The 57671-nt window shown below is 61.0% G+C and carries 52 protein-coding genes and 2 pseudogenes (1 of these 54 only partly in view); 41 read left to right on the forward strand and 13 right to left on the reverse strand.

Annotation, left to right across the window (positions count from 1 at the left end):
• Positions 1-341: 341 nt before the first annotated feature.
• From HKK54_RS31660 to HKK54_RS31780, 25 genes are all read left to right on the forward strand, one after another.
• Positions 342-2567 carry an NADP-dependent isocitrate dehydrogenase gene (locus HKK54_RS31660; RefSeq protein WP_169389029.1) on the forward strand — a complete coding sequence of 742 codons (2226 nt, stop codon included), beginning with the start codon at positions 342-344 and terminating at the stop codon, positions 2565-2567.
• Positions 2568-2739: 172 nt separating this feature from the next.
• Positions 2740-3957 (forward strand): serine hydrolase domain-containing protein, encoded by a 1218-nt coding sequence (locus HKK54_RS31665; protein ID WP_169389030.1) that lies wholly within the window; start codon positions 2740-2742, stop codon positions 3955-3957.
• Between the two features lie 69 nt (positions 3958-4026).
• Positions 4027-4473 (forward strand): NUDIX hydrolase, encoded by a 447-nt coding sequence (locus HKK54_RS31670; RefSeq protein ID WP_169389031.1) that lies wholly within the window; start codon positions 4027-4029, stop codon positions 4471-4473.
• A 59-nt stretch (positions 4474-4532) separates the two neighbouring features.
• Entirely contained in the window at positions 4533-5657 is a 1125-nt protein-coding gene (gene mnmA, locus HKK54_RS31675; protein ID WP_169389032.1) for a tRNA 2-thiouridine(34) synthase MnmA, read from the forward strand.
• The gene (gene hflD, locus HKK54_RS31680) at positions 5654-6277 is read left to right on the forward strand and encodes a high frequency lysogenization protein HflD (RefSeq protein ID WP_010172715.1); all 624 of its coding nucleotides are present in this window, start codon (positions 5654-5656) and stop codon (positions 6275-6277) included. The genes mnmA and hflD overlap by 4 nt, the downstream gene beginning before the upstream one ends.
• 124 nt (positions 6278-6401) lie before the next feature.
• Positions 6402-7772: an adenylosuccinate lyase gene (gene purB / locus HKK54_RS31685; protein ID WP_010172717.1), complete on the forward strand. Its 1371-nt coding sequence runs from the start codon at positions 6402-6404 to the stop codon at positions 7770-7772.
• Positions 7773-7856: 84 nt separating this feature from the next.
• Entirely contained in the window at positions 7857-9023 is a 1167-nt protein-coding gene (locus HKK54_RS31690; protein ID WP_003219582.1) for a ribosomal protein uL16 3-hydroxylase, read from the forward strand.
• Positions 9016-9438: a GNAT family N-acetyltransferase gene (locus tag HKK54_RS31695; RefSeq protein WP_010172719.1), complete on the forward strand. Its 423-nt coding sequence runs from the start codon at positions 9016-9018 to the stop codon at positions 9436-9438. The genes HKK54_RS31690 and HKK54_RS31695 overlap by 8 nt, the downstream gene beginning before the upstream one ends.
• Positions 9439-9660: 222 nt before the next feature.
• Positions 9661-10398 (forward strand): secretin N-terminal domain-containing protein, encoded by a 738-nt coding sequence (locus HKK54_RS31700; protein ID WP_169389033.1) that lies wholly within the window; start codon positions 9661-9663, stop codon positions 10396-10398.
• Between the two features lie 493 nt (positions 10399-10891).
• Entirely contained in the window at positions 10892-12217 is a 1326-nt protein-coding gene (gene aceA, locus HKK54_RS31705) for an isocitrate lyase (protein WP_003219577.1), read from the forward strand.
• Between the two features lie 1378 nt (positions 12218-13595).
• Positions 13596-14009 carry an NADH-quinone oxidoreductase subunit A gene (locus HKK54_RS31710; RefSeq protein ID WP_003219575.1) on the forward strand — a complete coding sequence of 138 codons (414 nt, stop codon included), beginning with the start codon at positions 13596-13598 and terminating at the stop codon, positions 14007-14009.
• A 10-nt stretch (positions 14010-14019) separates the two neighbouring features.
• Positions 14020-14694, forward strand: coding sequence for a NuoB/complex I 20 kDa subunit family protein (locus tag HKK54_RS31715; RefSeq protein WP_003219572.1), 675 nt, complete (start codon positions 14020-14022; stop codon positions 14692-14694).
• A gap of 72 nt (positions 14695-14766) precedes the next feature.
• The gene (gene nuoC, locus HKK54_RS31720; RefSeq protein WP_003219570.1) at positions 14767-16551 is read left to right on the forward strand and encodes an NADH-quinone oxidoreductase subunit C/D; all 1785 of its coding nucleotides are present in this window, start codon (positions 14767-14769) and stop codon (positions 16549-16551) included.
• Between the two features lie 2 nt (positions 16552-16553).
• Positions 16554-17051, forward strand: coding sequence for an NADH-quinone oxidoreductase subunit NuoE (gene nuoE / locus HKK54_RS31725; protein WP_003219568.1), 498 nt, complete (start codon positions 16554-16556; stop codon positions 17049-17051).
• Entirely contained in the window at positions 17048-18403 is a 1356-nt protein-coding gene (gene nuoF / locus HKK54_RS31730) for an NADH-quinone oxidoreductase subunit NuoF (protein ID WP_010172750.1), read from the forward strand. The genes nuoE and nuoF overlap by 4 nt, the downstream gene beginning before the upstream one ends.
• Positions 18404-18539: 136 nt before the next feature.
• The gene (gene nuoG / locus HKK54_RS31735; RefSeq protein ID WP_010172752.1) at positions 18540-21254 is read left to right on the forward strand and encodes an NADH-quinone oxidoreductase subunit NuoG; all 2715 of its coding nucleotides are present in this window, start codon (positions 18540-18542) and stop codon (positions 21252-21254) included.
• Entirely contained in the window at positions 21251-22258 is a 1008-nt protein-coding gene (gene nuoH / locus HKK54_RS31740; protein ID WP_003219563.1) for an NADH-quinone oxidoreductase subunit NuoH, read from the forward strand. The genes nuoG and nuoH overlap by 4 nt, the downstream gene beginning before the upstream one ends.
• Positions 22259-22269: 11 nt before the next feature.
• Positions 22270-22818: an NADH-quinone oxidoreductase subunit NuoI gene (gene nuoI / locus HKK54_RS31745; RefSeq protein ID WP_003174725.1), complete on the forward strand. Its 549-nt coding sequence runs from the start codon at positions 22270-22272 to the stop codon at positions 22816-22818.
• A 9-nt stretch (positions 22819-22827) separates the two neighbouring features.
• The gene (gene nuoJ, locus HKK54_RS31750) at positions 22828-23331 is read left to right on the forward strand and encodes an NADH-quinone oxidoreductase subunit J (protein WP_003219561.1); all 504 of its coding nucleotides are present in this window, start codon (positions 22828-22830) and stop codon (positions 23329-23331) included.
• 2 nt (positions 23332-23333) lie between these two features.
• Positions 23334-23642, forward strand: a complete 309-nt coding sequence (gene nuoK / locus HKK54_RS31755) for an NADH-quinone oxidoreductase subunit NuoK (RefSeq protein WP_003219560.1) — start codon at positions 23334-23336, stop codon at positions 23640-23642.
• Entirely contained in the window at positions 23639-25492 is a 1854-nt protein-coding gene (gene nuoL, locus HKK54_RS31760) for an NADH-quinone oxidoreductase subunit L (RefSeq protein WP_003219559.1), read from the forward strand. Before nuoK ends, nuoL begins: the two co-directional genes overlap by 4 nt.
• A 49-nt stretch (positions 25493-25541) precedes the next feature.
• Positions 25542-27074 (forward strand): NADH-quinone oxidoreductase subunit M, encoded by a 1533-nt coding sequence (nuoM, locus tag HKK54_RS31765; protein WP_010172759.1) that lies wholly within the window; start codon positions 25542-25544, stop codon positions 27072-27074.
• Between the two features lie 7 nt (positions 27075-27081).
• On the forward strand, positions 27082-28545 hold the full coding sequence (gene nuoN / locus HKK54_RS31770; RefSeq protein ID WP_010172761.1) for an NADH-quinone oxidoreductase subunit NuoN: 1464 nt from the start codon (positions 27082-27084) through the stop codon (positions 28543-28545).
• A 238-nt stretch (positions 28546-28783) separates the two neighbouring features.
• The gene (locus HKK54_RS31775) at positions 28784-29134 is read left to right on the forward strand and encodes a toxin (protein ID WP_169389034.1); all 351 of its coding nucleotides are present in this window, start codon (positions 28784-28786) and stop codon (positions 29132-29134) included.
• Complete coding sequence (locus HKK54_RS31780) at positions 29124-29438, forward strand: helix-turn-helix domain-containing protein (protein ID WP_010172763.1); 315 nt, start codon at positions 29124-29126, stop codon at positions 29436-29438. The genes HKK54_RS31775 and HKK54_RS31780 overlap by 11 nt, the downstream gene beginning before the upstream one ends.
• A 59-nt stretch (positions 29439-29497) precedes the next feature.
• Here HKK54_RS31780 and HKK54_RS34095 read toward each other — a convergent pair whose 3' ends face one another.
• The 3 genes and pseudogenes from HKK54_RS34095 to HKK54_RS31790 all read right to left on the reverse strand — a co-directional run bounded on the left by HKK54_RS34095 (position 29498) and on the right by HKK54_RS31790 (position 32566).
• Positions 29498-30319 carry a methyl-accepting chemotaxis protein gene (locus HKK54_RS34095; RefSeq protein ID WP_442962346.1) on the reverse strand — a complete coding sequence of 274 codons (822 nt, stop codon included), beginning with the start codon at positions 30317-30319 and terminating at the stop codon, positions 29498-29500.
• Positions 30320-30355: 36 nt separating this feature from the next.
• Positions 30356-31177: pseudogene (locus HKK54_RS34100) on the reverse strand (cache domain-containing protein); the annotation flags it as partial.
• Between the two features lie 69 nt (positions 31178-31246).
• The gene (locus tag HKK54_RS31790; RefSeq protein ID WP_169389406.1) at positions 31247-32566 is read right to left on the reverse strand and encodes a Na+/H+ antiporter family protein; all 1320 of its coding nucleotides are present in this window, start codon (positions 32564-32566) and stop codon (positions 31247-31249) included.
• Between the two features lie 1395 nt (positions 32567-33961).
• Here HKK54_RS31790 and HKK54_RS34105 point away from each other — a divergent pair.
• Both HKK54_RS34105 and HKK54_RS34110 read left to right on the forward strand, forming a co-directional pair.
• Positions 33962-34108: pseudogene (locus HKK54_RS34105) on the forward strand (HAMP domain-containing protein); the annotation flags it as partial.
• Between the two features lie 102 nt (positions 34109-34210).
• The gene (locus tag HKK54_RS34110; protein ID WP_442962347.1) at positions 34211-34966 is read left to right on the forward strand and encodes a methyl-accepting chemotaxis protein; all 756 of its coding nucleotides are present in this window, start codon (positions 34211-34213) and stop codon (positions 34964-34966) included.
• A gap of 42 nt (positions 34967-35008) precedes the next feature.
• Here the strand turns inward: HKK54_RS34110 and HKK54_RS31800 are convergent, their stop codons facing one another.
• From HKK54_RS31800 to HKK54_RS31815, 4 genes are read right to left on the reverse strand one after another with little or no spacing between them, the layout of a single operon-like run.
• Positions 35009-36325 (reverse strand): sensor histidine kinase, encoded by a 1317-nt coding sequence (locus HKK54_RS31800; protein ID WP_010172779.1) that lies wholly within the window; start codon positions 36323-36325, stop codon positions 35009-35011.
• Entirely contained in the window at positions 36322-36990 is a 669-nt protein-coding gene (locus HKK54_RS31805) for a response regulator transcription factor (protein ID WP_017476155.1), read from the reverse strand. The genes HKK54_RS31800 and HKK54_RS31805 overlap by 4 nt, the downstream gene beginning before the upstream one ends.
• Complete coding sequence (locus tag HKK54_RS31810; RefSeq protein WP_010172783.1) at positions 36990-37313, reverse strand: PepSY domain-containing protein; 324 nt, start codon at positions 37311-37313, stop codon at positions 36990-36992. Before HKK54_RS31810 ends, HKK54_RS31805 begins: the two co-directional genes overlap by 1 nt.
• Positions 37313-37621 carry a PepSY domain-containing protein gene (locus HKK54_RS31815; protein WP_008432789.1) on the reverse strand — a complete coding sequence of 103 codons (309 nt, stop codon included), beginning with the start codon at positions 37619-37621 and terminating at the stop codon, positions 37313-37315. Before HKK54_RS31815 ends, HKK54_RS31810 begins: the two co-directional genes overlap by 1 nt.
• Positions 37622-37780: 159 nt before the next feature.
• Between HKK54_RS31815 and HKK54_RS31820 the strand changes: the two genes are divergently transcribed.
• The 7 genes from HKK54_RS31820 to codA all read left to right on the forward strand — a co-directional run bounded on the left by HKK54_RS31820 (position 37781) and on the right by codA (position 44404).
• Entirely contained in the window at positions 37781-38860 is a 1080-nt protein-coding gene (locus HKK54_RS31820) for a hypothetical protein (protein WP_010172787.1), read from the forward strand.
• Between the two features lie 77 nt (positions 38861-38937).
• A complete protein-coding gene (gene queD / locus HKK54_RS31825) occupies positions 38938-39294 on the forward strand; it encodes a 6-carboxytetrahydropterin synthase QueD (protein WP_003190259.1) in 357 nt (118 codons plus the stop codon).
• A 75-nt stretch (positions 39295-39369) separates the two neighbouring features.
• Positions 39370-39822, forward strand: a complete 453-nt coding sequence (locus HKK54_RS31830; RefSeq protein ID WP_169389037.1) for a GNAT family N-acetyltransferase — start codon at positions 39370-39372, stop codon at positions 39820-39822.
• Positions 39823-39832: 10 nt separating this feature from the next.
• Positions 39833-40456, forward strand: coding sequence for an NUDIX hydrolase (locus HKK54_RS31835; protein WP_169389038.1), 624 nt, complete (start codon positions 39833-39835; stop codon positions 40454-40456).
• 202 nt (positions 40457-40658) lie between these two features.
• On the forward strand, positions 40659-41927 hold the full coding sequence (gene codB / locus HKK54_RS31840; RefSeq protein ID WP_010172800.1) for a cytosine permease: 1269 nt from the start codon (positions 40659-40661) through the stop codon (positions 41925-41927).
• Entirely contained in the window at positions 41924-43141 is a 1218-nt protein-coding gene (locus tag HKK54_RS31845) for a PucR family transcriptional regulator (RefSeq protein ID WP_010172802.1), read from the forward strand. Before codB ends, HKK54_RS31845 begins: the two co-directional genes overlap by 4 nt.
• A 27-nt stretch (positions 43142-43168) precedes the next feature.
• The gene (codA, locus tag HKK54_RS31850; RefSeq protein WP_169389039.1) at positions 43169-44404 is read left to right on the forward strand and encodes a cytosine deaminase; all 1236 of its coding nucleotides are present in this window, start codon (positions 43169-43171) and stop codon (positions 44402-44404) included.
• A 2-nt stretch (positions 44405-44406) separates the two neighbouring features.
• Here the strand turns inward: codA and HKK54_RS31855 are convergent, their stop codons facing one another.
• The 6 genes from HKK54_RS31855 to HKK54_RS31880 all read right to left on the reverse strand — a co-directional run bounded on the left by HKK54_RS31855 (position 44407) and on the right by HKK54_RS31880 (position 52301).
• Complete coding sequence (locus tag HKK54_RS31855; protein WP_169389040.1) at positions 44407-46557, reverse strand: lipase family protein; 2151 nt, start codon at positions 46555-46557, stop codon at positions 44407-44409.
• A gap of 12 nt (positions 46558-46569) precedes the next feature.
• Positions 46570-47364 (reverse strand): hypothetical protein, encoded by a 795-nt coding sequence (locus HKK54_RS31860; RefSeq protein WP_169389041.1) that lies wholly within the window; start codon positions 47362-47364, stop codon positions 46570-46572.
• Complete coding sequence (locus tag HKK54_RS31865) at positions 47357-48199, reverse strand: DUF4123 domain-containing protein (RefSeq protein ID WP_169389042.1); 843 nt, start codon at positions 48197-48199, stop codon at positions 47357-47359. Before HKK54_RS31865 ends, HKK54_RS31860 begins: the two co-directional genes overlap by 8 nt.
• Positions 48199-50241, reverse strand: a complete 2043-nt coding sequence (gene tssI, locus HKK54_RS31870) for a type VI secretion system tip protein TssI/VgrG (protein ID WP_169389043.1) — start codon at positions 50239-50241, stop codon at positions 48199-48201. The genes HKK54_RS31865 and tssI overlap by 1 nt, the downstream gene beginning before the upstream one ends.
• A 312-nt stretch (positions 50242-50553) precedes the next feature.
• Positions 50554-51543 carry a diaminopimelate epimerase gene (locus HKK54_RS31875; RefSeq protein ID WP_169389044.1) on the reverse strand — a complete coding sequence of 330 codons (990 nt, stop codon included), beginning with the start codon at positions 51541-51543 and terminating at the stop codon, positions 50554-50556.
• Positions 51540-52301 (reverse strand): FadR/GntR family transcriptional regulator, encoded by a 762-nt coding sequence (locus HKK54_RS31880; protein WP_169389045.1) that lies wholly within the window; start codon positions 52299-52301, stop codon positions 51540-51542. Before HKK54_RS31880 ends, HKK54_RS31875 begins: the two co-directional genes overlap by 4 nt.
• A 234-nt stretch (positions 52302-52535) precedes the next feature.
• Between HKK54_RS31880 and HKK54_RS31885 the strand changes: the two genes are divergently transcribed.
• The 7 genes in view from HKK54_RS31885 to HKK54_RS31915 are tightly spaced (at most 51 nt apart) and all read left to right on the forward strand, a layout consistent with a single transcriptional unit that may run on beyond the window.
• Positions 52536-53276: an SDR family oxidoreductase gene (locus HKK54_RS31885; RefSeq protein ID WP_010172814.1), complete on the forward strand. Its 741-nt coding sequence runs from the start codon at positions 52536-52538 to the stop codon at positions 53274-53276.
• 29 nt (positions 53277-53305) lie between these two features.
• Positions 53306-54151, forward strand: a complete 846-nt coding sequence (locus tag HKK54_RS31890; protein ID WP_169389046.1) for a fumarylacetoacetate hydrolase family protein — start codon at positions 53306-53308, stop codon at positions 54149-54151.
• Between the two features lie 20 nt (positions 54152-54171).
• Positions 54172-55449, forward strand: a complete 1278-nt coding sequence (locus HKK54_RS31895; RefSeq protein ID WP_169389047.1) for an L-fuconate dehydratase — start codon at positions 54172-54174, stop codon at positions 55447-55449.
• Positions 55450-55486: 37 nt separating this feature from the next.
• On the forward strand, positions 55487-56347 hold the full coding sequence (locus HKK54_RS31900; RefSeq protein ID WP_169389048.1) for an amidohydrolase family protein: 861 nt from the start codon (positions 55487-55489) through the stop codon (positions 56345-56347).
• A complete protein-coding gene (locus HKK54_RS31905) occupies positions 56344-57117 on the forward strand; it encodes an SDR family oxidoreductase (RefSeq protein ID WP_169389049.1) in 774 nt (257 codons plus the stop codon). Before HKK54_RS31900 ends, HKK54_RS31905 begins: the two co-directional genes overlap by 4 nt.
• Positions 57114-57461, forward strand: coding sequence for an L-rhamnose mutarotase (locus HKK54_RS31910; RefSeq protein ID WP_169389050.1), 348 nt, complete (start codon positions 57114-57116; stop codon positions 57459-57461). Before HKK54_RS31905 ends, HKK54_RS31910 begins: the two co-directional genes overlap by 4 nt.
• 51 nt (positions 57462-57512) lie before the next feature.
• On the forward strand, positions 57513-57671 hold the 5' end (the start) of the coding sequence (locus HKK54_RS31915; RefSeq protein ID WP_169389051.1) for a sugar MFS transporter. It continues 1065 nt past the right edge of the window; only the first 159 of its 1224 coding nucleotides appear in the window; it begins with the start codon at positions 57513-57515; the stop codon falls past the right edge of the window.

Raw genomic sequence — 57671 nt, forward strand, 5'->3', positions numbered from 1 at the left:
GCACATCATGCGACTTTCGGCGTAACCCGCTGCCTGCGACCTTTAGACCAATGGACGACACACCTTTTGTATGAAGGCTCGGCGTAAGCATAGCGACCTATGTATAATGCCGCCGCTGACCAAAGAGTCACGACGGCCGACCGCTCTAGACAGACGCCCTCCGCCAGAAAAGCCGAGCTACTACAGTAGTTCACCCGCTTGACGCTCGACTGATGCAACCCAACATCACCGCGAAGAAACTTCGACATTTCGCTCATGGATGACTTTGAACGAACGCGCTTTACCCGGCGCATCTCGAGTTTCTGCGCATGCTTTCAGCAAAGAAGAGAGTTAATCCGAATATGCCCACCCGCTCGAAGATCATCTACACCTTCACCGACGAAGCCCCAGCCCTCGCCACCTATTCACTGCTGCCTATCGTAGAGGCCTTCACCGCTTCCGCTGATATTGCCGTGGAAACCCGCGACATTTCCCTGGCCGCGCGCATCCTCGCAAGCTTCCCCGAGCAACTGGGCGCCAAGGCTATCCCGGACCACCTCGCCGAACTGGGCGACCTGGCCGTTACGCCTGAAGCCAACATCATCAAGCTGCCGAACATCAGTGCCTCGACCCCTCAGCTGCAAGCTGCGATCAAGGAACTGCAGGCCCAGGGCTACGCCCTGCCGGACTACCCGGAAACCGTAACCACCGACGCGGAAAAAGAAACCCGTGCACGTTACGACAAGGTCAAGGGCAGCGCCGTGAACCCGGTACTGCGCGAAGGCAACTCCGACCGCCGCGCACCGCTGTCGGTCAAGAACTACGCACGCAAGCACCCGCACAAGATGGGCGCCTGGGCTGCGGACTCCAAGTCCCACGTGGCCCACATGAGCAATGGCGACTTCTACGGCAGCGAGAAAGCCGTACAGATCGAAGCCGCTGATGCCGTGAAAATCGAACTGATCGCCAAGGACGGTACCGCTACCGTCCTGAAAGAAAAAACCAGCGTACAAGCTGGCGAGATCATCGACAGCGCCGTGCTGAGCAAGAAAGCCCTGCGCAGCTTCATCGCCGCTGAAATCGAAGACGCCAAGAAACAAGGCGTACTGCTGTCGGTTCACTTGAAAGCCACCATGATGAAGGTCTCCGACCCGATCATGTTCGGCCAGATCGTTGCCGAGTTCTATAAAGACGCACTGGCCAAGCACGCTGTCGTGCTGGATCAGATCGGCTTTAACCTGAACAACGGCATCGGCGACCTGTACGCCCGCATCAAGGCGCTGCCGGCCGATCAGCAAGCGCAGATCGAAGCCGACATCCAGGCGGTGTACGCCGCTCGTCCGTCCCTGGCCATGGTCAACTCGGACAAAGGCATCACCAACCTGCACGTACCGAGCGACGTCATCGTCGACGCCTCGATGCCTGCGATGATCCGTGACTCCGGCAAAATGTGGGGCACCGACGGCCAGTTGCACGACACCAAGGCCGTGATCCCGGATCGCTGCTACGCCACCATCTACCAGGCAGTGATCGAAGACTGCAAGGCCAATGGCGCCTTCGACCCAACCACCATGGGCAGCGTGCCAAACGTTGGCCTGATGGCGAAGAAAGCCGAAGAGTACGGCTCCCACGACAAGACCTTCCAGATCAAGGCTGACGGCGTAGTCCGCGTCACCGACAGCAAGGGCAACCTGCTGATGGAACAGGCTGTTGAAGCCGGCGACATCTTCCGCATGTGCCAGACCAAAGACGCGCCGATCCAGGACTGGGTCAAACTGGCCGTCAACCGCGCCCGCGCCAGCAACACCCCGGCCATCTTCTGGCTGGACCCACAGCGCGCGCACGACGGCGTCGTGGTCGAGAAAGTCCAGGCTTACCTGAAAGACCACAACACCGAAGGCCTGGACATCCGCATCATGTCGCCGGTCGACGCGATGAAGTTCACCCTGGAGCGCACCCGCAAGGGCCTGGACACCATCTCGGTGACCGGCAACGTACTGCGCGACTACCTGACCGACCTGTTCCCGATCATGGAACTGGGCACCAGCGCCAAGATGCTGTCGATCGTGCCACTGATGAACGGTGGCGGCCTGTTCGAAACCGGCGCCGGCGGTTCGGCTCCGAAGCACGTGCAGCAACTGGTTGAAGAGAACTTCCTGCGCTGGGATTCTCTGGGCGAGTTCCTGGCCCTGGCAGCTTCCCTCGAGCATTTGGGTGTGACTTACAACAACCCGAAAGCCCTGGTGCTGTCCAAGACCCTGGACCAGGCCACCGGCCAGTTCCTCGACAACAACAAGTCGCCATCGCGTAAAGTCGGCAACATCGACAACCGCGGCAGCCACTTCTACCTGGCGCTGTACTGGGCTCAAGCCCTGGCTGCCCAGACCGAAGACACTGCACTGCAAGCGCAGTTTGGCGAACTGGCCAAAACCCTGACCGCGAACGAGGCGACCATCGTTGCCGAACTCAACGCCGTCCAGGGCAAGCCAGTGGACATCGGCGGCTACTACGCACCGAACCCGGAGCTGACCAGCAAAGCCATGCGCCCAAGCAACACCCTCAACGCGGCAATTGCTGCGCTGGTTTGATGCTTTACGGTGCCGCCGCATGAGGATCGCTAGCTAATCCTTGTGCGACAGGAAAATCCGGAATTCGAAAGGATTCCGGATTTTTTTTGCCTGCTTTTCAGGAACGGGCGCAGTCCTTGCTTTGTCTTCTTATTGTTCCACCCCTCGAAAAACAATAAATAAGGACGTTCCCATGCCAAGAAACCTCCTACAGGTACTGACCTGCTCCTCGGCACTGGCCTTGCTGACGGCCTGCGCAGGCACTTCAAGCCCCTACCCGCACGCTCAGGAACCGATCGGCGACGTACAAACCATGTACGACGGCAAGCTCAGCGAACAAGCCGCCGTCAGCACCTTCCGCAATATCGATCGACTGTTCCCGGTACGCACCATCCAGGCCGGTGGCCACCCGTTTCCACTGCCACGCAGCAGCCAGCCGCTGGGCCCGGTGGCATTCGACTATGAAGGCAAACGCTATAGCCTTGACGATTACGTCACCCTCAACCGGGTAACAGGCCTGCTGGTGATCAAGAACGGCCAGGTCGTTACTGAACGCTACGAAAAGGGCAACACGCCAGACACCCGATGGATGTCGATGTCAGTGGCCAAGTCGATTACCTCGACCCTCGTGGGCGCCGCACTGCAGGACGGCTCGATCAAAAGCCTTGATGACAAAGTCACCCACTACTTGCCCGCACTCGCCGGCAGCGGTTACGACCAGGCCACCGTTCGCCAGGTGCTGGCGATGCGCTCCGGAGTCAAATGGAGTGAGAAATACGCTGACCCGACGTCAGACCGACGCATGATGCTCAAGCTGCAAACCGAACAAGTGCCCGGTTCCGCCCTCAAGTTCATGGCCAGCCTGCCCAGCGCCGCGCCACCCGGCACTCGCACCAACTACAGCACCGGCGAGACACAAGTGCTGGGCCAACTGGTGAGTGCCGCCGTGGGCAAGCCACTGGCGCAGTACCTGAGTGAGAAAATCTGGGCGCCGTACGGCATGCAAACCGACGCCAACTGGTGGCTCGACGGCCCCAATGGCAACGAGGTGGGCGGCAGCGGCATCAGCGCAACGCTCGAAGATTACGGACGCTTCGGGCAATTCGTACTCAGTGGCGGCCAAGCCGGCGACAAACAGGTGCTGCCCAAAGGCTGGATGAGCTTCGCCAGCGCCACCACCGGCACCGACCCGGCGTACGGCGACTTCGCCTCCATGTGGTGGCCCGCCTGGACCGCCGCCTCCAAGGCAGACAAAGCCTTCACGGCTGCCGGGATTTTCGGCCAGTTTGTCTACATCAATCCCACGCAAAACGTGGTGATCGTCGTATGGCAAGCGCAAACCAAGGCCACCGGCGGCGAAGTGATTGACGACATGGTCGCCTTCGACGCCATTACCAAAGCCGCTAAGTAACCGACAGGGGCGCCCTCGGCGGGCGCCCCTGTATGATGCCCCTCTGTTATCAGCTCTGCGAGACGCCCCATGACCTGGCTACCCCACATCACCGTCGCGACCATCGTCGAAGACAACGGCCGCTTCCTGATGGTCGAAGAGCTCAAGGGCGGCCGCGCCGTGCTTAACCAGCCCGCCGGGCACCTCGACCCGAACGAAACCCTGACCGAGGCCGCCGTGCGCGAAACCCTCGAAGAAACCGGCTGGGACGTCGAAGCTACCGGGATCGTCGGGATTTACCTGTACACCGCTCCCAGCAACGGCGTGACGTATCAGCGGGTGTGCTTCACCGCCAAGGCCCTGAAACACCACCCGGACTATCAATTGGACGACGGCATCGTGCGCGCCCGCTGGCTGACCCGTGACGAATTGATGGCCCTGCGCGAGGACTGGCGCAGCGAGCTGATTATCCGCTGCATCGACGATTATCTGGCCGGCCAACGCCACAGCCTCGAATTGATCCGCCCTTCTCTTTAGCCTTGCAGACGCGAGCCTGCTAGAATCGCGTCCTTTTTAAAGACACCCGTTGAAATCCTATGCGTGATCCAGCCCCTTCTGACACACAAAAGAAGCGCGTCATCGTCGGCATGTCCGGCGGCGTGGATTCTTCCGTTTCCGCCGTTCTGCTCATGGAGCAGGGTTATGAGGTGGAAGGCCTGTTCATGAAGAACTGGGAAGAAGACGATGGAACGGAATATTGCACCGCCATGGACGACCTGGCGGATGCCCAGGCCGTCTGTGACAAAATCGCCATCAAGCTGCACACCGCCAACTTCGCCGCCGAGTACTGGGACAACGTGTTCGAGCACTTCCTGGCCGAATACAAGGCCGGCCGCACGCCGAACCCGGACATCCTGTGTAACCGCGAGATCAAGTTCAAGGCGTTCCTCGACTACGCAATGATCCTCGGTGCCGACCTGATTGCCACTGGCCACTACGTGCGCCGTCGCGATATCGATGGCCGCACCGAATTGCTCAAGGGCCTGGACGCCAACAAGGACCAGAGCTATTTCCTGCACGCCGTCGGCGGCGAACAGATCGCCAAGACCCTGTTCCCGGTGGGCGAACTGGAAAAGCCCGAAGTGCGCGCGATTGCCGAGAAACACGGCCTGGCCACCGCCAAGAAGAAGGATTCCACCGGGATCTGCTTTATCGGCGAGCGCCGTTTCAGCGACTTCCTCAAGCAGTACCTGCCGGCGCAACCGGGTGAGATCAAGACCACCGAAGGCGAAATCATCGGCCGTCACCACGGCTTGATGTACCACACCATCGGCCAGCGTCAGGGCCTGGGCATCGGCGGCTTGAAAGACGCCGGCGAAGAGCCGTGGTACGTGCTGGTCAAGGACCTGGAGCACAACGAGCTGATCGTCGGCCAGGGCAATGACCACCCATGGCTGTTCTCCCGCGCCCTGCTCGCCTCGGACATCTACTGGGTCAACCCGGTCGACCTGAGCAGCCCGCGCCGCCTCACGGCCAAAGTGCGCTATCGCCAGAGCGACCAGCCCTGCACCCTGGAAAAAACCGCCACCGGCTATCGCGCCACCTTCGACGACCCGCAGCGCGCCGTAACGCCGGGCCAATCGGTAGTGTTCTATGACGGAGAGATTTGCCTGGGGGGCGGTGTGATCGAAGTTGCCGAACCCTGGAGCAGCCAGGCATGAGCCCTACCCAGGAGCAACTGACGGCACTGGGCGGCGTGTTTCTCGCCGCGGTGCTGGTGGACAAGATCGCCAAGACCGGCCAGGTCACCGAGGCCGGCCTGACCTGCATGCTCGGCAGCCTGCTGATCCGCGACCCCAAGGACACCCTGGAAGTCTACGGCGGCGACGACCTGGCCCTGCGTGAAGGTTATCGCGCGCTGGTCGGCGCCCTGGAGCGCGACCCAAGCACCTTGCAGCGCGAGCCACTGCGCTACGCCCTGTCGATGCTCGGCCTGGAGCGTCAATTGGCCAAGCGCGACGATTTGCTGGAAACCATCGGCAAGCGCCTGCCGCAGATCCAGTCCCAGGTCGAGCATTTCGGCCCGGCCCACGAAAACGTGATCGCGGCCTGTGGCGCCCTGTACCAGGACACCCTGAGCACCTTGCGCCAGCGGATCCAGGTGCACGGCGACATGCGCAACCTGCAACAACCGAACAACGCCTCGAAAATCCGCGCCTTGCTCCTGGCCGGTATTCGTTCGGCGCGGTTGTGGCGCCAGTTGGGCGGTCACCGCTGGCAGCTGGTGATCAGCCGTCGCAAATTGCTTAAAGAGCTTTACCCGTTGATGCGCAACGAATAAGTCGCCGCAACCGATTTTTTTATAGCCTCACGCGTAATACGCCGGTCAGTTGGCAACGGACCGGCGGATTTTTTCATGTATGATACGCGCCCCATTTCGTTGCCCGACTGTCCGAGAACACCCCATGCAGCTTTCTTCGCTCACTGCGGTTTCCCCTGTTGACGGCCGCTACGCCGGCAAAACCCAGGCCCTGCGCCCTATTTTCAGCGAATACGGTCTGATCCGTGCTCGTGTTCTGGTTGAAGTGCGCTGGCTCCAGCGCCTGGCCGCTCACCCCGCCATCAGCGAAGTGCCGGCGTTCTCCGCCGAAGCCAACGCTGTGCTGAATACCCTGGCGGAAAACTTCTCTCTGGAGCACGCCGAGCGTGTCAAAGAGATCGAGCGCACCACCAACCACGACGTAAAAGCCATCGAATACCTGCTCAAAGAGCAAGCGGCCAAGCTGCCGGAACTGGCCAAGGTCAGCGAGTTCATCCACTTTGCCTGCACCAGCGAGGACATCAACAACCTGTCCCACGCCCTGATGCTGCGCGAAGGCCGTGATGACGTGATGCTGCCACTGATGCGCCAGACCGCCGACGCCATCCGCGAGCTGGCGATCCGTTTCGCCGATGTGCCGATGCTGTCGCGCACCCACGGCCAGCCGGCTTCGCCGACCACCCTGGGTAAAGAACTGGCCAACGTGGTGTACCGCCTGGAGCGTCAGATCGCTCAAGTAGCGGCCGTACCGCTGCTGGGCAAAATCAACGGCGCCGTAGGCAACTACAACGCTCACCTGTCGGCCTACCCGGAAATCGACTGGGAAGAAAACGCCCGCGCCTTCATCGAAGACGAGCTGGGCCTGGGCTTCAACCCGTACACCACGCAGATCGAACCGCACGACTACATCGCCGAGCTGTTCGACGCGATTGCGCGCTTCAATACCATCCTGATCGACTTCGATCGCGATATCTGGGGCTACATCTCCCTGGGCTACTTCAAGCAGCGCACCATTGCCGGTGAAATCGGTTCGTCGACCATGCCGCACAAGGTCAACCCGATCGACTTCGAAAACTCCGAAGGCAACCTCGGTATCGCCAACGCCCTGTTCCAGCACCTGGCCAGCAAGTTGCCGATCTCCCGCTGGCAGCGCGACCTGACCGACTCCACCGTACTGCGCAACCTCGGTGTGGGCTTTGCTCATAGCGTGATCGCGTACGAAGCCAGCCTCAAAGGCATCAGCAAACTGGAGCTCAACGCGCAGAAAATTGCCGCTGACCTGGACGCTTGCTGGGAAGTCCTGGCCGAGCCGATCCAGACCGTGATGCGCCGCTACAACATCGAAAACCCGTACGAGAAGCTCAAAGAGCTGACCCGCGGCAAGGGCATCACCTCCGAAGCCCTGCAAACGTTCATCGACGGCCTGGACATGCCAGCCGCCGCCAAGGCTGAGCTGAAACAGCTCACCCCGGCTAACTACATCGGCAACGCTGTGGCCCAAGCCAAACGCATCTGATAGCTGCTTGACCCTTTGAGACGCCCGGCAGCGCCGGGCGTTTTTATTCCCGTCTGAAAAGTGCTTTTTTTCAATAGGTTACACATGAATCCTGACATTCCTCTTCAACTTCTGGGCGGCATCACGGCACGCGAGTTCCTGCGCGACTACTGGCAGAAAAAACCGCTGCTGATCCGCCAGGCCATTCCTGATTTCGAAAGCCCGATCGACGCCGACGAACTGGCCGGCCTGGCGCTGGAAGAAGAAGTCGAGTCGCGCCTGATCATCGAACACGGCGAACGCCCGTGGGAGTTGCGTCGCGGCCCGTTCGCCGAAGATGCGTTCAGCACCCTGCCCGAGCGCGAGTGGACCCTGCTGGTGCAGGCCGTCGACCAGTTCGTGCCGGAAGTGGCCGAACTGCTGGAAAACTTCCGTTTCCTGCCAAGCTGGCGCATCGACGACGTGATGATCAGCTATGCCGCCCCCGGTGGCAGCGTCGGTCCGCACTTCGACAACTACGACGTGTTCCTGCTGCAGGGTTCCGGCAAGCGCAACTGGAAGATCGGCCAGATGTGCAACTCCGAAAGCCCGCTGCTGCAACACGCGGACCTGCGCATCCTCGCTGAATTCGAAGAGACCGCCGAATGGGTGCTGGAACCGGGCGACATGCTCTACCTGCCGCCACGCCTGGCCCACTGCGGTGTCGCCGTGGATGACTGCATGACCTACTCCGTAGGCTTCCGCGCCCCGAGCGCGGCTGAAGTGCTGACCCACTTCACCGACTTCCTCAGCCAGTACCTGACGGACGAAGAGCGCTACACCGACGCCGATGCCCAGCCGGTCAGCGACCCGCACCAGATCCAGGGCGACGCCCTCGACCGCCTGAAGAGCCTGCTGGCCGAGCACATGAGCGACGAGCGCATGCTGCTGACCTGGTTCGGCCAGTTCATGACCGAGCCGCGCTACCCGGAACTGGTCGCCGGCCCGGAAGTGGAAGAAGAGGACCTGCTGGGCAGCCTGGAAAACGGCGCCGTGCTGATCCGCAACCCGAGCGCCCGCCTGGCCTGGTCCGAAGTGGACGACGACCTGCTGCTGTTCGCCAGCGGCCAGAGCCGCCTGTTGCCGGGCAAGCTGCGGGAACTGCTGAAGCTGGTTTGCGCCGCCGACGCCCTGCACATCGACAACCTCGGCCCATGGCTGGCGGATGAAGATGGCTGCGCCCTGCTGTGGGAACTGGTCAAGCAAGGGAGCCTGGGGTTTGCCGATGAATAAGATTCACGTAAGTGTCGCGGACTGGCAAAAGGATATCGCCGAGATACGGCGCATTCGTGAAGCGGTATTTATCGCTGAACAATCGGTTCCACCGGAGCTGGAATGGGATGCAGACGACGCAGGGGCTGTGCATTTCCTCGCGTTCGAAGGCGACTTTCCCATCGGCACCGCCCGCCTGCTGCCCACCGGCGAGATCGGGCGTGTGTCGGTCCTCAAGGACTGGCGCGGCCTGAAGGTGGGCGACAAGCTGATGGAAGCGGTGATCGGCGTGGCCGAGAAACGCGGCCAGACCCGGCAGATCCTCAGTGCACAAGTCCATGCAGCGCCGTTTTACGAGCGCCTGGGCTTCAAGATTGTCAGCGATGAGTTCCTGGAAGTCGGGATTCCTCACGTTGATATGGTGCGCGAGGGCTGACTTTAGACCGAGTCGCTCCCATCGCAGGCAAGCCAGCTCCCACAGGAGAATGCATTCCAAATGTGGGAGCTGGCTTGCCTGCGATAGCGGTATCAGCAACACCCCAAAAGGCCCTGCCATCCACCGATGCCAGGGCCTTTTGCCGTCCAGGATTCAACTTGCGGGCTACAAAGCCGACAAACTGGCACTATCTAGCCTAAATGACTCGCAGAGATAACGGACATGTCCCTACGCACCCTGCTCACCACTGTGCTCCTGGCCACCAGCTTCTCGGTGATGGCCGCCACCGAAGTCGTGCCCCTGAGCAACCGCACCAGCGCCGACCTGCTGCCCGTGGCACAGAATTTTATCGGCAAGGACGGCACCGTCAGCGCCTACGGCAACCAACTGATCGTGAATGCCGAGCCGGACAAGATCCAGGGCCTGCGCGCCCTGCTCTCGCAACTGGACACGCCGTCCAAACGCCTGCTGATCACCGTCGACACCAACGAGAACAACCAGCAAAGCAACGGCAACAATCAAACCCAGGTGATCACCTACAGCACTGAAAGCCGCGACGGCGGGATCCAGCAGATCCAGGCCAGCGAAGGTGTGCCCGCGCTGATCCAGGTCGGCCAGAGCGTGCCGCTCACCACCACCCAGCCCGATGCCTACGGTCGCCCGCAAAATCAGACCCAGTATCGCAACGTGACTCAGGGCTTCTACGTCACCGCCAGCGTCACCGGAGAGACCGTGCACCTGAGCATCAGTACCAATCGTGACCGCATGAGCCAGGAACGTCCCGATGTAGTGAACGTGCAAAGTACCGACACAACCATCAGCGGACGCCTCGGCGAGTGGATCACCCTGGCCGGGATCAATCGCCAGACTCAGGCCGACAAAAGCACTACAACCCGCAGCTACTCTACTCAGGGGCGTGATGACCTGACCTTGCGGGTCAAAGTCGACACCCTGAACTGAAGCACCAAAAACTGACTGGCGAGTCGTATTAGACTAAAGATGTAGTGCTTCAAAAAAAGCACTACAAAACATTTGACGATCCAAAAAAGCATGGGCATGATGGCCTCGCTCCCGCTAATCAGGGGCCCTGGCAAGGGCCTTCGGATCGCCGCTCAAAGCCACCCACCTGAGCCGATTCGTGTCTGTACCGCCCACAAGGTGTGTTTGACGAGGTTGCGACTGGAACGAAGTTGTCCCGAGGGACGGAAGCTAACCAGGTAACCCGGCAACACACTGATGGATCGTACAAAGGCCCACGACGCCCGAAGACCGTTCGCAGTTCGCCCTTACCTGCTCAACTCCCCCTTGAGCCAATCGTTCATCCCGTCGCCTTCCCCGCCAAGCCTGACTTGACCGCCTAAGCTTCTGGTCAGCGAGCAGCCATAACCACGCACTGATACGTGGCTGGCAAATGGAATTTTCCACCTAGACCTATGCGACGAGGTTTTTCCCCATGGCACTGACACGCGAACAGCAAATTGCAGCCCTTGAAAAAGACTGGGCTGAAAACCCACGCTGGAAAGGCGTGACCCGCGCTTATTCCGCTGCTGACGTCGTCCGCCTGCGTGGCTCGGTTCAACCTGAGCACACTTTTGCAAAACTCGGCGCCGAGAAGCTGTGGAAGCTGGTCACCCAGGGTGCCAAGCCGTCCTTCCGCCCCGAAAAAGATTTCGTCAACTGCATGGGCGCCCTTACTGGCGGCCAAGCGGTTCAGCAGGTAAAAGCCGGTATCCAGGCGATCTACCTGTCCGGCTGGCAAGTGGCAGCGGACAACAACTCCGCTGAATCCATGTACCCCGACCAATCGCTGTACCCGGTGGACTCCGTGCCAACCGTGGTCAAGCGCATCAACAACTCGTTCCGCCGCGCTGACCAGATCCAGTGGAAAGCCGGTAAAGGCCCGGGCGACGAAGGCTACATCGACTACTTCGCACCGATCGTTGCAGACGCTGAAGCCGGTTTCGGCGGCGTTCTGAACGCCTACGAGCTGATGAAGAGCATGATCGAGGCAGGCGCTGCCGGCGTTCACTTCGAAGACCAACTGGCTTCGGTGAAGAAATGCGGCCACATGGGCGGCAAGGTTCTGGTGCCTACCCAGGAAGCTGTTCAAAAGTTGACTGCTGCTCGTCTGGCTGCTGACGTTGCTGGGACTCCGACCATCATCCTGGCCCGTACCGACGCCAACGCGGCTGACTTGCTGACCTCGGATTGCGACCCGTACGACCAGCCGTTCGTGACTGGCGAACGTACTCAGGAAGGCTTCTACAAAGTGCGCGCCGGTCTCGACCAGGCGATCGCTCGCGGCCTGGCCTACGCGCCGTACGCCGACCTGATCTGGTGCGAAACCGCCAAGCCGGATCTGGACGAAGCTCGCCGCTTTGCTGAAGCAATCAAGAAGGAATACCCGGACCAACTGCTGTCCTACAACTGCTCGCCTTCCTTCAACTGGAAGAAGAACCTGGACGACGCGACCATCGCCAAGTTCCAGCGTGAATTGTCTGCCATGGGCTACAAGCACCAGTTCATCACCCTGGCCGGCATTCACAACATGTGGCACAGCATGTTCAACCTGGCGCACGACTACGCCCGCAACGACATGACTGCTTACGTGAAGCTGCAGGAGCAGGAGTTCGCTGACGCGGCCAAGGGTTACACCTTTGTGGCGCACCAGCAGGAAGTGGGCACCGGCTACTTCGACGACATGACCACCGTGATCCAGGGCGGCACCTCGTCTGTGACTGCACTGACTGGGTCGACTGAAGAAGAGCAGTTCCACTGAGTGACTGAGTACACGGCCATTGCGGCCCCAAGGAAGACCTAACCGCAATGCCGCACGATCTGACGCCCCGACTGGTTCGGGGCGTTTTTTTTGGGCCGTTTTTAACGTGCAGGTGGATTGTGTACATATCCGTTTTTTGGGTTATGGCTGATATGGGTTCCGCTCTTACAGCGGCTCACTTTTGAAAAGCGCAAAAGTAAGCAAAACGCTCTTGCCCCACCACTCGGCACCTCGCCTAGGCTCGGTGTGCCCTCTCTCCGGTACTACTCCGCGGGCCGCCGCGACGGGGCGTCCCTGCCCCGTCGCGGCTAAACCGGCGTCCTGCCGGTTTACCCGCTCCGTACTACCTGCGTTCGGCCAGCGTGGTTTAACGGGGCACCTAAGATCAAGATCAACAGCAGATCAACAGCACAGCGGCCTACAGGCCGGCTTGAGTGGTGTGGAGCAAAAGCAAAATCAAAATCTAAAGCGGGCACGATCCCCTGTAGGAGCTGGCTTGCCGGCGATGCAGACAACTCGGTACATCAGACACACCGAGGTGATGCCATCGCAGGCAAGCCAGCTCCCACAGAAAAGCAGAGCTGCAGCAGTTTCAGATTTGGTTTTGGCTTTCGCTTTGGCTTTTGATCTGGCTTCTACCACTCAAGCCGGCCTGTAGGCCGCTGTGCTTTTGCTTTTGATCTTGATCTGACTGCCCCAATAAGCCCGAGGCCGAACGCAGGGATTGAGGAGCGGGTAAACCGGCAGGACGCCGGTTTAGCCGCGACGGGGCAGGGACGCCCCGTCGCGGCGGCCCGCGGAGCAATGCCGGAGTGAGGGAACACCGAGCCTTAGCGAGGTGCCGACAGGCGGGGCAGAGCGTTTTGGTTACTTTGCCGCTTTTGCAAAGTGACTCGCTGTAAGAGCGAAACCATAGGCGGCCGTTACCGCAACAACGGATATGTACACCCCCCCAACCCCCAATTTTCGATCAAAACATTGATCCAGAGCGGTACCCCCACCTACAAAACCAGTTAAAAGATCCGCTTTACCAACTAGCATCCCCCACACAAGTAACAGCAACTTCCCCCGTTAAACCCCGAACAGCTGTTTAAAACCCACGCAAACAATATTCATTATCATTTAGAGCATGAAAACTTCTTTACAGCTTAAACAAAACATAATTGGTGAAATGCCCGCTAATGCCCGCCCCGCAAGGGCTACAGCCCCAAGAAGGTGCACTATGTCCTTATTCCATCGAATAATTTCGCTATAGGAATTTTACTTGCCCGGTGTTTAGCCATAAAATCACCGCGATTGATTGCGCTGCGACATATCGTCACTGCATCGTTACTTTTTCGAGCTCAGAGACCTTTGCTCTCTGTTAAGGATTTCCAGCATGACCGAAGCGACAGGACTCATGGCCCACAACTGGGGCTTTGCCATTTTCCTCCTCGGTGTTGTCGGCCTTTGCGCCTTCATGCTCGGTGTCTCCAGCCTCCTCGGGTCAAAAGCCTGGGGCCGCAGCAAAAACGAACCGTTCGAGTCCGGCATGCTACCTACAGGTGGCGCCCGCTTGCGGCTCTCAGCCAAATTCTATCTGGTCGCGATGCTCTTCGTGATCTTCGACATCGAAGCCCTTTTTCTCTTTGCCTGGTCTGTGTCCGTCCGCGAAAGCGGCTGGACCGGATTCGTCGAAGCCCTCGTTTTCATAGCAATTCTGTTGGCAGGCCTTGTCTACCTATTTCGAGTGGGCGCCCTTGATTGGGCTCCGGAAGCTCGTCGCAAGCGGCAAGCGAAGCTGAAACAATGAGGCTTTGGCGATGCAATACAATCTCACCAGGATCGACCCGGATGCTCCTAACGAGCAATACCCCATCGGCGAACGGGAAACCGTTTCCGACCCGTTAGAAGACCAAGTCCACAAAAACATCTACATGGGCAAGCTGGAAGACGTGCTGAGTGGCGCGGTCAACTGGGGGCGTAAAAACTCCCTGTGGCCGTACAACTTCGGTCTTTCCTGCTGCTACGTGGAAATGACCACCGCCTTCACGGCGCCCCACGACATCGCGCGCTTTGGCGCCGAAGTTATCCGGGCCTCGCCGCGTCAGGCGGATTTCATGGTTATCGCCGGTACCTGCTTTATCAAGATGGCGCCAATCATTCAGCGTCTCTACGAGCAAATGCTCGAGCCAAAGTGGGTTATCTCCATGGGTTCGTGCGCCAACTCCGGTGGCATGTACGACATCTACTCCGTGGTTCAGGGGGTGGACAAGTTCCTGCCCGTGGACGTCTACGTGCCTGGCTGCCCGCCCCGCCCTGAAGCATTTCTGCAAGGCTTGATGCTGTTGCAGGAATCGATTGGCAAGGAGCGTCGCCCACTTTCCTGGGTTGTCGGAGATCAAGGCGTATACCGCGCCGAGATGCCGTCACAAAAGGAACAGCGCCGCGAACAGCGTATTCAGGTCACCAACCTGCGCAGCCCCGACGAAGTCTGATCCAGCACCGCTTCTTTTATAGAACGAAAACCTGGCTTCATTCTTTACGTTGACCGAAAGCGATAAAAAACCATGACTACAGGCAGTGCTCTGTACATCCCGCCTTATAAGGCAGACGACCAGGATGTGGTCGTCGAACTCAATAACCGTTTTGGCCCTGACGCCTTCACCGCCCAGGCCACACGCACCGGTATGCCGGTGCTGTGGGTGGCGCGTGCCAGGCTCGTCGAAGTCCTGAGCTTCCTGCGCAACCTGCCCAAGCCGTACGTCATGCTCTATGACCTGCATGGCGTGGACGAGCGCCTGCGCACCAAGCGCCAGGGACTGCCGAGCGGCGCCGACTTCACCGTGTTCTACCACCTGATGTCGCTGGAACGTAACAGCGACGTGATGATCAAGGTGGCCCTCTCCGAGAGCGACCTGAGCGTTCCGACCGTGACCGGTATCTGGCCTAACGCCAACTGGTACGAGCGTGAAGTGTGGGACATGTTCGGCATCGACTTCCCGGGCCACCCGCACCTCTCGCGCATCATGATGCCGCCGACCTGGGAAGGTCACCCGCTGCGCAAGGACTTCCCTGCCCGCGCCACCGAATTCGATCCATTCAGCCTGACCCTCGCCAAGCAGCAGCTTGAAGAAGAGGCTGCACGCTTCCGTCCGGAAGACTGGGGCATGAAGCGCTCCGGCACCAACGAGGACTACATGTTCCTCAACCTGGGCCCGAACCACCCTTCGGCTCACGGTGCCTTCCGTATCATCCTGCAACTGGACGGCGAAGAAATCGTCGACTGCGTACCGGACATCGGCTACCACCACCGTGGTGCCGAGAAGATGGCCGAGCGTCAGTCGTGGCACAGTTTCATCCCGTACACCGACCGCATCGACTACCTCGGCGGCGTGATGAACAACCTGCCGTACGTGCTCTCGGTCGAGAAGCTGGCGGGCATCAAGGTGCCGGACAAGGTCGACACCATCCGCATCATGATGGCCGAGTTCTTCCGGATCACCAGCCACCTGCTGTTCCTGGGTACCTATATCCAGGACGTCGGCGCCATGACCCCGGTGTTCTTCACCTTCACCGACCGTCAGCGCGCCTACAAGGTCATCGAAGCCATCACCGGTTTCCGCCTGCACCCGGCCTGGTACCGCATCGGCGGTGTGGCGCACGACCTGCCGCGTGGCTGGGAGCGCCTGGTCAAGGAGTTCATCGACTGGATGCCCAAGCGTCTGGACGAGTACCAGAAAGCCGCCCTGGACAACAGCATCCTCAAGGGCCGGACCATCGGCGTCGCCCAGTACAACACCAAAGAGGCCCTGGAATGGGGCGTCACCGGTGCTGGCCTGCGTTCCACCGGTTGCGACTTCGACCTGCGCAAGGCGCGCCCGTACTCCGGCTACCAGAACTTCGAATTCGAAGTCCCGCTGGCGGCCAACGGCGATGCCTACGACCGCTGCATCGTGCGCGTCGAAGAAATGCGCCAGAGCCTGAAGATCATCGAACAGTGCATGCGCAACATGCCGGAAGGCCCGTACAAGGCGGATCACCCGCTGACCACGCCGCCGCCGAAAGAGCGCACGCTGCAACACATCGAAACCCTGATCACGCACTTCCTGCAAGTTTCGTGGGGCCCGGTCATGCCGGCCAACGAATCCTTCCAGATGATCGAAGCGACCAAGGGTATCAACAGTTATTACCTGACGAGCGATGGCGGCACCATGAGCTACCGCACCCGGATTCGTACTCCAAGCTTCCCGCACCTGCAGCAGATCCCTTCGGTGATCAAAGGTGAAATGGTCGCGGACTTGATTGCGTACCTGGGTAGTATCGATTTCGTTATGGCCGACGTGGACCGCTAAGCATGAACAGCACGCTTATCCAGACAGACCGTTTCACCTTGAGTGAAACCGAGCGCTCGGCCATCGAGCACGAGTTGCATCACTACGAAGACCCGCGCGCGGCGTCGATCGAAGCCTTGAAGATCGTCCAGAAGGAACGTGGCTGGGTGCCGGACGGCGCCCTCTACGCCATCGGCGAGATCCTGGGCATCCCTGCCAGCGACGTTGAAGGCGTGGCGACGTTCTACAGCCAGATCTTCCGCCAGCCGGTTGGCCGCCACATCATTCGCGTGTGCGACAGCATGGTCTGCTACATCGGTGGCCACGAGTCCGTGGTCAGCGAGATCCAGAGCAAGCTGGGCATCGGCCTGGGCCAAACCACGCCGGACGGCCGCTTCACGCTGCTGCCGGTGTGCTGCCTGGGCAACTGTGACAAGGCGCCGGCGTTGATGATCGACGACGACACATTCGGTGACGTGCAGCCTGCTGGCGTCACCCAATTGCTCGAGGGCTACCCATGACCCTGACTTCCTTCGGTCCTGCCAACCGCATCAAGCGGTCGGCCGAGACTCACCCGCTGACCTGGCGCCTGCGTGACGACGGCGAGCCTGTATGGCTTGACGAGTACCAGGCCAAGAACGGTTACGCAGCCGCGCGCAAAGCCTTCGCCGACATGGCCCAGGACGACATCGTCCAGACCGTGAAGGACGCCGGCCTCAAAGGCCGCGGCGGTGCAGGCTTCCCCACGGGCGTTAAGTGGGGCCTGATGCCGAAAGACGAATCCATCAACATCCGCTACCTGCTGTGCAACGCGGATGAAATGGAGCCGAACACCTGGAAAGACCGCATGCTGATGGAGCAACTGCCCCATCTGTTGATCGAAGGCATGCTGATCAGTGCCCGCGCGCTGAAAACCTACCGTGGCTATATCTTCCTGCGTGGCGAGTACACCACCGCCGCCAAGCACCTGAACCGTGCCGTGGAAGAAGCCAAGGCCGCAGGCCTGTTGGGCAAGAACATCCTCGGTTCGGGTTTCGACTTCGAACTGTTCGTGCACACCGGCGCCGGGCGTTACATCTGCGGTGAAGAAACCGCACTGATCAACTCCCTCGAAGGCCGCCGTGCCAACCCACGCTCCAAGCCGCCCTTCCCGGCCGCCGTGGGCGTGTGGGGCAAGCCGACCTGCGTGAACAACGTTGAAACCCTGTGCAACGTGCCGGCGATCATCGGCGACGGCGTGGAGTGGTACAAATCGTTGGCCCGCGAAGGCAGCGAAGACATGGGCACCAAGCTCATGGGCTTCTCCGGCAAGGTCAAGAACCCGGGCCTGTGGGAACTGCCATTCGGCGTGACCGCGCGCGAGCTGTTCGAGGACTACGCCGGCGGCATGCGCGACGGCTACACCCTCAAGGCCTGGCAACCAGGCGGCGCCGGTACCGGCTTCCTGCTGCCCGAGCACCTCGACGCACAAATGTACGCCGGCGGCATCGGCAAGGTGGGCACCCGTATGGGTACCGGCCTGGCCATGGCCGTGGACAACACCGTGAACATGGTGTCGTTGCTGCGCAACATGGAGCAGTTCTTCTCCCGCGAATCCTGTGGTTTCTGCACCCCGTGCCGCGATGGTCTGCCATGGAGCGTGAAACTCTTGATGGCCCTCGAGAAAGGCGAAGGTCAGCCAGGCGATATCGAGACCCTGCTGGGTCTGGTGGGTTTCCTCGGCCCTGGCAAGACTTTCTGTGCTCACGCACCGGGCGCCGTGGAGCCATTGGGCAGCGCGATCAAATACTTCCGCTCGGAGTTCGAAGCCGGCATTGCGCCCAAAAGCGCCGCCGTCCCGCCTCTGGCAAGGCCGATTGTAGTCGGCGCGTAACGCTTAAAAAGGCGAAGGGTCCGTGCCCTTCGCCTTCTCATGTGCTGACGCCTTTTATGGCTGTGTTGATGCACATGAATAACAAGATTCCATTAGCCACGCCCGCTGACACCGGGCCAACGAAGAACTTTGAACCATGGCCACTATCCACGTAGACGGCAAAGAGCTCGAAGTCGATGGGGCAGACAACCTGTTACAGGCGTGTCTGTCGCTAGGCCTCGACATTCCATATTTCTGCTGGCACCCCGCCCTTGGCAGCGTTGGCGCTTGCCGCCAGTGCGCGGTCAAGCAGTACACCGACGAGAACGACACCCGTGGTCGTATCGTCATGTCCTGCATGACGCCTGCCACCGACGGCAGCTGGATTTCCATCGAAGACGAAGAAGCGAAAGTGTTTCGCGCCAGCGTCGTCGAATGGCTGATGACCAACCACCCGCACGACTGCCCTGTGTGTGAGGAAGGCGGTCACTGCCACCTGCAAGACATGACCGTGATGACCGGCCACAACGAGCGCCGGTATCGCTTCACCAAGCGTACCCACCAGAACCAGCAACTGGGCCCGTTCATTTCCCACGAGATGAACCGCTGCATCGCTTGCTACCGCTGCGTGCGCTTCTATAAGGACTACGCCGGCGGCACCGACCTCGGTGTGTTCGGCGCCCACGACAACGTGTACTTCGGTCGCGTTGAAGACGGCACCCTTGAAAGCGAATTCTCCGGCAACCTCACCGAGGTCTGCCCGACCGGTGTGTTCACCGACAAGACTCACTCCGAACGCTACAACCGCAAGTGGGACATGCAGTTCTCGCCGAGCATCTGCCATGGCTGCTCCAGCGGTTGCAACATCTCCCCGGGCGAGCGCTACGGCGAACTGCGTCGGATCGAAAACCGCTTCAACGGTTCGGTCAACCAGTACTTCCTGTGCGACCGTGGCCGTTTCGGCTACGGCTACGTCAACCGCGAAGACCGCCCGCGTCAGCCACTGCTGGCCGACGGCGCCAAGCTGAGCCTGGACGAAGCGCTGGATAAAGCCGCTGACCTGCTGCGCGGTCGCAATATCGTCGGTATCGGTTCGCCCCGCGCCAGCCTCGAAAGCAACTACGCGTTGCGCGAGCTGGTGGGTGCCGAGCACTTCTACTCGGGTATCGAAGCCGGTGAACTGGAGCGTATCCGCCTGGTGCTGCAAGTTCTGAACGACAGCCCGCTGCCGGTTCCGAACATGCGCGACATCGAAGACCACGACGCGATCTTCGTCCTCGGTGAAGACCTGACCCAGACTGCCGCCCGTGTCGCCCTGTCCCTGCGCCAGTCGGTGAAAGGCAAGGCCGAAGACATGGCCGACGCCATGCGCGTCCAGCCCTGGCTCGACGCTGCAGTGAAAAACATCGGCCAGCACGCGCTGAACCCGCTGTTCATCGCATCGCTGGCTGAAACCAAGCTCGACGACATCGCTGAAGAATGCGTACACGCAGCACCGGACGACCTGGCCCGCATCGGTTTCGCCGTGGCCCACGCCCTCGACGCCAGCGCGCCTGCGGTTGAAGGCCTGGACGCTGAAGCCGTTGAGCTGGCCAAGCGCATCGCCGACGCCCTGCTGGCCGCCAAGCGCCCATTGATCATTGCCGGTACCTCGCTGGGTTCCAAGGCACTGATCGAAGCCGCCGCCAACATCGCCAAAGCCTTGAAGCTGCGCGAGAAGAACGGCTCCATCAGCCTGATCGTGCCGGAAGCCAACAGCCTCGGCCTGGCCATGCTCGGTGGCGAGTCCCTGGATGCGGCCCTGCAGGCCGTGACCGACGGCAGCGCCGATGCGATCGTGGTGCTGGAAAACGACCTGTACACCCGCACGGATTCGGCCAAGGTCGACGCAGCGCTGAACGCGGCCAAAGTGGTGATCGTTGCCGACCACCAGAAAACCGCCACCAGCGACCGCGCCCACCTGGTACTGCCCGCCGCCACCTTTGCTGAAGGCGACGGCACCCTGGTCAGCCAGGAAGGCCGCGCCCAGCGCTTCTTCCAGGTGTTCGATCCGAAGTACATGGACGCCAGCATCCTGGTTCACGAAGGCTGGCGCTGGCTGCATGCCCTGCGCGCCACCCTGCTGAACCAGCCGATCGACTGGACCCAGCTCGACCACGTGACAGCCGCCGCAGCCGCAGCCGCACCGCAACTGGCACGTATCGTCGACGCCGCGCCGTCTGCCGCGTTCCGCATCAAGGGCATGAAACTCGCCCGCGAACCGCTGCGCTACTCCGGCCGTACCGCCATGCGCGCGGACATCAGCGTGCACGAGCCACGTACGCCGCAAGACAACGACACCGCGTTCGCCTTCTCCATGGAAGGTTACTCGGGTTCGGTCGAGCCACGTCAGCAGGTACCTTTCGCCTGGTCGCCGGGCTGGAACTCGCCACAGGCCTGGAACAAGTTCCAGGACGAAGTCGGTGGTCACATCCGCGCTGGCGACCCGGGCACCCGCCTGATCGAAAGCACCGGTGACTCGCTGAACTGGTTCGCCAGCGTGCCGCGTCCGTTCAACCCGGCCCAGGGTACCTGGCAGGTTGTGCCGTTCTTCCACCTGTTCGGCAGCGAAGAGACCTCTTCCAAAGCCGCGCCGGTACAAGAGCGCATTCCGGCCGCCTACGTGTCCGTAGCCAAGTCCGAAGCCGACCGCCTGGGCGTCAACGACGGTGCCCTGCTCAGCGTGACCGTTGCCGGCAAGACCCTGCGTCTGCCGCTGCGCATCAACGAAGAGTTGGGTGCTGGCCTGGTTGCATTGCCAAAAGGCCTCGCGGGGATTCCTCCAGCGATCTTCGGCCTTACCGTTGACGGTCTGCAGGAGGCAGCTCAATGACCTGGTTCACCCCTGAAGTGATCGACGTGATCATCGCGGTGGTCAAGGCCATCGTGATCCTGTTGGCCGTGGTCGTGGCGGGCGCCCTGCTCAGCTTCGTCGAACGTCGCCTGCTGGGCTGGTGGCAGGACCGTTATGGTCCGAACCGCGTTGGCCCGTTTGGTATGTTCCAGATCGCCGCCGACATGCTGAAAATGTTCTTCAAGGAAGACTGGACCCCGCCGTTTGCCGACAAGGTGATCTTCACCCTGGCACCGGTCGTGGCCATGAGCGCCTTGCTGATTGCCTTCGCAATCATCCCGATCACCCCGACCTGGGGCGTGGCGGACCTGAACATCGGCTTGCTGTTCTTCTTCGCCATGGCCGGTTTGTCGGTCTACGCGGTGCTGTTCGCCGGTTGGTCGAGCAACAACAAGTTCGCCCTGCTGGGCAGCTTGCGGGCTTCGGCCCAGACCGTCTCCTACGAAGTGTTCATGGGCCTCGCGCTGATGGGCATCGTGGTGCAGGTGGGCTCGTTCAACATGCGCGACATCGTCGAGTACCAGGCGCAGAACCTGTGGTTCATCATTCCGCAGTTCTTCGGCTTCTGTACCTTCTTCATCGCTGGCGTCGCCGTGACTCACCGTCACCCGTTCGACCAGCCGGAAGCAGAACAGGAACTGGCCGACGGTTACCACATTGAATACGCCGGCATGAAGTGGGGCATGTTCTTCGTAGGTGAGTACATCGGCATCATCTTGATCTCGGCCCTGCTGGTCACGCTGTTCTTCGGCGGCTGGCACGGTCCATTCGGCATCCTGCCGCAGCTGGCGTTCTTCTGGTTCTTCCTGAAGACCGCGTTCTTCATCATGCTGTTCATCCTGCTGCGCGCTTCCATCCCGCGTCCACGGTATGACCAGGTGATGGATTTCAGCTGGCGATTCTGCCTGCCGCTGACCCTGATCAATTTGCTGGTGACTGCTGCCGTTGTGTTGTTGAACACGCCAGCGGGCGCGGTTCAGTGAGGATTTGACCCATGTTCAAATATATTGGCGACATCGTTAAGGGTACCGGTACCCAGTTGCGAAGCCTGGTGATGGTGTTCGGTCACGGCTTTCGCAAACGCGACACCCTGCAATACCCGGAAGAAGCGGTGTACCTGCCGCCGCGTTATCGCGGCCGCATTGTCCTGACCCGCGACCCCGACGGCGAAGAGCGCTGCGTGGCCTGTAACCTTTGCGCCGTGGCGTGCCCGGTGGGTTGCATCTCGCTGCAGAAAGCTGAAACCGAAGACGGTCGCTGGTACCCGGACTTCTTCCGCATCAACTTCTCGCGCTGCATTTTCTGCGGCCTCTGCGAGGAAGCTTGCCCGACCACCGCGATCCAGCTGACACCGGATTTCGAGATGGCCGAGTTCAAACGTCAGGACCTGGTGTACGAGAAAGAAGATCTGCTGATCTCTGGTCCCGGTAAAAACCCTGATTACAACTTCTATCGTGTTGCAGGTATGGCCGTTGCCGGTAAGCCGAAAGGCGCCGCACAAAACGAAGCCGAGCCGATCAACGTGAAGAGCTTGCTGCCTTAAGGAAGAAAGATGGAATTCGCTTTCTATTTCGCATCGGGTATTGCAGTGGTGTCCACGCTTCGCGTGATCACCAACACTAACCCCGTGCACGCCCTGCTCTACCTGATCATTTCGCTGATCGCCGTGGCCATGACCTTCTTCAGCCTCGGCGCACCGTTCGCCGGTGTGCTGGAAGTGATCGCCTACGCCGGCGCCATCATGGTGCTGTTCGTGTTTGTGGTGATGATGCTCAACCTGGGGCCGGCTTCGGTCGCCCAGGAACGCGTCTGGCTCAAGCCCGGCATCTGGCTCGGCCCGGTGATCCTCGCAGCCCTGCTGCTGGGTGAGCTGCTGTATGTGCTGTTCGCTCACCAGAGCGGCCAGGCCATCGGCCACACCACCGTAGACGCGAAAGCCGTGGGCATCAGCCTGTTCGGCCCGTACCTGCTGGTGGTCGAACTGGCTTCGATGCTGCTGCTCGCTGCAGCCATCACCGCCTTCCACTTGGGCCGCAACGAAGCCAAGGAGCAATGACGATGCCTGCTATCCCTTTGGAGCATGGTCTGGCGGTCGCCGGCATCCTGTTCTGCCTTGGCCTGGTCGGCCTGATGGTTCGCCGCAACATTCTGTTCGTGTTGATGAGCCTGGAAATCATGATGAACGCCGCGGCACTCGCGTTCATCGTGGCCGGTAGCCGTTGGGGCCAGCCGGATGGACAAGTGATGTTCATCCTGGTGATCAGCCTGGCAGCCGCCGAGGCCAGTATTGGCCTGGCGATCCTGCTGCAACTGTATCGTCGCTTCCACACGCTTGATATCGACGCTGCCAGTGAGATGCGCGGATGAACATGATCTTTCTGACTTTCGTATTTCCCCTGATCGGTTTCCTGCTGCTGTCGTTCTCCCGTGGACGCTGGTCGGAAAACCTCTCGGCCCTGGTCGGTGTGGGGTCCATTGGCCTGTCGGCGATTGTCGCCGCCTACGTCATCTGGCAATTCAACGTCGCGCCGCCGGAAGGCGGCCACTACACCCTGGTGTTGTGGCAGTGGATGTCGGTGGAGGGCTTCAAGCCCAACTTCGCCCTCTACGTCGACGGCCTGTCGATCACCATGCTTGGCGTGGTCGTCGGTGTAGGCTTCCTGATCCACCTGTTCGCGTCCTGGTACATGCGCGGTGAAGCGGGTTACTCGCGCTTCTTCGCCTACACCAACCTGTTTATCGCCAGCATGCTGTTCCTGGTGCTGGGCGATAACCTGTTGTTCCTGTACTTCGGCTGGGAAGGCGTGGGCCTGTGCTCGTACCTGTTGATCGGTTTCTACTACAGCAACCGCAACAACGGTAACGCCGCACTCAAAGCCTTCATCGTGACCCGGATCGGCGACGTGTTCATGGCCATCGGCCTGTTCATCCTGTTCCAGCAAGTGGGCACGCTGAACATCCAGGAACTGCTGGTGCTGGCACCGCAGAAATTCCAGGTCGGCGACTTCTGGATCACCCTGGCGACCCTGATGCTGCTGGGTGGCGCTGTGGGTAAATCCGCACAACTGCCGCTGCAAACCTGGCTGGCGGACGCGATGGCCGGCCCTACCCCGGTTTCGGCACTGATCCACGCCGCAACCATGGTGACCGCCGGTGTCTACCTGATTGCCCGTACCCACGGCCTGTTCACCCTGGCGCCAGAGATTCTGCATCTGGTGGGCCTGGTGGGTGGCGTGACCCTGGTACTGGCCGGTTTTGCTGCCCTGGTTCAGACCGACATCAAGCGTATCCTCGCCTACTCGACCATGAGCCAGATCGGCTACATGTTCCTGGCCCTGGGCGTGGGTGCCTGGGACGGCGCGATCTTCCACCTGATGACCCACGCCTTCTTTAAGGCCCTGCTGTTCCTTGCTTCCGGTGCGGTGATCGTTGCCTGCCACCACGAGCAGAACATCTTCAAGATGGGCGGCCTGTGGAAGAAACTGCCGTTGGCCTACGCCAGCTTCATCGTCGGCGGCGCGGCCTTGTCGGCCCTGCCACTGGTGACCGCAGGTTTCTACTCGAAAGACGAAATCCTCTGGGAAGCCTTTGCCAGCGGTAACCACGGCCTGCTGTACGCCGGCCTGGTGGGTGCGTTCATGACCTCGCTGTACACCTTCCGCCTGATCTTCATCACCTTCCACGGTGAAGCCAAGACTGAAGCGCACGCAGGCCACGGCATTTCCCACTGGCTGCCACTGTCGGTGCTGATCATCCTGTCGACCTTCGTCGGCGCCATGATCACCCCGCCTCTGGCCGGTGTACTGCCGGAGAGCGCTGGCCATGCCGGCGGCGCCGCCAAGCACAGCCTGGAAATCGCCTCGGGTGCCATCGCCATCGCCGGTATCCTGCTGGCGGCCCTGCTGTTCCTCGGCAAGCGCCGCTTCGTCACTGCCATCGCCAACAGTGGCATTGGCCGCTTCCTTTCGGCCTGGTGGTTCGCTGCCTGGGGCTTCGACTGGATCTACGACAAACTGTTCGTCAAGCCTTACCTTGCGATCAGCCACGTACTGCGCAAAGACCCGCTCGACCAGACCATCGGTTTGATCCCGCGTGCCGCCAAGGCCGGTCACACCGCCCTGAGCCGCAGCGAGACCGGCCAATTGCGTTGGTATGCAGCTTCCATGGCGGCCGGTGCCGTCCTGGTAATCGGCGCCATCATCGTGGTCGCGGTCTGACTATGCACATTGCGAACTTTGCGAACTTGCGAAAGGAAACGAGCCCGTCATGATTCTGCCCTGGCTAATCCTGATCCCCTTTATCGGCGGCCTGCTCTGCTGGATGGGTGAACGCTTCGGCGCCACCCTCCCCCGCTGGATTGCGTTGCTGACCATGTCCCTGGAACTCGCGCTCGGCCTCTGGCTGTGGGCCCATGGCGACTATTCATTTGCTCCGGCACCGGGTGTCGATCCCACCTTCGCGCTTGAATTCAAGCACGTGTGGATCCAGCGCTTCGGCATCAACGTGCACCTGGCCCTCGACGGCCTGTCGCTGTTGATGATCCTGCTGACCGGCCTGCTGGGTATCCTCTCGGTACTCTGCTCCTGGAAAGAGATCCAGCGTCACGTGGGCTTCTTCCACCTGAACCTGATGTGGATCCTGGGCGGCGTTGTCGGCGTGTTCCTCGCCCTCGACCTGTTCATGTTCTTCTTCTTCTGGGAAATGATGCTGGTGCCGATGTACTTCCTCATCGCGCTCTGGGGTCACAGTTCTTCGGACGGCAAGAAAACCCGGATCTACGCGGCGACCAAGTTCTTCATCTTCACCCAGGCTTCCGGCCTGATCATGTTGGTGGCGATCCTGGGCCTGGTACTGGTCAACTTCAACAGCACGGGCGTGATCACGTTCAACTACGCCGATCTGTTGAAAACCAAGATGTCCCTGACCACCGAGTACATCCTGATGCTGGGCTTCTTCATCGCGTTCGCGGTGAAGCTGCCGGTGGTGCCATTCCACTCCTGGTTGCCTGACGCTCACGCCCAGGCGCCGACCGCAGGTTCCGTGGACCTCGCCGGTATTCTGTTGAAGACGGCGGCCTACGGCCTGCTGCGTTTCGCCCTGCCGCTGTTCCCGAATGCCTCGGCCGAGTTTGCGCCGATCGCCATGACCCTCGGTCTGATCGGGATCTTCTACGGTGCGTTCCTGGCCTTCGCCCAAACCGACATCAAGCGTCTGATTGCCTTCTCATCCGTTTCCCACATGGGTTTCGTACTGATCGGCATCTACTCCGGCAGCCAACTGGCGCTGCAAGGCGCTGTGATCCAGATGCTGGCTCACGGTGTGTCGGCCGCGGCACTGTTTATCCTCAGTGGCCAGCTGTACGAGCGCCTGCACACCCGTGACATGCGCGAGATGGGTGGCGTGTGGTCGCGTATCGCCTACCTGCCGGCCATCAGCCTGTTCTTCGCCGCTGCCTCCCTGGGCTTGCCGGGTACCGGTAACTTCATCGGAGAGTTCCTGATCCTGATGGGTGCCTTCGTGCAAACCCCGTGGATCAGTGCAATCGCTACCTCCGGCCTGGTGTTCGGTTCGGTCTACTCGCTGATCATGATCCACCGCGCCTACTTCGGCCCGGCCAAGTCCGACACCGTCCTGCAAGGGATGGATGCTCGCGAACTGATCATGGTGCTCGGCCTTGCGGTACTGCTGGTGTTCATCGGCGTGTACCCGCAACCGTTCCTGGATACTTCTGCCGCAACGATGCATGGCGTGCAGCAGTGGTTCGGCACCGCCTTCTCTCAACTCGCTTCGGCCCGGTAAGAGCGCTATGGAATTCACGATCCAACACTTTATCGCGCTTGCGCCGCTGCTGATCACCAGCCTCACCATCGTGGTGGTGATGCTGGCGATCGCCTGGCGCCGCAATCACTCACAAACGTTCCTGCTGTCCTGTGCGGGTTTGAACCTGGCCCTGCTGTCGATTATCCCGGCACTCAAGGTCGCGCCACTGGCCGTGACCCCGCTGATGATGGTCGATGACTTTGCGCTGCTGTATATCGCATTGATCCTGGTTGCCACCCTGGCCTGCGTCACCCTCGCCCACGCCTACCTCGGCGAAGGCGGCACCGGCTACCCGGGCAACCGCGAAGAGCTGTACCTGCTGATCCTGCTGGCTGCGGCCGGCGGTATCGTGCTGGTCAGCGCACAGCACCTGGCCGGCTTGTTCATCGGCCTGGAACTGCTGTCGATCCCGGTCTACGGCCTGGTGGCGTATGCCTTCTTCAACAAGCGCTCCCTGGAAGCCGGCATCAAGTACATGGTGCTGTCGGCCGCCGGTTCCGCGTTCCTGTTGTTCGGTATGGCCCTGCTCTACGCAGAAGCCGGCAGCCTGAGCTTCAGCGGTATCGGTCACGCCCTGGCAACCTCCGGCAGCCCTGCGCCCATCGCCCAACTGGGCCTGGCCATGATGCTGATCGGCCTGGCGTTCAAGCTGTCGCTGGTGCCGTTCCACCTGTGGACCCCGGACGTGTACGAAGGCGCCCCGGCGCCGGTGGCTGCGTTCCTGGCTACCGCGTCGAAAGTCGCCGTGTTTGCGGTGATGGTGCGTCTGTTCCAGATCTCCCCTGCGGCCAACACCGGTGTACTCAGCAACGTGCTGACCATCATCGCGATCGCGTCGATCCTGTTCGGTAACCTGCTGGCGCTGACCCAGAACAACCTCAAGCGTCTGCTGGGTTATTCGTCCATCGCGCACTTCGGTTACCTGCTGATCGCCCTGGTGGCAAGCAAGGGCCTGGCGATGGAAGCCATCGGTGTATACCTGGTCACCTACGTGATCACCAGCCTGGGTGCATTCGGTGTGATCACCCTGATGTCCTCGCCTTACAAAGGCCGTGACGCCGACGCCCTGTACGAGTATCGCGGCCTGTTCTGGCGCCGTCCGTACCTGACCGCCGTACTGACCGTGATGATGTTGTCCCTGGCCGGCATCCCGCTGACCGCCGGCTTCATCGGCAAGTTCTACATCGTGGCGACGGGTGTTGAAGCCCACGAATGGTGGTTGGTGGCCTCGCTGGTACTGGGCAGCGCCATCGGCGTGTTCTACTACCTGCGCGTGATGGTGACCCTGTACCTGATCGAGCCAAACCTGCGCCGTGTGGACGCCGAGTTGCACTGGGAACAGAAAGCGGGCGGCGTGATGCTGCTGGCAATCGCCCTGCTGGCGTTCTTCCTGGGTGTGTACCCACAACCGTTGCTCACCCTGGTGCAGCATGCGGTGATGGCGGGTTGATCGCTTAGTTAAACGCAGCAAGCAAAACGGCGCCTTAGGGCGCCGTTTTGCGTTTCTGGGGTATTAATTTCTTGCCTGACACACAAAGGGAGTTTTCCTCATCGAGAAACCTCCCCTTCCGGCATCACCCTGCCTGCGTCGCTCGTATCGTGGTTGCGTTTTAGGAAACATCCCACAGCAGGGTCACTTGACCCACCGCAGATGGGCCACCAAACTATACGCAGGCTACGTACAGAACATGGATGCTCTATTTATCGAATTGCCAGCCTTTGAGCGGCACCGCAGGGATTATCTGAATGATGAGTTATTTCACGGCTTTCAACAGGCGTTGATGAGAAACCCGCAGGCGGGCGACGTGATAGAGGGGACCGGCGGGTTACGCAAGGTTCGCTTTGTCGATGAGCGACGCAACAAGGGCAAACGGGGTGGCCTGCGAGTCATCTATTACTGGTGGTCGGGTGGTACGCAGTTCTGGCTGTTCACCCTTTATGGCAAACACGAACAGGACGACCTGAGCACACAACACAAAACGGCGCTCAAACACCTGCTGGACAGGGAAATCAAAGCGAGAAAATCTTATGAAACGTGACATCTTTTCCGAACTGGTCGAAGGCTTCGACGCGCTGGCAGATGAACGACAAGGCAAGGTAACGCTGCGCAGCCACAAGGTGCAGTTGAGCAAGCTGGCACCGCTCACTGCCGACGAAGTAGTCGCTGTGCGTCAACAACTCAATCTGTCGCGCTCGGTGTTTGCGATGTACCTGCGCACCAACACCCGGACCCTGGAAAATTGGGAGCAAGGCCGGGCCACACCCAATGCTCAGGCGGCAACCCTGATTCGGCTGGTGGCGCAGTTTCCGGAGACGGTAGAACGTTTGGCGCTGTTGACCTGATCGATCAATCCAGCCAAGCCCGTCGGCAACAGGACGTTGCCGATGGCTCAAGCCTGCAATCAAATCCTGAACTGCCCCACCAACTGCCCCAACCGCTGCCCCAGGTCCGCCAGGCTGCGAGAGGTCTGGGCGCCCTGTTGGGTTTCATCCGCCACGCTGTCCACCGCCACGGCAATCTGATGCACGCTGCGGTTGATCTCTTCGGCCACGGCGGTTTGTTCTTCGGCGGCGCTGGCGATCTGCGCGTTCATCGAGTTGATGGTGCCGATCAGTTGCGCCATGGTGTCCAGAGACGCACCGGCTTCGTTGGCCTGGGCCGAGGTGCCGTCTCCGGCATCGCTGGAGCGGCGCATGGATTCCACGGCGGCTTCGGTGCCTTTTTGCAGGCGGTCGATCATGCCCTGGATTTCCTGGGTGCTTTGCTGGGTGCGGCTGGCCAGCGCCCGCACTTCGTCGGCGACTACGGCAAACCCACGACCCGCCTCCCCTGCCCGTGCGGCTTCAATGGCCGCGTTGAGGGCCAGCAAGTTGGTCTGCTCGGCAATCGAGCGGATCACCCCGAGCACGCTGACAATCGACGAAACGTCCTGCTGCAAGCTGTCCAGGGACACGCCGCTGCTGCGGATGTCATTCACCAGCGCATGGATTTGCGCAATGCTGCCGTCCACGACTTTTTTCGCAGCCTGGCCTTCGGCGTCGGTCTGTTGCGCCGCCACCGCCGCGCCTTGGGCACTGCGGGCCACTTCATGGGCGGCGGAGGACATTTCGTTGATGGCGGTGGCCACCTGGTCCGTCTCGTGACGCTGGCGCTCCATGGCTTTTTCCGAGCGGCTGGCTTGCTCCGCGACCTGGCTTACCAGGCCGGTAAGCTGGGAGGTCATCTCGGTGATCTGGCGCACCAGGCCGTGGATCTTGTCGACAAAGCGGTTGAACGAGCCGGCCAGTTCCCCCAGTTCGTCCTGACTGCTGATGGCCAGGCGGCGGGTCAGGTCGCCTTCACCGGCGGCGATGTCGTCGAGGTTGATCTTCATCAGGTGCAACGGCCGCAGGATGGTGTTGGCCACCAGCATGCCCACGGCGGCGATCACCAACAGCACTACCACGGCGATCCCGATGATGCTCAGCACCACGCCTTCCATGCGTTTCTCCACCTTGGCCTGAACCTCGGCGACCTGGGCGTCGATGCCGTCCAGGTTCACCGAGGTACCGATCACCATGTCCCACTTGGGCAGGTATTCGGTGTAGCCAAGCTTGGGCACCAGCTCGGTCTGGCCGGGCTGCGTCGAGCTGTATTGCAGGTAGTGGGTGCCATCCTTGCCGACTTTCACCAGGTCGCGGTTGACGTAGACGCCATTCGGGTCGCGGTTGTCCTTGAAGCTTTTGCCGACGCCGTCGGGGCTGTTGCCCTTGAACAGGCGAATGGTCTCGGAGTCGTAGCCGAAGAAATAACCGTCCTTGCCATAGCTGGTGTTGGACAGCAGCTTGACCACCTGCGCCCGCGCCGTCGTATCGCCTTGGGCGGCCGCGTCATACAGCGGCTTGATGGTGGTCAGTGCCACCTCGACGTAGCCGCGCAAGGTGGTCTTGGCGTCGTTGAGCAGGTTCTGGCGGGTTTCTTCGACCTCCTTGCGGGCCTGCTCCTGAAGGATCCACACCGTGGTCAGGCTGATGATCACGGCAAACAACAACACGGGCAGGACAGCAAGGGACAGTACTTTGGCCTTTAGACTCAGACGCATGGCTCTTCTCTCTTAAGGGACACCTTAAGAGGTTAACGGCTAGTTACAATAAATCTGTAGGACAATCCCTCAGAGCGTCATCGCGGCAAACCAGCCAAACGCCAGCAGCGGAATGTTGTAGTGCAGGAAGGTCGGGACCACGGTGTCCCAGATATGGTGATGCTGGCCGTCGATGTTCAAACCCGAGGTCGGCCCCAGGGTCGAGTCCGACGCGGGCGAGCCGGCATCGCCCAGTGCACCGGCCGTGCCGACGATGCACACGATGGCCAGCGGGCTGAAGCCCAACTGCACGCACAGCGGCACAAAGATCGCCGCCAGGATCGGCACCGTGGAAAACGACGAGCCGATGCCCATGGTCACCAGTAACCCCACCAGCAGCATCAGCAACGCCCCCACACCGCGGCTGTGGCCGATAAACGCCGCCGAGGCTTGCACGAGGGTCTGCACTTCGCCGGTGGCCTTGAGCACTTCGGCAAAGCCCGACGAGGCGATCATGATGAAGCCGATCATCGCCATCATCTTCATGCCTTCGGTGAACAGGTCATCGGTGTCGCGCCAGCGCACAATGCCCGACACCGAAAAGATCAGGAACCCGGCCAGGGCGCCGATGATCATCGAGTCCAGCCACAGCTGGATAATGAACGCCGCCGCAATCGCCAGGCCGGCCACCAGCAGGGTCAGCGGGTTGTATTGCACGGCCACCTGCTCGACCCGCTCGATCTTCTCAAGGTCGTACACGCGCTTCTTGCGGTAGCTGATAAACACCGCCACCAGCAAGCCCACCACCATGCCCAGCGCCGGAAGCCCCATGGCATGGGTGACGTTGACCTGACTGATGTCGACGCCGCTCTTGGCCACGTTGGCCAGCAGGATCTGATTCAGGAAGATGTTGCCGAAACCCACCGGCAGAAACATGTAGGGCGTGATCAGGCCGAAGGTCATGACGCAGGCGATCAGCCGACGGTCCAGTTGTAGCTTGGTCAGCACGTATAAAAGCGGCGGTACCAACAGCGGGATAAACGCGATGTGGATTGGCAGGATGTTCTGCGAGGCGATGGCCACCACCCAGAGCAAGCCGATCAACAGCCATTTGACGTGGCTGCCGCCTGTGGCTTCCTGACGGTCGACCAGCAGCAAGGCTTTGTCTGCCAACGCGTGAGCCAGGCCGGACTTGGCAATCGCCACCGCGAAAGCGCCGAGCAGCGCGTAAGACAGCGCCACCGTCGCGCCGCCACCCAGGCCACTGTTGAACGCCTTGAGCGTTGCATCGATGCCCAGGCCGCCGGTCAGGCCACCCACCAGTGCACCGACAATGATCGCGATCACCACATGCACGCGGGACAGGCTGAGCACCAGCATGGTGCCGACCGCGGCGATTACTGCATTAATCATCGTTACCTCAAGACAGAAAACTTAAAAAAAAGCACGCGCCTGCCCGGGCTGCTGTCGGGGACAGCTGCCGCAAATCAGGTTTTAAAGGAGTTTTATTAGAGGGCGCGCACTTTGCAGCAGGCAGGCAAGCATGTCAAAGCCCCTCACCCCACAAACAGCTTTTAAATTGAACGTTTGAATAAAGAAAAATCCTGACCGGCCGATACAGGCAGATCGTCTCTGTCGTATCGAAAGGTTAAGGAAGGCTCCATGTCGCTCAGACAGCTGTCCATTCAATGGAAAATTACCCTGCTGGCCGGTCTCTGCCTGTTAGGCATCGTGACCTTGCTGGTGGGTCTGTCGCTGTACCGCATGGCGCAGAGTTCCGATCTGGTGAAGGCCTCCAGCATGGAAATGCTCGACGAAGCCGCCCAGGCCCGCATCGAAGCCCAGGGTGAAGTCCAGGCCTTGGGGATTCGCCAGCAGTTCATGGACGCCTATCAATACGGCCACGGCTTTTCCCGGCAGGTGCTGTTCCTGCGCGAACAGGCCGAGAAACGCTTCCTGGATGCCTTCGACCTGCGCGAAGACCTGACTCGCCAGGTCAAAGCCGCGCTGCAAGCCAACCCGGACCTGCTGGGCCTGTCCCTGGTGTTCGAAGCCAACGCACTGGATGGCAAGGACGAGTTGTTCGCCAACCAGCCAGAGCTGGGCAGCAACGACAAGGGCCGCTTTGCGCTGTACTGGTCCCAGCCGACCGCAGGCAAGCTGACCTCAATGTCGCTGCCCGAAAGCGACATGTCCGACACCAGCATCGGACCCAGCGGCGAAAAAGCCAACGCTTGGTTCACGTGCCCGCGCACCACCCTCAAACCCTGCGTGATCGAGCCGTACTTCTATGTCATCGACGGGCAAAAGGTGCTGATGACCAGCATCGTCTTCCCGCTGATGGTCAACGGCAAAGTCATCGCGTCGCTGTCGGTAGACATCAACCTCAACAGCCTGCAGGCGGTCAGCCAGGGCGCCAGCCAGAAACTCTACGACGGCCAGACCAGCGTCAGCATCATCAGCCCGGTGGGCCTGCTGGCCGGATACAGTCCGGACGCTGGCAAACTCAGCCAGCGCCTGGACACCGTCGACACTGCCAACGGCGCGCAGTTGATCAGTTCGCTGGCGAGCAGTACCCAGACCCGCAGTGTGCGCACCGACCATCAACTCAAGGTGCTGGCACCGTTCCAGCCAATCCCTGACGGCAAACCGTGGGGCGTTCTGCTGGATGTGCCGGAAAAAGTCCTGGTCGCGCCGGCCGAAGCCCTGAAGGTCAAACTGGACGCCGACAACGCCAAAGGCACCTTGCTGGAACTGAGCCTGGGCCTGTTGGCCGCGATCGTTGGCCTGTTGCTGGTGTGGCTGATGGCCCGCAGCGTGACGCGTCCGATCCTCGGCGTAGCCCGCATGCTGGAAGACATTGCCAGCGGCGAAGGCGACCTGACCCGCCGGCTGGCCTACGACAAGCACGACGAACTCGGTGAGTTGGCAGGCTGGTTCAACCGTTTCCTCGACAAGCTGCAACCGATCATTGCCCAGGTCAAACGCTCGGTGCAGGACGCCCGTGGCACCGCCGACCAGTCGGCCGCCATTGCCACCGAAACCAGCGCCGGCATGGAGCAGCAATACCGCCAGGTCGACCAGGTAGCCACCGCCTCCCACGAAATGAGCGCCACCGCCCAGGACGTCGCCCGCAGTGCAGCCCAAGCGGCCCAAGCCGCCCGCGATGCCGATCAGGCCACCCGCGAAGGCTTGACCGTGATCGACCGCACCACCACCAGCATCGGTCATCTGGCGGCCGATATGAGCACTGCGATGACCCAGGTTGAAGGGTTGGCGGCCAATAGCGAGAAGATCGGATCGGTGCTGGAAGTGATTCGTGCGATTGCCGAGCAGACCAACCTGCTGGCGTTGAACGCCGCCATCGAAGCCGCCCGCGCCGGTGAGGCCGGGCGCGGTTTTGCGGTGGTCGCCGACGAAGTGCGCAACCTGGCACGGCGTACCCAGGAATCGGTGGAGGAAACCCGCCTGGTGATCGAGCAATTGCAAAGCGGCACCCAGGACGTGGTCGGTTCCATGAGCAACAGCCACCGACAGGCCCAGGGCAGCGTCGAACAGGTGGGCCAGGCGGTGACCGCTCTGCGCCAGATCGGCGATGCGGTGACGGTGATCAGCGACATGAACCTGCAGATCGCCAGCGCCGCCGAAGAGCAAAGCGCGGTGGCCGAGGAGATCAACAACAATGTGGCGACGATCCGGGATGTGACGGAGTCGTTGTCCGAGCAGGCGAATGAGTCGGCGCGGGTCAGTCAGGCGTTGAACAGCCTGGCGAACCAGCAGCAGGGGCTGATGGATCAGTTCAGGGTTTGATGATACGCCGGAGGTGAAGGAACCCGTTCCTTCACCTCCCGTTTAGTGGCGGCGTGGCAGATCGATTACTACCTTCAGCCCGCCCAGCTCGCTTTCCTGCAACAGCAGCACCCCGCCCCACACGTCGACAATATCCCGCACGATCCCCAGCCCCAAGCCATGGCCGTCAGTCTGCTCATCCAGCCGGGTGCCTCGGCTGAACACCTGGTCACGCTGGCTTTCGGGAATCCCCGGCCCGTCATCCTCCACGGCCAACTGGAAGCCTTCCGGGGTTTCGCTGATGCTCAACACAATCTCGGCATCCGCCCATTTGCAGGCGTTGTCCAGCAGGTTGCCCAACAGTTCCAGCAAGTCCTCGCGGTCCCACGGCAACTGCAAGCCTGGGCGTGCGCGGTAACTCAAATCCAGATGCTCGCCATGGATCATGTTCAAGGTCGCCAGCAACCCCGGCAATTCTCCATCGCAGTCAAACAAGGCACCGGGCAGCGTCTCGCCGGCCAAACGGGCACGATTGAGTTCGCGGTTAAGTCGTTGCTGCACCTGCTCCAACTGTTCGCGCAGCAGCTTGCTGAGCTGTGGATGGTCCTTGAGCTGCTCGCTGGACGCCACACTCAGCAATACCGCCAACGGGGTTTTCAAGGCATGGCCGAGGTTGCCCAGGGCGTTGCGTGAGCGTTTGAGGCTGTCTTCGGTGTGGGCCAGCAAATGGTTGATCTGCGCCACCAGCGGTTCCAGTTCCACCGGTACCTGGGTGTCCAGTTGCGAGCGCTGGCCTTGTTGCAGTTGGGCGATCTGGTTGCGCGCGGTCTCCAGCGGGCGTAACGCGCGGCGCACGGTGACGCGTTGCAGAATCAGGATCAGCAACAGCGCTGCCAGCCCGAGCACCAGGCCAATCTGGCGCATGAGGCGAAAGCTTTCCCTGACCGGGGTGTAGTCCTGGGCCACGCTGATGGAAATCGATTGGCCGAAGCGCTTGTAGTCGGAACGCAACACCAGCAGTTGCTGGCCTTCCGGGCCCAATTGCAGGTTGCCCTTGAGCCCGGCCTGGGGCAGTTGCGGCAGTTCCTGGTCCCATAACGAGCGCGAACGCCAGTGAGTGTCACCAAAGTCGATCCGGAAATAGTGCCCGGAAAACGGCCGCTGATAGGCCGGTGACAGCCGCTGTTCATCCAGTTGAACCCCTGTGGGCCCGCGCACCAGCGCCACCAGCAGGTTCTCGCTGTCGTTGCGCAAGCCGGATTCCAGGTACCGTTGCAGGCCCACTTCAAACAGCCACAGGCTGGTCTGCGCCAACACCAGGCCGACGATCACCATCACGCTGATCAATCCCAGGCTCAGGCGCCGCTGGATTGACCTCATGCCGGGCTGGCGCCAAACCGGTAACCCTGGCCGCGCCGGGTCTCGATCACACTGCGGCCCAACTTGCGGCGCAGGTGATTGACGTGGACCTCCAGCACATTGGAATCACGCTCGGTCTCGCCGTCGTACAAGTGTTCGGCCAAGTGGCTTTTTGAAAGGATTTGCTCGGGGTGCAGCATGAAGTAACGCAACAACCGAAACTCGGCGGCGGTCAGCTGGATCTCCTCGCCGTCACGCATCACGCACTGGCGCCCTTCATCCAGGTGCAAGCCGGCGGCCTGCAAGGTGGGCTGATTGGCCTGGCCATGGGAACGGCGCAGCAAGGCCTGGATACGCAGGTGCAGCTCTTCGGGATGAAACGGTTTGCTCAGGTAATCGTCGGCCCCGGCCTTGAGGCCTTCGATGCGCTCGGCCCAGGAGTCGCGGGCCGTGAGGATCAGCACCGGCGTGGCCAGGCCAGCGGCACGCCATTGCGTCAACACCTCAAGCCCGGGCAACCCCGGCAGCCCGAGGTCGAGAATGATCAGGTCATAGGGTTCGCTGCGCCCCTGATACACCGCATCGCGCCCGTCCGCCAGCCAGTCCACGGCATAGCCCTGGCGATTGAGCCCGGCCATCAGCTCATCGGCCAGGGGTACGTGGTCTTCCACCAGGAGCAGGCGCATCAGTCGTCTTCCTTGTCTTTGAGCAGCTGGCCGGTGTTGGCGTCGAGTTCGATCTCGCGCACCACGCCTTCCACCGTCAACAGTTCGATTTCATAGATATAGCGCACAGGACGATCCTTGTGCTCTTCAAGCTCGGCGTCGAGCAACTTGGCGCCCGGGTAACGCTCGAACGCGGGCCCCAGCAGGTGCTCGAGCGGCGCGATCACGCCCTTCTGGCGCAGGCGCAACGCTTCGTCCTGGCCCAGGTCCCGAGCGGCCAGGCTTGAGCAAAATGCCAGGAGCACCAGCGCCACTTGAACGCTGGTGCGTAGATTTACCTTCATTACGTATCCTGATGATCCTTGAGGACGGCCCCGGTGACAGCGTCCAATTCCAGGTCCCACTCAACGCCCTGGGCGTCGCGCAGTTCAACCTGATAAAGGTACTTGCCGTATTCCTCTTCAAGCTCGGTTTCATGCACGGTGGCGCCGGGATGTTTGGCCAGTGCAATGGCATTGAGCTTCTCGAAAGACACAATGGTACCAGCGTCGCGCAACTTCAGTGCCTCGTCCGGCCCCAGGTCGCGAGCCTGGGCGACGCCTGCGGTGAGGGCGATGATACTGCTGGCGATCAAGGCTGTGAGGGTTTTCATGGTGAGTCTCCGTTTCAGGATATTTTGCCTACGGGGCTCACCGTACTGGATCCAACTTAACTGAAACTGAATTGCCACCATGGCAATTCTCTGCGAGACCTTTGCCTGCAACCGGGCAAGATTTTCTATACTGCCCTGCTCGCTGTCGATGAGACCGGTATGACTGCTATCCATATGAAGTTCCCCGCCTTGACCCTCAAGGCCGGTAAACGCGCTTTCGCACGCATTCGCGAACAGGGGCTTGCGCCTGCGGACGTGGGCATACTTCCCGGCGCCGCGGGTGGCCCAAAAGCCCTGGGCATCCAGGGCCTGGACTTGGCGCTGTTCGGTGACTGGCTGCCCCGCGCGCCCCGGGAACGCGCACTGATCGGCGCCTCGATCGGCTCCTGGCGGTTTGCCAGTGCCTGCCTGCCCGACCCGGTGCAAGGCCTGCTCGACCTGGGCCGGCTGTACAACGAACAAACTTTCGCCAAAGGCGTGACGATGGCCGAAGTCAGCCAGAGCTGCGTGCGCATGCTCGATGACCTGCTGGCCGGCCGTGATGCCCGCGTGCTCGACAACCCGAACTATCGGCTGAATATCATGGTGGTCAAAAGCCACGGCCTGCTCGCCGACGATCATCGCGGCCGTCTTGGTTTGGGACTGTCCTCGGTGATCGCCGACAACCTGCGGGGCCGCGCGCGATTGTCCCGGCACTTCGAACGGCTGATCGTCCACGACCCACGCCAGGCGCCACCGCTGCATGCCCTCAAGGATTTCCCCTCGCGCTTCCTCAATCTGGAACTGGGCAACCTGCGCCAGGCGCTGCTGGCGTCCGGCTCGATCCCCATGGTGATGCAAGGCGTGCGTGACCTGCCGGGCGCCGGTGCAGGCACTTACCGCGATGGCGGCCTGCTGGACTACCACCTCGACCTGCCCTATCACGGCGATGACATCGTGCTGTACCCGCACTTCACCGACCGGGTCATCCCCGGCTGGTTCGACAAAGGCTTGCCGTGGCGCCGTGCCAATCAACAGGGCCTGCAGGATGTACTGCTGCTGGCGCCGTCGAAGGAATACCTGGCCCGCCTGCCCCACGGCAAACTGCCAGACCGCAGTGACTTCAAGCGCTTCATGGGCGATGACCCGGGCCGCAACAAGTACTGGCAAACCGCAATGAGCGAAAGCCAGCGGCTGGGGGATGAATTCCTGCAGCTGGCGGATAACGGGCAATTGGGCGAACGCCTGCTGGCTCTCTGATCAAGCGGTATGCGCGGCAAGGGATCAAGCTGTTAAACTCGCCGCCTGCCAGACACCTGACCGAGCTGAAAAATACTGTGGAAATCTTCAAGGAATTTACATTCGAATCCGCCCACCGCCTGCCCCACGTGCCCGAAGGCCACAAGTGCGGGCGCCTGCATGGCCATTCGTTCAAGGTGGCGATCCACCTCAGCGGCGACCTCGACCCGCATACCGGCTGGATCCGTGACTTCTCGGAGATCAAGGCGATTTTCAAGCCGCTCTACGAACGCCTCGACCACAACTACCTCAACGACATCCCGGGCCTTGAGAACCCGACCAGCGAAGTGCTGGCCAAGTGGATCTGGAATGAATTGAAACCGTTGTTGCCGGAACTCAGCGCGATTCGCATCCATGAGACCTGCACCAGTGGCTGCATTTATCGCGGCGAATGAGCCGGTGATGTAGAAAAACCACTGTGGTGAGGGGCTTGTCCCCTCGCCACAAGTGATTTCTGGAGGCCCACAGCGATGCCACCCCTTATCCGCTCCGCCACCGTTGACGATATCGCCGCCATCGAGGCCATCGTCCACGCCGCCTACTCCCCTTATATCGAACGCATCGGGCGCAAGCCGGGGCCGATGCTGGATGATTATCGCCAACAGGTCGCTGCTGCACGGGTGCACGTGTTGGAAAATGCGGGCCAGGTGCACGGCTTTGTCGTACTGATCCATAACGACGAGTACTTGCTGCTGGATAACCTCGCCGTCGATCCCGACACCCAGGGTCTGGGTTACGGGCGCCTATTGCTGGAGTTCACGGAACGCCAGGCCGGGCAAGGTTCCATCCGCCTCTATACCAATGAAGCGATGACTGAAAACATCGTGCTGTACACCCGCAAAGGGTATGTGGAAACCCACCGCGCCGAAGAAAACGGCCTGCGTCGGGTTTACATGAAAAAAGACCTCACCGCCTCTGACTGAAGGAGCTCCCATGGAAAACACCTGGCTGGCCCAGGCCAAGCGCCTGCAAGCATTGGCCTCCACGGGGCTGCACTTCTGCACCGATGACTTCGAGCGCGAGCGCCTTGAGGAAATCGCCCAGATCGCCCACAGCATGCTGGCGCAGTTGGGCGACGTGCCGCTGGAGCGTATCACCGGGCTGGTGCCGGACTTTGCCAAGCGCTATTCGACACCGATGATTGATGTACGGGGTGCGGTGATTGACGGTGACCGGATCCTGTTGGTGCGTGAGTTGACGGATGGTTGCTGGGCGTTGCCCGGGGGCTATGCGGACATTGGTCTGTCGGCGGCTGAAAACATCATCAAGGAAATCCGCGAAGAGGCCGGGCTGACGGTCACCGCGCGGGCGCTGTACAGCGTCACCCACAAGGCCAAGGGCTTGTACCGGCCCGATATCCGGGACTTCTACAAACTCTATTTTCTGTGCGAGCGGGTTGATCACGTGGCGCCGGCAGCCGGTTTCGAAACCACGGAAGTCGGCTTCTTCAGGCTCGATGACCTGCCGCCGCTCTCCCGTGGCCGCACCATTGAAAGCGACCTTGAGGCCGCCTTTGCGTTTCATCGCGGCGAGACCTCCTACACCCTTTTCGATTGAATAACGGGTGATCCAATTTGTATCACCCCTGCACCGCTTTCGCGCTTGATTGGGCAGAAAGACCAATCCCGCCTGCGCGTTCTCCCTGTTTGGCTATAAATACTGTGCAACCTGCACAGTGCTGACCGTGCGCCTGTCACTGCCTGGCAGTTGGCACGACGGGTGCAATAGGCCTGCGTCACTCATTCAGGGAGAAAGGCACATGACGCAGAACGAACCGGGCAATGACTACCCTCTCAGCGAGGTACCCATGCATGCCCGCAAAGGCCTGGCCTCAACCGCCATGGTGCTGTTGGGCTTTACCTTTTTTACCGCCACCATGTTCGCCGGCGGCAAATTGGGAGTGGCCTTCAGCTTCACCCAAATGCTCGGCGTCGTGGCCCTGGGTAACCTGTTGTTGGGTATCTACGCCGCAGGGCTGGGTTACATCGCGTTCAAGAGCGGTTTGAATTCAGTACTCATGGGGCGCTTCTGCTTTGGCGAAGTGGGCAGCAAGCTGAGCGACTTGATCCTCGGCTTCACCCAGATCGGCTGGTACGCCTGGGGCACGGCCACCGCAGCGGTGGTGCTGGGCAAGTACTTCGAGTTGAGCCAAGGCAGCGTCCTCGGGTTGATGGTGCTGTTCGGCATGGTGTTCTGCGCGACGGCCTACGTGGGGTATCGCGGGTTGGAGATTCTGTCCTACATCGCCGTGCCGGCCATGGGCATTTTGCTGTTTCTGTCGATGTGGGTGGCCACCGTCAAGGTCGGCGGGCTCGATGGACTGCTGGCGGTGGTGCCGACCGGCGAGCTGGATCTGTCCACCGCCATCACCCTGGTGTTTGGCACCTTTGTCAGCGGCGCGACCCAGGCCACCAACTGGACGCGGTTCTCACGCTCAGCCAAGGTCGCGGTGCTGGCCAGCCTGATCGGCTTCTTTATCGGCAACGGCCTGATGGTACTGATCGGGGCCTACGGCGCCATCGTCTACCAGCAACCGGACGTAGTCGAAGTGTTGCTGCTGCAAGGTTTTGCCATGGCCGCCATGGCCATGCTGCTCCTGAACATCTGGAGCACCCAGGACAACACCATCTATAACTTCGCCGTCGCCGGCTGCAACCTGCTGCGCACCAAACGCCGCAAAACGGTGACCCTGGCCGGCGCGGTGATCGGTACGCTGCTGGCATTGCTGGGCATGTACGACATGCTCGTGCCCTACCTGATCCTGCTGGGCACGGTGATTCCGCCGATTGGCGGGGTGATCATGGCAGACTTCTTCTATCGCTATCGCGGCCACTACCCGCGCCTGGCCGAGACGCGCCTGCCGGCATTCAACTGGCCTGGGCTGATCGCCTACGCCGTGGGTACGGTTCTGGCCTTTCACTCCCCATGGGTGGCGCCGTTGGTGGGGATTGTGGCTGCGTCACTGACTTACATCGTATTGACCAGCGTGCTACGGGTACGGGCACCTTTGGCTGACGTGCGGGCATGAGCCTGACCATCGCCGATGTGCTGGCCTTGCCCGGGCTGGAGTCGATGTGCCTGCGAGCCGGAGAAGCCGGCCTCGAAAATGCGGTACGTTGGCCCTATGTCGCAGAAAACAGCGGCATCGCCGAATGGGTGCTGGGCGGCGAACTGGTGTTCGTCACCGGCATCAATCACCCACGGGATGAGGCCAACCTGCTGGTGTTGCTGGACGAAGCCTGTCAGCGCCAGGTCGCTGGCCTGGTGATCCTCACGGGGCCGGACTATATCCAGGCAATTCCCCAACGTTTGCTGGAAGCCGCGCAAGAAGCGGGTATGCCGCTGATCGAGCAGCCGTACTCGTTGAAGATGGTGCTGGTGACCCAGGCTATCGGCTCGGCGTTGATCCAGTCGCAACAGTTGGGGCGTTCGCGGCATGATGTATTGGAACGCCTGCTGGCCGGTGATTATCAATCCCTGGATTTGCTGCTGCACCGTGCCGCACAGCTGGGCATGCCGTTGGCCGGGCAGTGGCAGCTTGTCCAGCTGCAACTGGACGGCAGCGATGCATTGTTTGCCCAAGGTGAAGCGCCGGTGGTCGAGGCGCAGCTTGCGCGTCAACACGATGGGATTACCCGTCGTTTGCGCCAGTTTTCTGCACAGCATCCGTCGCGTTTGCCCGTGCTGGGGCGTGCCGGGCAGTGGACAATGCTGATGCCCGCGATGGACGCGAGTGCGGCATTGGCCAACCGCCAGTTGTTGGCGGGCTGGTTGAAAGCGCTGAACCTGCGCCTGGCACCGTTGAAACTGTTTGTCGGCCTGAGTGCCGCCGCGCACCCGCCCGCTCGCCTGGCCCAGGCCGTGGATGAAGCGCGCCAGGCACTGGCGGCTGCGCGGCGGTTCAGTGAGCGCGCAGGGCTGTGTGTCTACGATGAGCTGGGTGTGCTCAAGTTGCTCAGCGGCGTACGTGATCGCGCCCTGCTCGACCAGTTTCTGAACGAACGCCTCGGGCCGCTGTTGCGCCACGACCAGCACCATGGCCCAAGCCTGATGCCAACCCTGGAGGCCTGGTTCCACGAGAATGGTAACCTTGTGGCCGCCGCCCAGCGGCTGGCGGTTCACCGCAACACCCTGACGCACCGCGTCCAGCGCATCGAAGCCCTGTGCGGGCTGACGCTGGATAATTCTTATGATCGCCTGGACATCGGCATCGCGCTGATGATCTGGCGGCTGTCTGCCTGATTGTTTTTTGCCAAGAGGAACTTGCCCATGCACATCATCAACGCCCGCCTGCGCAACCGTGAAGGCCTGCATGATCTGCACCTGGAACACGGCCGGATCGCCAGCATCACCCCACAAGCCACCGCCCCCGTAGCGGGGCCCGACGATCTGGATGCCGCCGGCAACCTGGTGGTGCCGCCCTTCGTCGAACCACACATCCACCTCGACGCCACCCTGACTGCCGGCGAACCGCGCTGGAACATGAGCGGCACACTGTTTGAAGGCATTGAGTGCTGGGGCGAACGCAAGGCCACCATCACCCTGGAAGACACCAAGACCCGCGCCAGGAAAACCATCCAGACCCTGGCGGCCCATGGCATCCAGCACGTGCGCACCCACGTCGACGTCACCGACCCGGACCTCACCGCGCTCAAGGCCATGCTCGAAGTGCGCGAGGAAAGCACCCACCTGATCGACCTGCAAATCGTCGCGTTCCCCCAGGAAGGAATCGAGTCCTACCGCAATGGCCGCGAGCTGATGGAAGAAGCCATCCGTTTGGGCGCCGACGTGATCGGCGGTATCCCGCACTTTGAATACACCCGCGACCAAGGGGTGAGTTCGGTGAAATTCCTGATGGACCTGGCCGAGCGCACCGGTTGCCTGGTGGACGTGCACTGCGACGAAACCGACGACCCCCATTCGCGCTTTCTCGAAGTGCTGGCCGAAGAAGCCCGCAGCCGCGACATGGGTGCCCGCGTGACCGCCAGCCACACCACGGCCATGGGCTCTTACGACAATGCCTACTGCGCCAAACTCTTCCGCCTGCTGGGGCATTCGGGCATCAGCTTTGTCTCCTGCCCCACCGAAAGCATTCACTTGCAGGGCCGCTTCGACACCTTCCCGAAACGCCGGGGCGTGACCCGGGTGAACGAACTGCTGGAGGCCGGCATGAACGTGTGCTTCGGCCAGGACTCCATCGTCGACCCTTGGTACCCCCTGGGTAACGGCAACATCCTGCGGGTGCTGGAAGCCGGGTTGCATATCTGCCACATGCTTGGCTATCGCAACCTGCAAAGCGCACTGGACCTGGTCACCGACAACAGCGCCAAGGCCATGGCCCTGGGAGATCGTTACGGCCTGGAACCGGGACGTCCGGCGAACCTGTTGATCCTGTCGGCGGACAGCGACTATGAAGTGATTCGCAGCCAGGGATTGCCGTTGTATTCGATTCGGGGAGGCAAGGTACTGATGAAGCGCCGGCCTGCGCAGGTGGAGTTTTTGTAGGCTCATGTGATTGAGTCGATATCGAGGGTCTGCGGCTTTCCCCAGCCGTCATCCGGTGGTGGCGGGATACTCGCCACCTGGTTGAGTTCGCGGTTTTTCGGGTGGGTGAACCAGCGTTTCAGGCTGGTTTGCAGGGTTGGGGATGAGGCGTGGCTGCCGTAGACGTCGCGGGCCTGGAGGCGGCGCCAGCGGAGGGTTTCCAAACGGTCGCGACTGTCTTTCAGCCGATCGATTTCCTGACTCAAGGGCTCGTGGTGTTCGTAGCCACGCTGGTTGGCTGGACGGTGCAGATCCAGTTTTTTTCGCTGCTCCCGCAACTGGTGCTGCATGGTGAACAGGGCGTTGTCGATCAGTTCAAATTCACGGGAAGTCACGAGGGTGCCATGGGTATCGAGGGTTTGCTGCCAACGGCGCAACGTGGCCCAAGCAGCGGGGATGTAGCCGACGACCATGGAGTGATGACCATTCTGAACAAGCTGTTTGATCAGGTTGGCGCGATCCGGCATATCGCCATTGAGCCGCAATGCGCGCTTGCAAGCTGCGTCCTCAATGGATTCACAGCCGGGGGTCCACAAGACGGAGGACTGTGTACCATCCGGTAGCAGAATCGGCATGAAGTGCTGCTGCGCGCCGTGGTGCTGGTAAGGGTTGCCGGTCAGGCGTACCAAGCCCAGGGCAAACAGCAGGCCCCCGGGTGCAGGGTTGCTGAACAGCACCACGGCGCCAGGTATCCAGATTTTGGCGGTGGTGTTCATCCAGGGTGCAGGGACACTCGGGACAGGGTCGTTGTGGTTGACTATGCGGTGATGCACCAGAGCCGAGGCCCCGTCGGTGAATTCGGAGTCGCCAGCTCGGGGGGCGCCGTAGGTATAGAGAAGGATGTTGTAGTCACGATCGGGAGTTCGCCGCAGTCCTTCAGCCAACAGCAGTGCTATGGCTCCGCCCAGGCTGTGGCCACAGATTAAGACGCGCTGCCCCACATAAAACTGATCGAGGTACAGCAGGACAAAATCACGCATAGCTCTATAAGCCTTATAGAACCCTTCATGAGCCTTGCCAAAACCATCACCAAAAGCTACCTGGTGCGCGTTTGCATCCCGCAGTGCATCAGCGCCACCAGCCGTGCCCCGCACGGAAATCAGAATCACCTCATCGTGATGGCTGATAAATGCCTGAGTATCAGTGCCGTGCTTCTGATCATCGAAAAAATGCAGACGCGCCGGGTGTTCCTGAGCCTCCCCCTGTGCCGGGCGATTCTGTTCATACAACTCCGGATCAAAGGGCAAAACCTCAAACCGTTTCGAATAGGGCAAGTCTTCGTACAGTGGATAAAAGCGTTGCACTTGCTCAGCGTCAACTTTCCAAGCTTCTTGGTAACCCGAAAGTTCTTCGGAAAAGAAGCGCCCCACACTGGGACCCAAGGGGAAGCAGACCTGATTTACTGGCTGTGTGCGTGGCTCCTGTCCAAAGTCGCAGTAACTCAAGGTAGCCATCAAGGCCAACTGATACAGATTCAAGGCACAGAACTGGTCGTCGATAGACAACATCGGCCGCAGCGCGCGCAACGGCCGTATCTCCAGCACGGTATGTTGATTGGGAAACAACACAACTCCTGCCAAGGTCGACTGGGACGGCCCAAATCCAAGATCAGCCATCATCTTTAGCGCATGTCGCTGGGGACGAAATATCCTGGGCGCCAAGGGTGGTAAGTGAGCTGCATGCCTGACCAAATCACGCACTTCGACTTGGTAAAACCTGCCGGCCTTTTGCTGAGCGGGGTTTCGCTCGGTACGCTCACCATCAGCCCGGACAAAGCGCGTTTGTTCCGCTCGAACTTGAAGTTCGGTGATGGGTAATGGATAACGGCTGCGTCTCTGTAACGTAGAGTAATAATCGTCGCGCCTTCCATAGGCTGCTTCGAAGATCAGCACCGTAGGACCGAGGTATTGATTCTCCAGCTTTGCAAATCCGTCGCCGTTCAAACGCCCCTTGTATTGCTGGCCTGCACTGTCAAAAACCTCGTATGCAAGACCTCCATAGGCTTTACCATCGCCTGACTCATCCACGAGACAAAAACTCAACCAACATCCGCGTAATGCACAAACTGGCATTTTTTCGCTAAAAAAAGGTTGCTTCCATTCTTCAAGAGGCATGTCTGAATATCCTTATTCGGAACAAGTGGGATATATGTCGCATTCACGCCCATCAGGCATCTTGATGGATTTGAAATCGGTAGTATTCCCGCGACAGAACGCGTATTGATCCTCCAGGCTCTTGCCCATACAGCGTTTCCAACCTTGAGGGAATCGAACCCAGTTATCTCCCATGTAAGGCCGTTCCTCCGTCGTCACTTCCAGGGCCATCCTCAACGTCTTGTCTTTCAACTCATCCCGTTGCGCCGCTCCACCTGCTCTTGCTTTTCGCAGATTCCCTACTGCGTTCAGCGAGTTACACTTGAGTACCTTGCTAATGGCCCGTTTGGGACCGACTGTTCGGAATAACCACTGACATCGTCCAGGCAGTTTTTGAACACCCGACTCAGGCATCCCGGCCATACCTTCTTCCAACCGATCCAGCACATTGATGAATGCGAAATCCCCTCCGATATCCGTCGAGCGCTCTCCCCACTTCGCGTACATATCAAACGTAATGCTGCGCAACACTAACGGACACCCATCCACCGTCTCCGTCAGTGGCACTTCAAAGCTCACCCGATTGGCCACCGGCTTGCCCTCCGTGTCAAAAACCTTGTCCTCCGGCCACTTGCCACGGCGCTTGGGTAAGGTGCAGATCTCACCCGTTGCCGGTCGATAAGCTGCATCACTCTTGAAGCGAAAATTCGCCGGCAAGTCGACTTCCAGGGTGAAACTATCCACTGGTTTCATCGCACAACCGGAAGCAGCCAGCACGCTGCAAACGAATGCCCCTCGACACACGCTCAACATAAATCCCCTACGCATCCTGCTGCTCCCGCTCCACCCGACGCCATTCTTCAACCACCCGATGAAAATGGTCCTCCGCCACTTCCCCCCGCATCGGCTGCCATCGGATAAGTACGTCCCCAGTGGCTTCCACCAACCGCCGCACCACCAAGAACTCCAGCTGTTCCGGCCTCTCCCATTGCCAGGCCCGGGCTTGCTCCAGCACCTGTTCCAGCCAGATTCTCGGGTCCTGAAACTCAGCCAGTTGACTGAGCGCCTCACTGTACGCAGCCAACAGATAACGCAGGATATTGGCCTGCAGAATCGCTCCCGCCTGTGGGTTAGGCACCTCTAGCCACGGCGCAGGATCGGGTACCGGATACACCCCCGGAGCCGGGTTATCGACACAGCACCAACGCTCGCCCTGCCAGTAGCACACGCTGATCAGCGGCCCGAGAAAAACAGGCCGGTCCTGAGCAGGCAGGTGAACCAAGGCCCGCGCCAAGGTACGGTTATCGTGGAAGCGGTACAGCGCCTGGCTGGCCGCCGCCCCCACCACCAACCTGTCGCGCCAATGCCGGGTCACACCCGATAAGTCATCATCAGGCAAGCTGCCCAACCAGCCCCAATTACGCTGAGGGTTTTGCAATAAGCTCACCAGCCCGGGTTCGTTGACATGGTCGAGCACCAGGAGCATCGGCCCATCCGCCGCCATTTCCGATGCGACGGTTTCAACGTAGAGGCTGCGATACTCAGCCACCGAGCGTGTCGCCAGCAGTGCCCCGCGTGCGTCGTTTTCATCCTGTAGAACCAGGCACAGGCGACGCCCCGCCTGCTGCTGTTGAGCCATCCACTGGCCAGGCGAGATATCCATCAAGCCGCCCTCCCCGTGGATTCGCACAAACCTTCGCGGCAGCGCTCGCACACCGGACAGAAGTCCGCATCCAGTCGTCTGGCCAGCTCCATGATTGCGCCTTGGGTAACCGAAACCTTTGGCCCCTCCGCTACAAATACGGGCGAGGCGGTCACGTCACCCGGCCCAACCGGACTTGCTGTACGGGTCCCAGCAGGCACACCGCCCAACGTGATCGGCCGACTGCTGAAAATCCCTCCGGCCTGAATCAGCAAATGCTCACCACCTGCCTTGAAGCTCAACTGCGCACCGGCATCGATCACCAGGTTGGCGCCCGCTTTGAGATGGACCTGTTGCCCTGCTTCGATCACCAGGGTCTGGCCGACATGCGTCTGGCTGTTACCCTGCACGTGCAAGTGATCATCAGCCCCAAGCCGAACCTTGCGGTCGCCGGCGATGCTGCGGTGTTCCTCGTCTCCCAGGGTGGTCGTACTCAAGCCGTGGATGGTTTCCCGACGTTCGCCCACGACCTCCAGCCGGCTGTCGTGGCCTACCTGCTGCTCCAGGTCGCGTTGGGCGCGCAGGTAGATGAGTTCCTGGCCGGTGCGGTCCTCAAGGTGCAGTTCGTTGGCCCCCGTGCCACCCGGCGTGCTGCGGCTACGCAAAACACTGCGGGTCTTGTGTTGTGGCAAGGGGTAAGCCGGCGTATGCAGAGCGTTAGGCAGACAACCATTGATCACGGGTCGGTCCGGATCACCTTCCAGGAAGGTGACCAATACTTCCATGCCCACACGCGGAATCATCACCGCGCCAAAGCGCTCACCTGCCCAACCGGACGCCACCCGCACCCAGCAGCTGCTCTTGTCGTCGCTCTTGTCGAGCCGGTCCCAGTGAAAGCGGATTTTCACCCGCCCGTGGGCGTCGCAATGTATGTCCTCACCCACCGGGCCGGTGACCGTGGCGGTCTGGCTGCCGCTGATGCGCGGTTTGGGATGCTTGAGCGGTGGGCGGTGAATCGCGCGCCAGGGCGTTGCGGTAAATCGATTGCGATAGCCCTGGAACGCTTCGCCATCCACCACGGCCTCCTCCAGCACCTGCGGTTGATAGCCTTCGTGACGCACACTGGTGATCAACCACAAGTCATTGCAAGACAGGTCCGGGTGGCCCCGCAGCGCCAGGAAATGCCCGCTGTGCAAGGCCGGCTGATCACTGCGGCCCAACGCCCGGTGACGGTTTCGCTGATGACGCTCCAGGCCACGCCGGGCCAACTGCGAGCCGCGCAGATGGCCGGTGAATCCCGCAGGGTATTGATAGTCCTCAAGCGCCGGGAAAGCGCCGGCCTGCTCCTGCAGCCGCAGCGACGGGTGTTCAAAGTCGTAGTCACGCCGCACAACCTGAGCACTGCGTGTGGCCAGGCGCACATCAAAACGCTGGATCACCCGTGCGTCGGCAGCAGGGTCAGCGGCCGCACAGTAGTACTGCGCCGGCAAACGTCGAAACACCGTCTGGTCATCGCCAAACACCAGCACGTGGGCCTCCGTACTGTGGCGAAAGTGATAATGGATGCCCTCTTCTTCGCACAAACGCTGGATAAAATGCAGATCGGTTTCTGCGTATTGCACACAGAACCTGCGTGGCGGGTACACCACCGGACCCAGTTCAAAGGCATAGGCATCTGCAAGCATGCCGTGCTGCTCCAGCACCGCCATGATGATTTGCGGCACGCTGCGCTGCTGGAAAATCCGCTGGTCGCAACGATGGGCCAGATGCGCAAGGCGTGGCGCAAGCGTGAGGTGATAGCAGGTCAGTCGCCGGCCAGGGTCTTCCCGGCCGATGGCATGGATTTGCCCGTGAAGGCCTTCCCCCGCCTCACCAAAATCCAGATAGGCCGGTTGGTGAAGCAGCGCCTCAAGATCCAGGCTGGGGTTTTCACTGACCCACTGCAATTCAATGAAAAAAGGTTGATCAATCGTTTCGCTGCCTTTAAAAGCCAGCACCTGAAACGCCTGGTTTATTCCTGCAACAATCAGTTTGAAGCGTGACGAAACAAGCGTATCGAACATCCGTTGTTACCCGCCATTCATTGTCGAACTGAAATAACTCCCCGCGTAAAACGAAGATAGAGCCACTCAATTCGAAGCCGATAAAAAGTGCCTGAACCCCAGGAATACTAGCGATTTCAGGCGACATTCGGCCGCTTCAAAATAAAAGAGAAGATTCGTACATCGATACTGGAAGGGTCTTTTATCAATTACAGAAATGTAGTTAAACAGCCAGTATTCGCTAATAGGAATACTCTTACACGGCTATTCACCCACGACACTTACTTATAAGGAAACGGCTGACAAAAACAAATACGCCAGCCACTCCTTACTTCAAAGCGATTGCAGCCGCGCAGTCCCGAAGAGGCTGACGCTCAGCAACTCGCCCGCCTCCGCTCGCAACCGCACCGGTGCCGTACCGCCCGGCATTACCACCGCCACCTCACCCACGGTCACCCATCCTACAGACCAGGCGGCGCATGCCACGGCACTGGCGCTGGTCCCGGAAGACGCCGTCGGCCCCTCTCCGCGCTCAAATACGCGTGCGATAACACGGTTGCCTGAATCCCGGGCGACCCATTGCAGGTTGACTCCGGAAATACAGGGCTGACCCGCCCCGGCAGGCGGCGCAAAAGCGACTGCCCTCAGCGGATCGAACAACGTGGGCCGATGCATCTGCGCGTTGTCCGGCAACGCCAACGCGTCCTGCACCAGCGTCACGCAATGAGGGTTGCCCACACGTACAAACCGGCTGTGATTCCACTCGGGGTTGAGTGCAGCCAGTTGCGCGACATGGCTCACCTCGGTCCCCTCAAGCGATACCAGGCCAACGCCAACCGCCCCTACCGCCAAGGGCCCGAATTCGGGCCGCCCCAGCGCCAGCCAAAAGCCCTGAACCTGTTCGTACACCGCAGGCTCAACCCGCGTGATCACCGGAGACAGTGCATCGGGCTTGTCGTGATGCACCCGCAGGTCACAGCCTTGCGTCATTAATCCCTGGTCGGTCAACGACTGGGCAAAAATCGTCAGGCCATTGCCACTGCGCTCGGCCAAAGACCCATCCGTGTTAACAATCAACACGTCAAACGGCGGCTCGGCCTGAAACGGCCCCACCAACAAACCGTCGCAGCGATGCTCCTTGGCCTCTGCCGGGCGCGGTAAATCACCCCAGCCGCATTCAGAGGCAATGGCCGCCAGCGCCCAACCCTCGCGAGTGGCAGCGGCCAAGTCGGCACGACCAGGCAGCTCAACACCCTGGCTGCGTAACAACTCCGGGCTGACCACCCCGTAGATATTCCCGCGGGCGTCGTAGAACACGGTCATTGCGCGGCCCGCATAAAGATTCGTACCACCTCTTCCAGGTGCTTGCGCATGGCCTGTCGCGCACCTTCCACGTCCCGTTGCTCCAGTGCGTCGAGGATCTTGCGGTGCTCGTCTTCCGAGCGATGCGGCATGTCGTCCGAGGTGTAATGCGCCTGCAACCGCTGGAACATGCTGCCGTAACGATGCCCCAGCAAGTGCGCAATCATCAGCGCATACGCCGGGTTGCCCGAGGCCTGGGCGATGCGGATGTGAAACAGGCGATCGCCCGGGTGGGTATGGGAGCCTTCGCGGTTGTCCTGCACGTTACGCTCGAAGGCCTCGCGGATTCCCGCCAGCTCTTCGTCGGTGGCGTGTTTGGCGGCCAGGGCGGCGGCTTCCGGTTCAATCAGGCGACGGGCCTGGAGCAGGGAAAACGGTGGGATCTCGGCGTTGAAGTCGACGTGCAGGTTGAGCTCCGGATCGAACTCTTTCCATTGATCCCGGGTGGCCTGGGCCATCACCGGTTCCTGGCTGACCGTCGGTTGCACCGGTTCGCACACCAGCACGCCGTTGCCCACACGCACGTCCACCAGGCCGATCACCTCCAGGGCAATCATTGCTTCACGCACGGAGGCGCGACTCACGCCCAGCAGTTTGGCCAGCTCGCGTTCTGCCGGCAGGCGGCTGCCCGGCGGAAATTCTCCACTGTCGATCAACGCCCGCAACTGGTCGGCAATCTGTCGATAAAGACGTTGGTTATCAATCACTTGAAATGGCATCTAGGCTCAGCTCGATTCATGCATGGCACGGTCAAATGGGTCAACTGACGAAAAAGCCGCTTGTTGACCGGGAAGACCCATGCTAAAAATTGGATCAATGGCCTGACCATTGGATCGTTTCCAGTGTGCTGATCATAGCAAACCCACCACGGTTCGCTATGCCACAGATGCAGGCGTTTTACGCCCTCAATGGCCTGACCATTGAGCCAATAATAACAATCTAGGGAGTCTGTCATGGACCTCACCGGTAAACGCGTGCTGATCACCGCCGCCGCCCAGGGCATTGGCCGCGCCAGCGTCGAAGCCTACCTGGCGGCTGGCGCCGAAGTGATTGCAGCCGACATCAATCAACAGGCGCTCGCTGACCTGCCAGGCGCGCAAACGGTGTTGCTGGATGTCACCGACGCCAGCGCGATCCAACGCCTCGCCGCCGAGATCGGCCCGCTGGATGTGCTGTTCAACTGCGCGGGCGTGGTGCACGCCGGCAATATCCTCGAATGCCCGGAAAGCGACTGGGCATTTGCTCTGGACCTCAACGTTACCGCCATGTACCGCATGATCCGCGCGTTTCTGCCGGGAATGCTGGCGGCCGGCGGCGGCTCGATTATCAACATGTCGTCGGTGGCCTCCAGCCTCAAGGGCGTGCCCAATCGCTTTGCCTACTGCGCCAGCAAGGCGGCGGTCATCGGCCTGACCAAATCCGTCGCCGCTGATTTTGTCACCCAACGCATTCGCTGCAACGCCATCTGCCCAGGCACCGTGGAGTCCCCTTCGCTGCAGCAACGCATCATCGAACAAGCCAGCCGTGAAGGCCGCCAGCAGGATGAGGTGTACGCCGCCTTCACCGCGCGCCAACCGATGGGACGCCTGGGCACGCCCCAGGAAATCGCCCAACTGGCGTTGTACCTTGGCTCTGACGCCAGCGCGTTTACGACCGGCACCACCCAGATCATTGACGGCGGCTGGAGCAACTGACCGCCCACTTCCCAATAAGAGGATTGCTCATGAAATTGCTGCGCTACGGTGAAAAAGGCCAGGAACGCCCGGCCCTGCTGGACGCTGACGGTCGTCTGCGCGACTTGTCCGCTCACATCAGTGATGTCGCAGGCGAAGCCCTGCTCCCGCAAAACCTTGCTCGCCTGCAAGACCTCGACCCCGCGAGCCTGCCCCTGGTACCCGGCAATCCGCGCTTGGGCGCCTGTGTCGGCCAAGTGGGAAAATTCATCTGCATCGGCCTGAACTACGCCGATCACGCCGCCGAAACCGGCGCGCCGATACCCGACGAACCGATCATCTTCAACAAATGGACCAGCGCCATCGTCGGCCCCGACGACAACATCGAAATCCCCCGCCACTCCACCAAGACCGACTGGGAAGTGGAGCTCGGTGTGGTGATCGGCCAGGGCGGCCGCTACATCGAAGAAAGCCAGGCCATGCAGCACGTGGCCGGCTACTGCGTGATCAACGACGTCTCCGAGCGTGAGTTCCAACTGGAACGCGGCGGCACCTGGGACAAGGGCAAAGGCTGCGACACCTTTGGCCCGCTGGGCCCGTGGCTGGTCAGCCGGGATGAAATCGCCGACCCGCATCAACTGTCGATCTGGCTCGAAGTCGACGGCCACCGCTACCAGAACGGCAACACCCGCACGATGATTTTCCAGATTCCCAAACTGATCAGCTACCTCAGCCAGTTCATGAGCCTGCAACCAGGGGATGTGATTTCCACCGGCACTCCGCCCGGTGTCGGCCTGGGGATCAAGCCCGTGCCGGTCTACCTCAAGCCCGGGCAAAAGATCCGCCTGGGCATCGAAGGCCTGGGTGAACAGAACCAGACCACGGTCGACGCCTGACAAGAGCCAAGGAGCCGTTCATGACCACCATTACCGCGATTCGCGTCGAAGATATCCGCTTTCCCACGTCCCAGTCCCTGGACGGTTCCGACGCCATGAACCCGGACCCGGACTACTCGGCCGCCTATGTGATTGTGCAGACCGACAACCCGGCCCTTGAAGGCCACGGCCTGACCTTTACCATCGGCCGTGGCAACGAGATTTGCTGCGCGGCGATCCAGGCCATTCAGCCGTTGCTGGTGGGCTTGACTCTGGAATGGATCACCGAAGACATGGGCCGCTTCTGGCGCCATGTCACCAGCGACAGCCAGTTGCGCTGGATCGGCCCCGACAAGGGCGCCATTCACCTGGCCACCGGCGCGATCGTCAACGCCGCGTGGGATTTGTGGGCCAAGGCCGAAGGAAAACCCTTATGGCGCCTGGTGGCCGACATGAGCCCGGAGCAACTGGTGCGCTGCATCGACTTCCGCTACATCACCGACTGCATCACCTCAAGCGAAGCCCTGGCCTTGCTGCGCCAACGCGCCGAAGGCAAGGCTGAACGCATGGCCGACCTGCAAGCCAATGGCTACCCCTGCTACACCACCTCGGCCGGCTGGCTCGGTTACGGTGACGAAAAGCTGCGCCGGCTGTGCCAGGAAGCGGTGGATGCCGGGTTCAACCACGTCAAGCTCAAGGTCGGCCACGACTTGCAGGATGACCTGCGCCGCGTGCGCATCGCCCGCGAAGTGCTGGGGCCGGATCGCCAATTGATGATCGACGCCAACCAGGTGTGGGAAGTCGACACCGCCATCGACTGGGTGCGCGAGTTGGCGTTTGCCAAGCCATGGTTTATCGAAGAACCCACCAGCCCCGACGACATCGAAGGCCATCGCAAGATTCGCCTGGGTGTGGCGCCGGTCAAGGTCGCGACCGGGGAGATGTGCCAGAACCGGATCATCTTCAAGCAATTGATCATGCGTGAGGCCATCGATGTGGTGCAGATTGACGCCTGCCGCCTGGGAGGGGTCAACGAAGTACTGGCGGTGATGCTGATGGCGGCCAAATACGGCCTGCCGGTATGCCCCCATGCCGGCGGCGTCGGGCTTTGCGAGTATGTGCAGCACCTGTCGATGATCGACTACCTGTGCATCGCCGGCACGCACGAAGGCCGGGTGATCGAGTATGTCGACCACCTGCACGAGCATTTCGAGGAACCTTGCGTGGTACGCGGCGCTGCCTATCTGCCGCCGACGGCACCGGGGTTTTCGATCCAGATGAAAGCCGCGTCCCGGGAGCAATACCGCCACCGGCCGTGAGCTGAAACACAATTTGAATGGACGGAGCACAATAATAATGTCGTCCCTATCACCCCTGAGGCTCGATGCGCACCAGCATTTCTGGCGCTACCGGGCCGCTGATTATCCGTGGATCGGTGCGGCTGAGGCTGACCTGCGGCGGGACTTTCTCCCACACGATTTACGGCCATTGCTCGACGCTGCCGGCCTGGATGGCTGCATTGCCGTGCAGGCCCGCGCCGGCGAGCAGGAAACCGACGCGCTGCTGGAAATGGCGCGCCAGCACCCGTGGATACTCGGTGTCGTCGGCTGGGTCGACCTGTGCGACCCAGCCCTGGAACAACACCTGGAACAATGGCGCGACGCACCAAGACTCAAGGGCTTTCGGCATCAGATTCAGGACGAACCCAGGCCCGCGCGCTTTATGGCGGATCCAGGATTCTCCCGTGGCCTGCGGCACCTGCAACAACAAGGCTACGTCTACGAGGTGCTGATCCGCTGCGCCGACCTCGACGCCGCAACAGCCATGTGCCAGCGCCACGACCAACATCACCTGGTGCTGGACCACCTGGGCAAGCCAGATATCGCCAACGGCCCGGCCGGCTGGGCCGAACACCTGGCACCGCTGGCCGCCCTGCCCCACGTCAGCTGCAAGCTGTCGGGCCTGCTCACCGAAGCCGGGCCCGATCAGCGCAACGCCCGTGCCCTGCGTCCCTACATAGAACTGGCGCTGGAGCTGTTTGGCGCCGACCGCCTGATGTTCGGCTCGGACTGGCCAGTATGCCTGCTGGCCGGGGAATACCAGGGCACCTGCCAATTGCTGCAACAGACCCTCGGCCAACTGTCGCCCCATGAACAGCAGGCGATCTGGGGCGGCACTGCCCAGCGGGTCTATCACCTTGAAGGAAACTGCCCATGAATCTGCATTTGCAGGACCGCGTGATTATCGTCACCGGCGGCGGCTCGGGGATTGGCGCCGCCATCTCCCTGGGGCTGATCGCCGAAGGCGCGATCCCGGTGATTTTCGGACATCAACCGCTGTCGGCGGCCTTCGCGGCCGAGCTTGAACAACAGGGCCAAAGCCACTTCATCCGTGTCGAGTTGCGCGATGAAGACGCCTGCCGCGCGGCGGTCAACGAAGTGTTGCAACGCTTCGGACGCATCGACGGCCTGGTGAACAACGCCGGGGTCAACGATGGCGTGGGGCTGGAAGCAGGCCGTGCAGCCTTCGTCGAGTCCCTGGAAAAGAACCTGATTCATTACTACCTGATGACCCACCTGTGCCTCGATGCTCTCAAGGCCAGTCGCGGGGCGATCGTGAATATCAGCTCCAAGACGGCCCTCACCGGCCAGGGCGGCACCAGCGGTTATACCGCGGCCAAAGGTGCGCAATTGTCGCTGACCCGGGAGTGGGCGGCCTCCTTGCTGGAATTCGGCATCCGGGTCAATGCGGTGGTGCCCGCCGAGGTGCTGACGCCGCTGTACCAGCGCTGGATCGATGGTTTCGACAACCCCGAGGCCAAGCTCGCCGCCATCGTCGAGAAAATCCCTTTGGGCAAACGGATGACCACCCCCGAGGAAATTGCCGACAGCGTGCTGTTCCTGCTGTCACCCCGCGCCTCCCACACAACCGGGCAATGGCTGGTGGTGGACGGCGGCTACACCCACCTCGACCGGGCGCTGACATGAGCGGCCAACGCTACTGCCTGGGCCTGGACCTGATCGACGATGAGGCATTGATCGCCGAGTACCAGCAGTTGCATCAACGCATCTGGCCCGCCGTGGCCGCGCATCTGCGCCGCCAGCACATCCTGCAGATGCAGATCTGGCGCCTGGGCACGCGGCTGTTCATGGTCATGGACACCACGGCCGGGTTCAGCTTCGAAGCACTCGACCAGGCCGCCCGCGCCAACCCCGACGTGCAAGCCTGGGAAACCCTGATGTGGCGTTTCCAGGCGCCCACGCCGTGGACCGATCCCGGCGGCAAATGGCAGCCGCTGACACAGATTTTCAGCCTCACCGACCAACCCTGATAACCGCTGCATCGCACGCCTTGATCCCATAAAAACAACAGGAGAAGCGTCATGTTAAGCAAAGACACACCTGTGGCAGCCGGCACACCCGCCGTGCCGACCTACCGCTGGGCACTGATGCTGGTGACCAGTCTGTTCTTCCTCTGGGGCTTGTCCTACGGCTTGCTGGACGTCCTGAACAAGCATTTCCAGGAAGTCCTGCACGTCAGT

The organism is Pseudomonas sp. ADAK13 (genome assembly GCF_012935715.1).
Taxonomy (GTDB): Bacteria; Pseudomonadota; Gammaproteobacteria; order Pseudomonadales; family Pseudomonadaceae; genus Aquipseudomonas.

What these genes read in the sequence shown, in the direction of transcription:
- HKK54_RS31660 (WP_169389029.1), top strand. Translation starts at nt 342, where the DNA reads ATGCCCACCCGCTCGAAGATCATCTACACCTTCACCGACGAAGCCCCA.
- HKK54_RS31665 (WP_169389030.1), top strand. Translation starts at nt 2,740, where the DNA reads ATGCCAAGAAACCTCCTACAGGTACTGACCTGCTCCTCGGCACTGGCC.
- HKK54_RS31670 (WP_169389031.1), top strand. Translation starts at nt 4,027, where the DNA reads ATGACCTGGCTACCCCACATCACCGTCGCGACCATCGTCGAAGACAAC.
- mnmA (WP_169389032.1), top strand. Translation starts at nt 4,533, where the DNA reads ATGCGTGATCCAGCCCCTTCTGACACACAAAAGAAGCGCGTCATCGTC.
- hflD (WP_010172715.1), top strand. Translation starts at nt 5,654, where the DNA reads ATGAGCCCTACCCAGGAGCAACTGACGGCACTGGGCGGCGTGTTTCTC.
- purB (WP_010172717.1), top strand. Translation starts at nt 6,402, where the DNA reads ATGCAGCTTTCTTCGCTCACTGCGGTTTCCCCTGTTGACGGCCGCTAC.
- HKK54_RS31690 (WP_003219582.1), top strand. Translation starts at nt 7,857, where the DNA reads ATGAATCCTGACATTCCTCTTCAACTTCTGGGCGGCATCACGGCACGC.
- HKK54_RS31695 (WP_010172719.1), top strand. Translation starts at nt 9,016, where the DNA reads ATGAATAAGATTCACGTAAGTGTCGCGGACTGGCAAAAGGATATCGCC.
- HKK54_RS31700 (WP_169389033.1), top strand. Translation starts at nt 9,661, where the DNA reads ATGTCCCTACGCACCCTGCTCACCACTGTGCTCCTGGCCACCAGCTTC.
- aceA (WP_003219577.1), top strand. Translation starts at nt 10,892, where the DNA reads ATGGCACTGACACGCGAACAGCAAATTGCAGCCCTTGAAAAAGACTGG.
- HKK54_RS31710 (WP_003219575.1), top strand. Translation starts at nt 13,596, where the DNA reads ATGACCGAAGCGACAGGACTCATGGCCCACAACTGGGGCTTTGCCATT.
- HKK54_RS31715 (WP_003219572.1), top strand. Translation starts at nt 14,020, where the DNA reads ATGCAATACAATCTCACCAGGATCGACCCGGATGCTCCTAACGAGCAA.
- nuoC (WP_003219570.1), top strand. Translation starts at nt 14,767, where the DNA reads ATGACTACAGGCAGTGCTCTGTACATCCCGCCTTATAAGGCAGACGAC.
- nuoE (WP_003219568.1), top strand. Translation starts at nt 16,554, where the DNA reads ATGAACAGCACGCTTATCCAGACAGACCGTTTCACCTTGAGTGAAACC.
- nuoF (WP_010172750.1), top strand. Translation starts at nt 17,048, where the DNA reads ATGACCCTGACTTCCTTCGGTCCTGCCAACCGCATCAAGCGGTCGGCC.
- nuoG (WP_010172752.1), top strand. Translation starts at nt 18,540, where the DNA reads ATGGCCACTATCCACGTAGACGGCAAAGAGCTCGAAGTCGATGGGGCA.
- nuoH (WP_003219563.1), top strand. Translation starts at nt 21,251, where the DNA reads ATGACCTGGTTCACCCCTGAAGTGATCGACGTGATCATCGCGGTGGTC.
- nuoI (WP_003174725.1), top strand. Translation starts at nt 22,270, where the DNA reads ATGTTCAAATATATTGGCGACATCGTTAAGGGTACCGGTACCCAGTTG.
- nuoJ (WP_003219561.1), top strand. Translation starts at nt 22,828, where the DNA reads ATGGAATTCGCTTTCTATTTCGCATCGGGTATTGCAGTGGTGTCCACG.
- nuoK (WP_003219560.1), top strand. Translation starts at nt 23,334, where the DNA reads ATGCCTGCTATCCCTTTGGAGCATGGTCTGGCGGTCGCCGGCATCCTG.
- nuoL (WP_003219559.1), top strand. Translation starts at nt 23,639, where the DNA reads ATGAACATGATCTTTCTGACTTTCGTATTTCCCCTGATCGGTTTCCTG.
- nuoM (WP_010172759.1), top strand. Translation starts at nt 25,542, where the DNA reads ATGATTCTGCCCTGGCTAATCCTGATCCCCTTTATCGGCGGCCTGCTC.
- nuoN (WP_010172761.1), top strand. Translation starts at nt 27,082, where the DNA reads ATGGAATTCACGATCCAACACTTTATCGCGCTTGCGCCGCTGCTGATC.
- HKK54_RS31775 (WP_169389034.1), top strand. Translation starts at nt 28,784, where the DNA reads ATGGATGCTCTATTTATCGAATTGCCAGCCTTTGAGCGGCACCGCAGG.
- HKK54_RS31780 (WP_010172763.1), top strand. Translation starts at nt 29,124, where the DNA reads ATGAAACGTGACATCTTTTCCGAACTGGTCGAAGGCTTCGACGCGCTG.
- HKK54_RS34095 (WP_442962346.1), bottom strand. Translation starts at nt 30,319, where the DNA reads ATGACCTCCCAGCTTACCGGCCTGGTAAGCCAGGTCGCGGAGCAAGCC.
- HKK54_RS34110 (WP_442962347.1), top strand. Translation starts at nt 34,211, where the DNA reads ATGGAGCAGCAATACCGCCAGGTCGACCAGGTAGCCACCGCCTCCCAC.
- HKK54_RS31800 (WP_010172779.1), bottom strand. Translation starts at nt 36,325, where the DNA reads ATGAGGTCAATCCAGCGGCGCCTGAGCCTGGGATTGATCAGCGTGATG.
- HKK54_RS31805 (WP_017476155.1), bottom strand. Translation starts at nt 36,990, where the DNA reads ATGCGCCTGCTCCTGGTGGAAGACCACGTACCCCTGGCCGATGAGCTG.
- HKK54_RS31810 (WP_010172783.1), bottom strand. Translation starts at nt 37,313, where the DNA reads ATGAAGGTAAATCTACGCACCAGCGTTCAAGTGGCGCTGGTGCTCCTG.
- HKK54_RS31815 (WP_008432789.1), bottom strand. Translation starts at nt 37,621, where the DNA reads ATGAAAACCCTCACAGCCTTGATCGCCAGCAGTATCATCGCCCTCACC.
- HKK54_RS31820 (WP_010172787.1), top strand. Translation starts at nt 37,781, where the DNA reads ATGACTGCTATCCATATGAAGTTCCCCGCCTTGACCCTCAAGGCCGGT.
- HKK54_RS31830 (WP_169389037.1), top strand. Translation starts at nt 39,370, where the DNA reads ATGCCACCCCTTATCCGCTCCGCCACCGTTGACGATATCGCCGCCATC.
- HKK54_RS31835 (WP_169389038.1), top strand. Translation starts at nt 39,833, where the DNA reads ATGGAAAACACCTGGCTGGCCCAGGCCAAGCGCCTGCAAGCATTGGCC.
- codB (WP_010172800.1), top strand. Translation starts at nt 40,659, where the DNA reads ATGACGCAGAACGAACCGGGCAATGACTACCCTCTCAGCGAGGTACCC.
- HKK54_RS31845 (WP_010172802.1), top strand. Translation starts at nt 41,924, where the DNA reads ATGAGCCTGACCATCGCCGATGTGCTGGCCTTGCCCGGGCTGGAGTCG.
- codA (WP_169389039.1), top strand. Translation starts at nt 43,169, where the DNA reads ATGCACATCATCAACGCCCGCCTGCGCAACCGTGAAGGCCTGCATGAT.
- HKK54_RS31855 (WP_169389040.1), bottom strand. Translation starts at nt 46,557, where the DNA reads ATGCCTCTTGAAGAATGGAAGCAACCTTTTTTTAGCGAAAAAATGCCA.
- HKK54_RS31860 (WP_169389041.1), bottom strand. Translation starts at nt 47,364, where the DNA reads ATGCGTAGGGGATTTATGTTGAGCGTGTGTCGAGGGGCATTCGTTTGC.
- HKK54_RS31865 (WP_169389042.1), bottom strand. Translation starts at nt 48,199, where the DNA reads ATGGATATCTCGCCTGGCCAGTGGATGGCTCAACAGCAGCAGGCGGGG.
- tssI (WP_169389043.1), bottom strand. Translation starts at nt 50,241, where the DNA reads ATGTTCGATACGCTTGTTTCGTCACGCTTCAAACTGATTGTTGCAGGA.
- HKK54_RS31875 (WP_169389044.1), bottom strand. Translation starts at nt 51,543, where the DNA reads ATGACCGTGTTCTACGACGCCCGCGGGAATATCTACGGGGTGGTCAGC.
- HKK54_RS31880 (WP_169389045.1), bottom strand. Translation starts at nt 52,301, where the DNA reads ATGCCATTTCAAGTGATTGATAACCAACGTCTTTATCGACAGATTGCC.
- HKK54_RS31885 (WP_010172814.1), top strand. Translation starts at nt 52,536, where the DNA reads ATGGACCTCACCGGTAAACGCGTGCTGATCACCGCCGCCGCCCAGGGC.
- HKK54_RS31890 (WP_169389046.1), top strand. Translation starts at nt 53,306, where the DNA reads ATGAAATTGCTGCGCTACGGTGAAAAAGGCCAGGAACGCCCGGCCCTG.
- HKK54_RS31895 (WP_169389047.1), top strand. Translation starts at nt 54,172, where the DNA reads ATGACCACCATTACCGCGATTCGCGTCGAAGATATCCGCTTTCCCACG.
- HKK54_RS31900 (WP_169389048.1), top strand. Translation starts at nt 55,487, where the DNA reads ATGTCGTCCCTATCACCCCTGAGGCTCGATGCGCACCAGCATTTCTGG.
- HKK54_RS31905 (WP_169389049.1), top strand. Translation starts at nt 56,344, where the DNA reads ATGAATCTGCATTTGCAGGACCGCGTGATTATCGTCACCGGCGGCGGC.
- HKK54_RS31910 (WP_169389050.1), top strand. Translation starts at nt 57,114, where the DNA reads ATGAGCGGCCAACGCTACTGCCTGGGCCTGGACCTGATCGACGATGAG.